This is a genomic window from Streptomyces sp. NPDC093261, from assembly GCF_044753645.1.
GTDB lineage: Bacteria > Actinomycetota > Actinomycetes > Streptomycetales > Streptomycetaceae > Streptomyces.
This window is the reverse complement of record NZ_JBIVNO010000026.1, coordinates 53,652-101,503: the sequence shown is the minus strand read 5'-3', so window position 1 is coordinate 101,503 and position 47,852 is coordinate 53,652. Positions and strand designations below refer to the sequence as shown.

Here is a 47,852-nt window from a genome sequence, read left to right as displayed (position 1 = left end):
CACCTGCCCGCACAGCGCGTTGAAGCAGGAAGCCCCCGGAAGGGTCAGATGACCCAGGCCGGAATCCCTGGACTTTAGGCCAGGGAGCACGTCAAGTTCATGCATCTTCACCCGTGTCGGACACCCGTCCACGCTAAAGCGAAGCGCGACATCGTCACAACGAGGCCGCGGGCGGTTCCAGCGGCGGATCGAGCTGTGACACCCATCGGGCGAGTGAGGCGGCCGGCGCCCCGTCGCCTTCGGTATCACCCCGCGCTGCACCACAAACGTGCCGCGTGCATCTCCTGGATCGGTATCCCGGCACCGCCATCCGCATCTACGACGTCACCGCGGGAGGGGCAGACGCATGGCCCGACAGCCGCCGTCGATCAGCCGTCCATCACGCCAAGGGGAACGGCGCCTTACAACGGCTGACACAATGAGGTGGACCGAGTCCTGTTCCGGTGTCCGGACGGCGAGTTGAGCGTTGTCCGACGCGTGGGGGCGTCCCACACATCAGGCGTCAGTCGCCCTGAGACTCCTTTTGGGCTACGGCGTTGGGTGTGATCGCGTCTGCGGCCTCGCCCTCGTGCCTGTCGTCCTTCCGGCGCTGTTGTGCGGGGTCGCGCTCCGCTGCCTCAGAGATCTCGTGGAACACCTCGTCCAGAGCATTCTCAGGCTTGCGGTCGTCTTCGCCGGCCATGACATCTCCTCTCCCGTTGACAACGCCTGGGTGTGCGGCAGCGCATGCTGGTCCGCCTCGCCCCATGGGTACCCATCGATGACTTCTTACACGTGCTTCGTGGTGGTCGGGGACCGCGGAGGCCCGTCGTGCGCGGTCCGGCGGGTGCCGCGGGGGGTATGACGGGCAGGAGACCGGGCACTGCTGAAGGCATGGCTGTCGACCATGACGAAGCACCCGTGCTCGATGCGCTGGCTCGCTATCACGCGATGAACGAACTGGCTTTCACCCCGCCCGGTCACAAGCAGGCGCGTGGCGCCGACCCGCGTGCGCGGGCGGTGCTGGGCGACGCAGTCTTCCTCGGTGACGTGCTGGCCAGTGGCGGGCTGGACGACCGGCTGACCCGCGGCAACGTCCTCAAGCGGGCCGAGGTGCTCATGGCGGACGCGGTCCACGCCGAGCACACGTTCTTCTCCACCTGTGGCAGTTCTCTGTCGGTGAAGGCCGCCATGCTGGCCGTGACCCGGCCGGGGCAGAGACTGCTGATCGGACGGGACGCCCACAAATCGGTGATCGCCGGGTTGATCCTGTCCGGGGTGTGCCCTGTGTGGGTCGAACCGCAGTGGGATGCGGTACGGCACATCGCTCATCCCCCGTCTCCGGCCGCGTACGAGAAAGCCTTCACTGAGCACCCCGAAGCCGACGGTGCCCTGGTCACGAGCCCGACCCCCTACGGCTCCGCGGCCGATCTGCGCGCCATCGCCGAGGTGTGCCACCGCCGCGGGAAGCCGCTCATCGTCGACGAGGCCTGGGGAGCGCATCTGCCGTTCCACGGGAGCCTGCCCATCTGGGCCATGGACGCCGGCGCCGACGTGTGCGTGACCAGCATCCACAAGATGGGCAGCGGCCTTGAGCAAGGCTCGGTCTTCCACCTGCAAGGCGACCTCATCGACCCGGCCGAGCTCTCCTCACGCGCCGACCTGCTCGGCACCACCAGCCCCAGTGTGCTGCTCTATGCGGGTATCGACGCCTGGCGGCGGCAAATGGTGCAGCACGGCAAGCGGCTCATCGGCGGCGCACTGGACCTCGCAGCCCGCGTCCGGGACGAGATCGAGACCATCGACGGCATCCACGTCCACGGCGCTGACGACTTCTGCGGCCCCGGTCTCGCCACCGACCTCGATCCTCTTCCCGGCATCATGGACATCAGCGCCCTGGGCACCACGGGTTACCGGGCAGCGGACTGGCTCCGCGAACACCACCACATCGACATGCATCTCATCGACCACCGGCGCATCAGCGCCCAGATCACCCATGCCGACGACGGCGACACGGTCGACCGCCTCCTGACGGCTCTGCGCGGTCTGGCGAGGCACGCCGACTCGCTTCGGGATGCGCCACAGGTCGCCGTACCCCCTCCGGACCAACTCCGAATGGACCAGGTGCAGCTGCCGCGCGACGCCTACTTCGACCACCACACCGATGTTCCCGTCGAGCAGGCGGCCGGCCGCATCGCCGCCGAAATGATCACGCCGTATCCGCCGGGTATCCCCGCCGTCCTGCCCGGCGAACGTCTGACCGACCCCGTACTGCGCTACCTCACCACCGGTGTCCGGGCGGGCATGAACCTCCCCGACGCCGCCGACCCCCACCTCAACACCATCCGCGTCGTCGCCGAGTGACACCTCGGCGCGATGCATCACGCCTGCACGGCGCGGGTGAGGAGCGTGGCGAGCCGGCCCGGCTGTCGGCGTACCAGGAGCGATGGAACGCCCTGGATGGAGCGCCGTCGGCGGGCGTGACGGCCCAAGGACCCACCCGCCGCGCCGACCCCGTCCGATGGCTTCCCCCTGGGGGCACAGGGCCCGTCACGCAAGGTGAGGTCAACGTCCTGTGGGGAGAGGACTGACGCGCCGGTCCGGACCGCGCTCCTCGGATTCCCCTGTACCTGTTGGTGCCAGGTGACGTCCGTGCAGCCTCGATTCCCGGGGCGCGGACGGGGAACCCGCACCGGGTCCGGCAGGGAAGCAGACCCCGAAGGAGTTGTCATGGCTGATCATCGCGACGAGGAGTTCTACCAGCGCGACCGCCCGGCACACCCGAAGCTCGAGGAGGACCGGCCCCGCGGAGCGAAGCCCAAGGAACCGGCGAAGCACCGCGGCCCCTGGCTGACAGTGGCGATCGTCGTCACGGTCGTCGTGCTGGTCGTCCTCGGCATCACACTCTTCCCCTGAGGAGAGGACTCCGGGCGGAGCTCCGGGCCCGCACACACCTGGACGGGTGTACCGCCCAGGGCGCGCGAGTGTTTCGCGGTGACGGGGTACTCGCCGCGCGGTCCGGTGGCAAGGCATGGCGTGGAGCGGCGGGCCCAGAGGCGGCAGAGGGAGAGGGTGCGTGGACCGGGACCGGTGTGATGAGAGGGAAACACCGTGAGGGGCGGACGTCGGCCGCTGCCCGCGTCACGGACATCGGAAACCCGCCGGCCGGCAGCCCAGCGCCCGGGAGAGCGGCTGGTTGACGCGGCGGATGGGCGGCTGCCCGTGTGGGACGGGGGAGGGCAGCTGCTGCGCAAGGCCTTCCCGGAGCACTGGTCGTTCCTCCTGGGCGAGATCGCGCTCTACAGCTTGATCATGCTCGTACTGACGGGCGTGTGGCTGACGTTCTTCTTCAAGCCGGAGATGCGTGAGGTTGTGTACCAGGGGCGGTATCCGGTGATGCGCGGTGTCCGCATGTCAGAGGCGTTCGATTCGACCCTGCACATCAGTTTCGACGTACGCGGCGGACTTCTCATCCGCCAGATGCACCACTGGGCTGCCCTGGTGTTCGTGGCGGCCATCGGTGTGCACCTGTTGCGTATCTTCTTCACGGGTGCCTTCCGCAGGCCCCGGGAGATGAACTGGGTCATCGGCGTCACGCTGTTCGCGATCGCCCTGGCCGAGGGCTTCGCGGGTTACTCGCTCCCCGGCGACCTGCTGTCCGGTACCGGCCTGCGCATCGCTCAGGGCATCATGCTCTCCCTGCCGGTGGTGGGGACCTACGTGAGCATGTTCGCGTTCGGGTCCCAGTACCCCGGCGAGGATCTGATCTCCCGGTTGTACAGTCTGCACATCCTGCTGCTGCCCGGAGCGTTGATCGCACTGGTCACCGTGCATCTGATCCTGGTCTTCCACCTGAAGCACACCCAGTGGCGCGGCCCCGGCAGGAGCAATCGGAATGTCCGCGGCAAGCCGCTGTTCCCGCAGTTCATGGCGTCCTCGATGGGGCTGTCCTTCATGGTCTTCGGGGTGACGGCGCTGCTGGGCGGGCTCGCCCAGATCAACCCGGTGTGGGTGTACGGGCCCTACCGCCCCGACGTGGCGGCGACCGGCTCCCAGCCCGACTGGTACGTCGGCTTCCTGGAAGGCGGGCTGCGGCTCGTGCCGAACTGGGAGACGAACATCGCCGGCCACACGATCATGTGGAACGTGCTGCTGCCGGCGGTGGTCCTGCCGGTGCTCCTCTTCGTCGTCCTGTATGCCTACCCCTTCGTCGAGCAGCGGCTGACAGGCGAGTGGCGCGAGGAACAGCACCTGTGCGACCGCCCGCGGGAACGCCCCGTGCGCACCGCACTCGGCGTCGCCGGGATCACCTTCTACGGCGTCCTGCTGCTGGCAGGCGGCAACGACATCGTGGCGCACACCTTCCGTATCTCGCTGGACGCTCTCACATGGATCCTGCGCATCTCCCTGGTGGTGGCGCCGATCGCAGCCTTCCTGCTCACCCGGCGGCTGTGCCACGCACTGCTGGAGGCCGAGCGGCAGCGTCTGGCCGAGGGCGAGGAGACCGGGGAGGTGCGCCAGACCGTGGAAGGCGGCTACGAGAGCGATCACCGGCCCGTGACCCGGTTCCGGCCGGGGGCTCCGAGGAAGCCGCTCAGTCTTTCCGAGTTGCGTACTGGAAAACCAGACCGAGAACCCCCCGCGCCAGCACCCCGGCACCGATGAGGAACAGCCACAGCCCGTAGACCACGCCCAGAGCGGCCATGGCGAAGCCCAGGGCCGTGATGATGGGCCATGCGCTGTGGGGCGGGAAGAACTCCAGGGGGCCGACCGCGTCCGCCACTTTGGCGTCTGTACGGTCCTGGGGGCGGCGTCCGCGACGCCGGTACTGCACCGCGCAGAAGAAGGAGACCACGCCGGCCATGCCGAAGGCGACGATCAGTACCGCGGTACCGGCCGGATCGCCCGACCAGGCCCCGTAGAGTGCGGCGGCACCCGCGAAGAACAGGGCGACACCGCCGAACAGCAGAGCCTCGATCTTCATCGCGGTCCCTCCTCCACCAGCTCGCGGCCGGCCTCGGGGTGGTGCAGGTCGAAGGCGGGCGACTCGGACCGCACACGTGGCAGGGCCAGGAAATTGTGCCGCGGAGGAGGGCAGGACGTCGCCCACTCGAGTGCCCTGCCATATCCCCACGGGTCGTCCTCGGTGACCCTCTCGCCGTGCTGCGCGGTGTGCCAGACGTTGTACAGGAACGGCAGCGTGGAGACGCCGAGCAGGAACGCCCCCACGGACGACAGGGTGTTGAGCAGGGTGAACCCGTCGGCGGGCAGATAGTCGGCGTAGCGGCGCGGCATGCCCTCCGCGCCGAGCCAGTGCTGCACCAGAAAGGTCAGCTGGAACGCGGGAAACAGCAGCCAGAAGTGCACCTTGCCGAGCCGCTCGTCGAGGAGCTTCCCGGTGAACTTGGGCCACCAGAAGTAGAACCCGCCGAACATCGCGAAGACGACCGTCCCGAACAGGACGTAGTGCAGGTGAGCCACGATGAAGTACGAGTCGGTGACGTGGAAGTCGATCGGCGGGGAGGCGATCAGCACGCCGCTGAGACCGCCCAGCAGGAACGACACCAGGAACCCGAGCGACCACAGCATCGGCGTCTCGAACGAGATCGACCCCCGGTGCATCGTGCCGATCCATGCGAAGAACTTGATCCCCGTAGGCACCGCGATCAGGAACGACATCAGAGAGAAGAACGGAAGGAGCACCGCACCGGTGGCGAACATATGGTGAGCCCACACGACCGCGGACAACATCGTGATCGCGGTCGTCGCGCCGATCATCGGCAGATAGCCGAACAACGGCTTGCGTGAGAACACCGGGATGATCTCCGAGACGATACCGAAGAACGGCAACGCGACGATGTAGACCTCCGGATGGCCGAAGAACCAGAACAGGTGCTGCCACAGGATGGCGCCGCCGTTCGTCGCGTCGAAGATGTGCGCCCCGAACTTCCGGTCGGCCTCCAGGGCCAGCAGCGCGGCGGTGAGCACCGGGAACGCCGGCAGGACGAGGATCGATGTGAACAGGATGTTCCACGTGAAGATCGGCATCCTGAACATGGTCAGCCCCGGGGCGCGCAGACACAGGATGGTGGTGATGAAGTTGACCGCGCCGAGCGTCGTCGACACGCCCGTCACCACGAGGCCCATCGCCCACAGGTCGCCGCCGGCACCGGGGGAGTGGTAGGCGCTGTTCAGCGGGGCGTAGGCGAACCACCCGAACGACGCGGCGCCGCCCGGCACCAGGAACCCCGCCACCACCATCAGCCCGCCGAAGAGGTACATCCAGTACGACAGGGCGTTCAGACGGGGGAAGGCCACGTCCGGGGCGCCGATCTGCAGCGGCATCACCGCGTTGGCGAACCCGGCGAACATGGGGGTCGCGAACAGCAGCATCATCACCGTTCCATGCACCGTGAGGAACTGGTTGTAGCCGTCCCGGGACAGGAACTGCAGACCGGGACGGGCGAGCTCCGCCCGCATGCCCAGGGCCAGCAGGCCGGCGAAGAGGAAGAAACAGAAGGCCGTGACCATGTACAGCCTGCCGATCACCTTGTGATCGGTCGTCGTCGTCCAGCGCAGCAAGGCCCGGCCGAAGGACGATGTGGCGGTGGTCCGGCCCCGGGCGGCGGTGCGTTCCGACAGGTGCGTCATCGTTCTCCTCCACGGGCCGTTGCCACGCGGCGTCACGCCCCGCCACGAGGGCCGGACGGCACGCGGGCGCAGCGCGGGTGCCCAGGTCGCACCGCGGGAAACCGGTCGAGGCGAGGAAGGAGCGATGGCGGAGCCGGCGTCGGGCCGGTCGGCGGAAGATCGCCAGTGCGGACCATGGCCGTCCGTCGCGACGATATCGCCGAGGGCCCAGCGCAGGCCGTCGCGCCGCGCCCGCCGCGCGGGTGTTCACCGTGGTGGGCCCAACGGGGGTCGCCCGGACGGGTTAGGGTGACGTGTTTCTCCCTCCGTCAGGGGTACCGGGGAGGAATGATGACGATCTCTCTGGAATTGGCCGCTTCAGACGCCGCTTGGGCCGTGGTTGGTGCCTTCGCAGCCGGTCTCGTCGTCGCGGGAGCCCTGATCTGGGCCATCCGGCTTGGGACCAGAGTGCGACGCCGCGAACAGAGCCCCCAGCGCACATCCCCACAGCCCCCACGACCGGCCTCCGGGCCCGTCATGGAGTCCCGCGAGAGGAGGGAGCCGGACGAGGTGCCACGGGCCGGGGACGAGAGCGAGCGCCTGACCCCGCACGAGCTCCACGCCGCCGGGACCAAACGCAGCGAAAACCAGAAGCGCCCGCGCTGGAACCGCGGATCCGGCGGCTCCTTCGGCAGCGGCGGCTCCGGCGCGACCTGATCCCTCGTCTCCCCTTCGCCGCCACTCCGGACGCATGGGGAACTCCAGCCACACGGGACCCGAATGTCGGTAAACGGTCGGCCATCTCGTTGGCGCGACCTATGAGCTGTCGCCGCGACGCCCCATCGTCGCCCCGCGTTCCGCGTGCGTCGGATGACCACTTCGGGGAACTCGGTGTCCCGAACGAACGCCGATGCGAGCGGGGTGTCCCAGATGCCTAACCCACAGCAGCCCGAGCAGCGACGCAGCACCAAGGGCGGCGCAACACCGCAGCAGAGTGCCGAGCTCAAAGCACGGCAGGCCCAGGCCAAGGGCGGGCACGCCCACGGCACGGACAAGGGCGACAAGGGCGGGGGACGGGGCGGCGGCGTACCGCCGGATCAGCGGACCGAGCATCCGTGAGGCCAGGTCGTCCCCTCGCTGAAGGAAAGGAGAGGTGCCATGCCGGCCGGATCGAGCTCCAAGCGCGAGCGGCAGTACGAGCACATCAGGAAGAGCGCCGAGGATCGTGGCGAATCGTCCAAGCGGGCCAAGGAGATGGCGGCCCGGACGGTGAACAAGGAGCGCGCCAGGTCGGGCGAGTCGAAGACCGCGAGCAAGACCTCCACTCGTGACCCGAAGTCGGCGCCCCAGCGCGGTGGGCAGCGCTCCCGCAGCGGTGCGGAAGGGCCCACCAAGGACCAGCTGTATGAAGAGGCCAAGAAGCGCAACATCCAGGGTCGCTCCTCCATGACCAAGCAACAGTTGGAGAACGCGCTCGGCCGCTGACGGCAGGTGCCCGGTCCCCAGAGGAATCCTTCGGCTGGGGACCGGGCCGATGGGGGGCCGGTGAACAACACGGTCCGCCGCCGCCCATACCGTGGCTCTTATTCTTGCTTATTCAATCCAGAACTATTACGGTGCGGGTCATGGCCAGGACCCGGGAGTTCGACATAGACCAAGCGGTCGACCGCGCGATGGCCTTGTTCTGGGGCCGCGGCTACACGGCGACCTCCCTGCAGGACCTCACCGCCGAACTCGGTATCGGCAGCGGCAGCCTGTACGCCGCGTTCGGTTCCAAGGAGCAGCTCTATGCCAGGGCCCTTGAGCGGTACTGCTCGCGCAACGCCGGCGCACTGATCGCGGAGCTGGAGTCGGCCACCGACATGCGTTCCGCACTGCGGGCGGCACTCACGGCCATGGCCGAGGCGGACCTGGATGATCCTGAGCGTGGCTGCTTCCTGGTCAATGCCGCCACCGAGCGCTCGGCCGATCCGGCGACCGTGGACCGGGTCTCGGCAACACTGCGCCTGGTGGAGAGCGCGATCGCCGGCGCCCTGGAGCGGGCGAAGGCGCGTGGGGAACTGCCCGCCGGCAAGGACGCCGCCGGGCTGGCCCGGTTCCTGACCACATTCATCCAGGGGCTGCGTGTCATGGGCAAGGCGCGTGCCGACCGGGCGTTCCTCGAGAGCGCTGTCTCCAACGCTCTGACCGCTCTGGACTGAGCAGGAGCGTACCCTGCGACTGCCGGCCGCCCCGGCTCCGGCGTACGCCTGACCGCGGACAACCGGTCAGCGGTGCCGTCGCGTTGGCGGGCGGCCGCGCGCCGCAGCCTCATCTTTCTGGTCGACGGCCTGGCGGCGGTCAGGCGGCGGCACAGCCCACGCCCTGGGCGCCGATCGGGCGCTCAGCGCAGGTTGACGTGCCGCTCCGCAGGCTGGACGCTCTGCGGAGCTTCGCGTGGCGGCGGAGCCGCGGCGTACAGCCCGCCCCTTTCAAGAAAGGCCAGCATGATCATTTCGATCGTGACACCCGTCCATGGCGAGGGGACGCGGTTTCTCGCCGAGGCCTATGCCTCGTTGAGCACGCAAGTCCTTCCCGACGGGTGGTCATGGGAATGGTGTGTGCAGGAGGACGGGAGCGATGTGAACGCTGCTGCTCATCTGGCTGCGGATGACAAGCGTGTCCGGATCTCATCGTCCCGCCGAGGCGGTCCCCATGTGGCCAGGACCATGGCACTCGCCCGGTCGTCCGGTGTGTACGTGAAGACGCTGGACTCCGACGACCAGCTCACTGCCGGTGCTCTCGCGCGGGACATCGCCGTCCTGGAGGCGCACCCGGCAGTGGGCTGGACGACGTCTCGCGTGGTTGATCTGCTGGAGGACGGCAGCACTCGCTCGTTCGAGCACAGTGACCCGCTCCCCGGCCGCCTCCCGCGGGGGAGCGCCTTCGCATTCTGGGTCGAGCATCGCCGCCCGCGGATTCACCCGGCCACGCTATGCGTTCGACGTCCTCTGCTGGCTCTGCTCGGCGGCTGGATGGCGCTGCCCGCGTCCGGGGACACCGGGCTGCTCCTCGGGCTGGACTCGTTGTCGGACGGATGGTTCATCGGCGATACCGGCCTCATGTATCGCAAGCATGCCGGCCAGATCACCACGCACCCGGATCACCGGGCCGGGCCGGAATGGGAGGCTCGTATGTCCCTGATTCGGGAACATGCCGAGGCTTTGCGTGCGTGGTCGGGAGGAATGCCTCAATGACTTGAGGGTGATTGTCCGTCCCGACAAAGTCGCCCTCATCGACTTGTTCTGCCGGCGGCCTGATTCGTGTCCGGTGAGGTGACCTCTGCGGGGCGTGCCCGTGGACCAGTTCTCAGCCTGGCGCCGGTTTCGCCCAGCGTGATGGGTTTGCCGCCGGCGCCTGTCGGCGGCCCCTGCACCCGCGAGTAGGCCGGCCGAAGGTCACCGACGTCGAGCAACTCCGGCTCAGGCGCCGGCGGAGAGGTTGGCCCTCAGCCGGCGCCGGCGCAAGTCCCCGCCGGTTTCGCAGCACCCGCGCACCCCACTGACCCCACATCACGCCCGACGTGCGTGAACTCCTTGATGTGCGGTGCATCGTCCGTGAGGGGTGCCCAGGTCAGGGCGTGAGCATGCGGTCCTGCTCTACCGGGGGAGTGCCGTCGTGCCAGGGCAGGGCCTTGCCGAAGCGGACCAGCTCGCCGTAGAGGGCGGGATCGACGTGGTCGGCGAAGATCAGGTCGAGCACCGGCCCGGCGGCCTGGGCCGGGGACTGGGCATGGCTGTAGTCGCGGAACCAGGGGCGCGAGGTGGCGGTGTCGACCATGCCGGGACAGACGGAGGCGATCAGCGTTCCGGTGGCGAGATCGTGTTCGCGGCGCGCGGCGGCGACCGCGCGGACGGCGGCGACCTGGGCCACCTTGGAGGGCACGTTCAGCCAGCGGGGCCAACCCGCCTCCTCGGCGGTCCTGTTGTGGACGGCAGTGCGCCAGGACTCGACGGCGTACTCGACCTGCTCGAGGCTCGCGCCGTCGAACAGGTGGTGCAGCCGTGGGGCGAGGTGACCGAGGGTGCCCAGGCTGCTGGCGATGACGAGCAGTCGCCCGCCCGGGCGCAGGACGGGGCCGAAGGAGCGCAGGATCGCGTGGGTGGCGGTGTTGGAGACGTCGATGAATTCGTCGGCCCGCGCGGCTTGTGATTCCTCGGGCAGCAGGCGGGCGACCGCGTTGGAGACGACGATGTCGACGCCGCCGTACTGCGCACCGAGTTCGTCGGCGAGGCGGGCGATGGCGTCGGTGTCGGTGACGTCCAGGACTCGGCCCTGGACGCGGGCGCGGGTGCCGGGCAGCCCCGTGACCTCGTGGGCGGCGTCCGTCACGGGCTGGTGGTTGCGACCGGTGAGCAGGACCAGGTCGTCCGGGTTCATACGGGCCGCCAGCCCTTCGACGAGGGCACGGCCGAGTCCCTGGTTGGCCCCCGTCACGAGGGCGATGCGTGACTGGTTCATGTCCGCCACGCTATGAACGCCGCATCCATGAGTCCAACGAAAGTACGGCATAGCTGGTATGCGTATTCGTCATGGACTTCTCCGATGTGTCGCTGACGGCGCTGCGCGTGTTCCGCGCCGTGGCCGAGCAGGGGACCTTCACCGCGGCCGCAGCGTCGCTGGGCTACACCCAGTCGGCGGTATCCCGGCAGATCGCCGCGCTCGAACGTGCGGCGGGCGCGGAGCTGCTGGAGCGGCGGCGCGACGGAGTACGGCTCACCGCGGCCGGCCGTATCGTCATGCGCCGCGCCACGATCGTGCTCGACGAGATCGACGCGACGGCCAGGGAGCTGTCCGGCCTGCCCGGGCAGGCCGGCACGGTCCGCGTGGGGTGGTTCCCCAGCGCCGGCGCCGTCCTGCTGCCCACAGCCCTGGCGGCGCTGCACCGCACGGACCCCGGTCTTCACATCGTCAGCCGAGAGGGCAGCACTCCTGCGCTGGTGCGCGCCCTGCGCGCCGGCAGCCTCGACCTGGCCCTGCTCGCGTCGGCACCGCCGTTCCGGCCGCCGGACGCCGAAGCGCCCCCGCTCGTGCTGCAGACGCTCACCGAACGCGCGCTGTGTCTCGCGGTACCCGCCACCCACCCGCTGGCCCGCGGCGACTTCGTCGACGTGGCAGACCTGCGCGGGCAGCGCTGGATCGCGGGCTCCTCCTCGCGGGAGGACGGCCTGATGGGCGTATGGCCCGGCCTGGACGAGCGGCCCGAGATCGTCCACACGGCCCGCGACTGGCTCGCCAAGCTCCGTCTCGTCGCCGCCGGCTGCGGGCTGACCACCGTGCCCGCCGCTCTCGCCGCCGCCGCGCCACCAGGAGTCCGCATCCTCCCTGTCCACGGTGGGTCCCAGGAACAGCGGCGCGTGCTCCTGGCCCGCCTTCCCCACCCACTGACCGGACCGGTCACGCGCGTGGCAGCCGCCCTCCGTGCCGCAGCCCTCGACGCCGAGACACCCTCTCTTCCCCCGCCGCCTCCGTGACGACGCCGCCTCGCCGGTCGGCCTCCCCCCAGACCTGAGCTGCCCCCACCGCGTGCCCGGACCGACCACCGCGCCGATCACGCAACGGTGTTTCGCCGTTGGCCGAGTATCCGGCCCCGCACCGGGCGGCCATGCGGGCGGACGGACGGAGTCGCGCGACCGTCATCCTCCGGGAGGTTCCATGCTCCTCAGTCGGAGATCACCCCGCGCCCGGGCACCCCTTCCGAAACTTTCGACGCCACCGTCGCGGAGCCGATTCCCGTCGCGGGCGCGGCGGTGCTGCTGCGCACGACCAGGCTGGTGGCCAGCTCCACCCGGGTCGCCACCGGCGACGGCTCCTCCCGTCCGAGGTCGAGCACCAGCTTGGCCGCCGCCTCCGCCATCTCCGTGAGCGGCTGGCGCACGGTGGTCAGCGGCGGTCCCACCCAGCGCGCCACCGGCAGGTCGTCGAAGCCGACCACGCTCAGATCCTCGGGGACGCGCAGGCCGAGCTCGCGGGCCGCCTCGTACAGGCCGAGCGCCTGGAGGTCGTTTCCCGCGAAGACCGCGGTGGGCCGGTCGGCCCGCCGCAGCAGTTCCAGCCCCAGCCGGTAGCCGGCCTCGTGGTGGAAGTCGCCGGTCAGGATGAGCGAGGGATCCACCGGCAGGCCTGCCGTCTCCAGCGCGGCCCGGTAGCCGTCCACCCGGGCCCGGCTGCACATCATCCGTGAGGGGCCGCTCAGCGCGCCGATGCGCGTGTGGCCCAGTTCGACCAGGTGCCGGGTGGCGGCAAGACCGCCCTGCCAGTTGGTGGCCCCGATCGACGGCACGTCCGCGCCCGGGTCACCGGCCGGGTCCATCACCACGAACGGGATGGACCTGCTGGTCAGCAGCGCGCGCTGCGGCTCGTCGAGGTCGGACAGCACCAGGACGACTCCGTGCGGGCGGCGGGCGGCGACCTGGTCGGCCCAGGTGCGCCCGGGGGTGAGCCGGCCCGCGCTCTCGGAGAGCACAACGCTCAGACCGGCGTCCCGCGCCACGTTCTCCACCCCCCGGATGACCTCCATCGCCCAGGCGCTCTCCAGCTCGTGGAAGACCACGTCGATCAGCGGCGAGCGGGTCGCCTCGGCGCGCCGGCGCCGGTAGCCGTGCGTGCGCAGCAGCTCCTCGACGCGGCTGCGGGTCGCCGGGGCGACATCCGCCCGCCCGTTGAGGACTTTCGAAACAGTCGGAGCCGACACACCGGCCGCACGGGCGATCTCGGCGAGCGTGGCGGTCTGCGTCTCCACGGGCTTCGCAGGGTTCATGCCCGCGATCGTAGCCCTGCGCAACCCCTTGACGAACCCCCTCCCCGGGCCTACGTTCCCGGAACATTCGGAGTGTCAATCGAAACATTCGGGAGAGGCTTCCTGTCATGGAGTCCTACAGCAGGCGCTGGTTCCTCGGCGCCGGCGCCACCACCGTGATCTCGGCCGCCGGTCTCACCGCCTGCGGCTCCGGCGGGGGTTCCGGCAGCGGCGGCGACACGATCACGGCGCTCGTCTACGGCGACGACGCGGTCAAGGTGCAGGTGAAGGCCGTAAACCGGTTCAACGCCTCGGTGGCGGCCGAGAAGGCGAAGGGCAAGGTCAAGCTGCAGAAGGTGCCCGGCTCGGAATACCCGGCCAAGCTGCGCACCGCGATGGGCTCGCCCAACGCACCGGATGTGTTCTTCAACTGGGGTGGCGGCTCGATCAAGGCCTACAAGGACGCCGGCCGGCTGGTCGACCTCACCGACACCATCGCGTCCGACCCGGTCCTCAAGTCCGGGTTCCTGCCCTCCGTACTGACAGCGGGCGCGCTGAACGGCCGCAACTACGGCATCCCCATGCGCGGCATGCAGCCCGTGATCCTCTTCTACAACAAGACCCTGTTCGCCGAGCACAGGCTCCAACCGCCCAGCACCTGGGACCAGTTGCTCGACATCAACGCCAAACTGAAGAAGGCGGGCATCACCCCGTTCGCGCTCGGCGGCGCGGACATCTGGCCGGAGCTGATGTGGCTGGAGTACCTGGTCGACCGCATCGGCGGCCCGGGGATCTTCGAGAGGGTCAAGAACGGCGATTTGGCCGGCTGGGGAGACCCGGCGGTCCTCAAGGCCGCCGAGACCGTCCGGCAGCTCATCGACGACGGGGCCTTCGGCAAGGGCTTCAACTCGGTGTCGTACGTCAACGGCGGCGCCCCCGCGGTCTTCGCCAAGGGCAAGGCGGCGATGCACCTGATGGGGTCGTGGGAGTACTCCACGCAGCTCGGCAAGTTCCCGGACTTCGCCAGGAAGGACCTGGGCTGGTGCGCCTTCCCGAAGGTCGACGGCGGCGCCGGTGACATACGAAACGTCGTCGGCAACCCGACCAACTACTGGTCCGTGAACGCCCGTACGTCCAACAAGGACGCCGCGCTCGCCTTCCTGCGGGACTGCGCCTCCGAGGCGTACGCCAAGGACCTGGTGGCCAACGGCGACATCCCGACCACGTCGAACGCGGAGAAGCTGCTGGGCTCCTCTCCCAACCCCCGGTTCGCCACATTCCAGTACCGCATGGTGCAGCAGGCGCCCGCGTTCACGCTCAGCTGGGACCAGGCGGTCGACCCGGACATCTCGACGCCGATGCTGACCGAGGTCAACAAGCTGTTCGTGGGCAAGTCGACACCCGCCCAGTTCGTGTCCGCCGTCAAGGGGCTGAAGTGAGCGGCGCGCCCGCCGCGCCGACCGCGCCCCCCGGGCGGGCCGCCCGGCCCGGGACGCGCGGCCGGGGCGCCCGCGGCACCGGGACGGGAGCGCGGGCCGGCCGTCCGCATGTCGTCTGGGTCCTGCCCGGCGTGCTGTTCTTCGGCTTCTTCGCCGTCGTCCCGATGGCCCTCGCCTTCTTCCTGTCCTTCACCCGGTGGAACGGCCTGGGCGACCCGCAGCCCGTCGGCCTCGCCAACTGGCGCGAACTGCTGTCCGACGACCACCTGCCCCAGTCCCTGACCGTCACCGTCCTGCTGACCGTGGTCAGCTGGGCGTTCCAGACGGTGGTCTCCCTGCTGCTCGGCGTGTGGGCCGCGGGCCGCCAGCGCAACCGCGCCGTGCTGTCAGCCGTCTTCTTCGTGCCCTTCCTGCTGTCCTCGACGGCGATCTCGCTGCTGTTCTACGCCCTGCTCGACCCGAATTTCGGCATCGTCCACAAGGACACCCTCGGCTCCACCGGCGGCGCCTTCCTCGCCATCGTGTTCGTCGGCGGCTGGCAGTTCATTCCCTTCCACACCCTGATCTACCAGGGTGGGGCACGGCAGATACCCGAGGTCCTCTACCAGGCGGCGGCCATTGACGGTGCCGGCCGCCTGCGCCAGTTCCTCTCGATCACGCTTCCGCAGTTGCGCCACACGGCCACCACGTCCGGTGTCCTCATGGTCGTCGGCTCGCTGACGTACTTCGAGACGGTGCTGATCCTCACCCAGGGCGGCCCCGGCACGGACACCGCGATCCTGCCGTATCTGATGTACCAGTCGGGCTTCAAGAGCTACGACTTCGGCTACGCCAGCGCCATCGCGTCCTTCCTGGTCGTGGCCGCCACCGCGCTGTCGCTGCTGCTGGTGCGGCTGACCGGCTTCGGCGCGATGCGCAGCGTACGCGAAGGGATGTGACACCGTGTCACACGACACGCTTCCGCGACCGGCGACGACGTCCGCGCCACCTGTGCCCGCGCCGCCGCGCCGCCGCCGGCACTGGAGCCGGCGCGCCAACCCGCTCGCGGGCCTCGGCTCCATCCTGTGGCTGGCCGTCGTGATCGTCCCGATCTACGCGATGATCTCGGCGTCCCTGACCCGGCAGGACGACGCGCTGGGCAAAAACGCGCTGAAGCCGCCGAGCCGGCCGACCCTCGCCAACTACGACACCGTCCTGCACAGCGGCTTCTTCCACCTCCTGGCCAACACCGCCATCGTGGCAGCGGCGGTCGTGGCCGTCGTGCTGGTCCTGTGCGTGCCGCTCGCCTACGTGGCCGTACGCACCCGTACCTTCTTCTCCGGCGCGGCCTTCCGGCTGTTCCTGCTGGGCGTCGCGATCCCCGCGCAGGCGGTGGTGGTCCCGCTGTATCTGATGATCGCCAAGCTGAACCTCTACGACAGCCTGCTCGCCATCGTGCTGCCCACGGCGGCCTTCGCGATGCCGGTGTCGGTGCTGATCCTGACCGGCACCCTGCGGGACATCTCCGAGGAGCTGTACGAGGCGATGGCGCTGGACGGCGCCTCAGCCACCCGGATGCTGTTCCAGATGGTGATCCCGCTGGCCAAGGGCGGCATCAGCACCGTCGTCGTCTACTCGGCGCTTCAGGCCTGGAACGGCTTCCTCTTCCCGCTGATCTTCACCCAGTCCGACGGCCCGCGGGTGCTCACCCTGGGGCTGTTCACCTACGTCAGCCAGTTCGGCGTCGACATCCCCGCCCTGCTCGCCTCCGTCGTCCTCTCCGGTGTCCCCATCTTCGCCGTCTACCTGGTGGCCCGCCGCGCCCTCGTGGGCGGGCTGATGGGCGTGGGCGGTAAGTGAGGCACCGAGCGGGGCGCTCGCCCCGCCTTTCCGACAGGAGTTCCATGACCCTCGCTCCCTGGCGTGATGCCGCCCTGCCCGCGGCCGCGCGCGTCGACGACCTGCTGTCCCGGATGACCCTGGAGGAGAAGACCGCCCAGCTGTACGGCGTGTGGGTGGGCGCCGCCACGGACGGCGACGGCGTCGCGCCGCACCAGCAGGCCATGAACACCGACTGCGACTGGGACGAGCTGATCACCCGGGGCCTGGGCCAGCTCACCCGATCCTTCGGCACCGCCCCGGTGGACCCGGCGATCGGCGCCAGGGCGCTGGCCCGCGCCCAGCAGCGGATCGTCGAGGCGGGCCGGTTCGGGATCCCGGCCGTCGCCCACGAGGAGTGCCTGGCGGGATTCACGGCCTGGCGCGCCACGGCCTACCCGGTGCCGCTGGCCTGGGGCGCCACCTTCGATCCGGCGCTGGTGGAGGAAATGGCCCGGCACATCGGCCGGGACCTGCGCGCGGTCGGCGTCCACCAGGGCCTGGCCCCCGTCCTGGACGTGGTCCGCGACCTGCGCTGGGGACGCGTCGAGGAGACGATCGGGGAGGACCCCTATCTCGTCGGCACCATCGGGACCGCGTACGTCCGGGGACTCGAGTCGGCCGGAGTCGTCGCCACGCTGAAGCACTTCGCCGGCTATGCCTCCTCCGCGGGTGCCCGCAATCTGGCCCCGGTGCGAGCGGGCACGCGCGAGTTCGCGGACATCACACTGCCGCCCTTCGAGATGGCGCTGCACGAGGGCGGGGCCCGCTCGGTGATGGCGGCCTATACCGAGACGGACGGCGTTCCCGCGTCGGCGGACCCCGGCCTGCTGACCGGACTGCTGCGCGAGGAGTGGGGCTTCACCGGCACGGTCGTCGCCGATTACTTCGGCATCGACTTCCTGCGCACCCTGCACCGGGTCGCCGAGAGCCCCGCCGAGTCGGCACACCTGGCGCTGGCCGCCGGCATCGACGTCGAACTGCCGACGCTGAAGTGCTACGGCGACGACCTGGTCGTGGCGGTGCGGGAGGGCCGCGTCCCCGAGCCTCTCGTGGACCGCGCGGCCCGCCGCGTCCTGCTGCAGAAGTGCGAACTCGGCCTTCTGGACGAGGACTGGCGCCCCTCGGTGCCCGAGGCGGTCGACCTCGATCCGGAGGAGAACCGAGCCCTGGCCCGTCGCCTGGCCGAGGAGTCGGTGGTCCTGCTCGACAACCCCGACGGCGTGCTGCCGCTCCCCCCTGACGCGCGGATCGCGGTGGTCGGACCGCGGGCGGCGGACGCCCTCGCGATGCTGGGCTGCTACTCCTTTCCCTCGCATGTGGGCGCGCAGCACCCGCACGTCCCCACGGGCATCGCCATCCCGACCCTGCTGGAGGCGCTGCGCGACGAAGTCCCGCACGCCAAGGTCGTGTTCGCCGAGGGTTGCGGGGTATCGGACCCGGACACCTCCGGTTTCGCCGAGGCGGTGGCGACGGCGTCGGAGGCGGACGTGTGCGTAGCGGTCCTCGGCGACCGCTCCGGCCTGTTCGGCCGCGGCACCTCGGGCGAGGGCTGCGATGTGCCGGACCTCTCACTGCCCGGTGTCCAGGGAGAACTGCTCGACGCGCTGCTGGCGACCGGGGTGCCGGTGGTGCTGGTACTGCTGACCGGACGCCCCTACACGCCGGTCCGTCCGCACGGCCGGCCGGCCGCGGTGGTCCAGGCGTTCTTCCCGGGCGAGGAGGGCGGCCCCGCGGTGGCGGGGGTCCTGACCGGCCGCGTGAACCCCTCGGGCAGGCTTCCGGTGAGCGTGCCACGGATGTCCGGTGGCCAGCCATGGACCTACCTCCAGCCGCCGCTGGGCCTGGCCGGCCAGGTCAGCAGCCTGGACCCGAGCCCGCTGCACCCCTTCGGACACGGGCTGTCGTACACGCGATTCACCTGGGACGGCTTCACGGGCACGGAGCCCGTCATCGGCACCGACGGCACCTACGACCTGTCGCTGACGGTTCGCAACACGGGCGGCCGGCGGGGCGCGGAGGTCGTCCAGCTGTATCTGCACGACCCGGTGGCCTCGGTGACCCGCCCGGACGTCCGCCTGATCGGCTACCGGCGGCTGGAGCTGGACCCAGAAGAGTCCCGCCGGGTGACCTTCCGCTTCCACGCGGACCTGTCGGCCTTCACGGGCCGCACCGGCGCCCGCGTCGTCGAACCGGGTGCCCTGGAGCTGCGGCTGGCCGCGTCGAGTATGGACGTCCGCCACACGGCCCGCCTCACGCTCACCGGCCCGGTCCGCGAGGTGGGACCGGGCCGCCGACTGCACTGCGGGACGGAGTCGTCCATGGACGGGTGACCCGTCTTCGCGTGCGGCACGAGTCCTCAACTCCCCGAACACAGCCATGATCGAGGCGGCCGGGGATCTCCCACCCGCCGACGAGAGCTGTGCTGACCACCCCGCTGCTCGGCAGGGCAACGGGTGACCCGGCCCAGGCCGCAACCGGCCGGCGGTAGATTCACCGCGCTGACGCGTCCTGCGTGCAGGTGCACGTTTTCGGCCGTGACGGCCAGGCCCGGCCCGCTGCTCTCGCTTTGGGTTCCCGTGGGCCTGTCCTCGCCCCTGCCGGCCGCACCGCGAACGCCGGCTCGTGTCCCCACCGCTGCGACGCCCTTGTGGTGGCTGCCACCGGTGTCGGTAAGGAACACATCCGTCGTGTCGTTGCCCGTCGCTTTTGCGATGTGGGGGCGTGGGCGATGAGGAAGGTGTTGTTGGGCGCTGTCGAGAACTCCGTGACGATACCGGCCTAGCGGGGCGGCAACGTGCGCAGCGCCTTGGTGGGCGCGCCCTGGATCCGCAGGTTGACCGCGTCGCCGGCAGAGAGGCGGGAAGTCGCCACCGCTTCCGCGCCCTCGACCTGTCGGGCGGGCCGTGTACGAGGCCCCGTCGCGCCGGCTGGAGCCCGGCACTCGCATGCGTTTTCGGTGGTCCGCGCGTGGCGGTGGTGTCGAATGAGTCTCCGCTGAGGGGCCGCGACTGCCCCAGGCTTCAGCCCGGCTCCTGACAGGACCGGCGAAGGGGGCGGGTCCGCGCCTCGACCGCAGAGGCCGGCGCGTGAAGGCCGGCCGGAGCCGATCGCCGGATCCGGCAGGGGGCTCGGGGCCGGTCCTCGGACCCGGGACCGTGGCGCCGAAAGTGCTCGGCCGGGAACTTCGCGCTCAGAAAGTCCTGTTGGCCTCGTTGACATGCCGTGAGCCCACGCGTTTCACTCGACACTCGTGCATGGCAACGTTGTCAGGCCGTTGGGAGCGACCGGCACCGTTGTCAGTCGCTGGCGTTCTGCGTTCTTCGGCACGTCAGCACCTCATGTGCGAAGACGAACTGCTGTGGAGGCAACCGATGGTCCGACCTCGACGTTCAGCCGCGCCACGTAACCGCAGGAGACTCCGCCAACGCCTGGCCGTCGTCTCCGTCCTGGGCATTGCCGCACTACCGCTCCCGGCGATCGGGGGCGCCTACGCGGCGAGCGCCGTGACGCCGGCCTTTGTGAAGGACCCCGCGTCCCTCGTCAACCCTCTCATCGGCACCTCCGGTGCGGTGGACACCTTCCCCGGCCCCGCCATGCCGGCCGGCATGGTGCAGTGGGGCCCCGACACGACGCCCCACCGCCCCTCGGGCGGCGGCTACGAGTACAACGACAACAAGATCTCCGGCTTCAGCCTCACCCACCTCTCGGGACCCGGCTGCGGCGTCGCGGGCGACCTGCCCATCCTGCCGGTGACCGGCACGCTGTCGGGCAACCTCGGCAACGCCTCTGTCGGCTTCAGCCACGGAGACGAGCAGACCGGCATCGGCCACTACAAGGTCACGGACGCCAACGGGGTCAAGACCCAGCTGACCGACACCACCCGCGCGGGCCTGGGCACCTTCACCTTCCCCGCGGGCCGGCAGGCGAACTTGCTGTTCAAGCTCAGCGGGGGTGCCACGCAGGTGGACGGGACCCGCGTCCAGGTGGTGAACAAGAAGGAGATCAGCGGCTCCATCGACAGCGGTCACTTCTGCGGCGCGGGCAACCGGTACACGCTGCACTTCGACATCAAGTTCGACCAGCCGTTCACCGCGAGCGGTACCTGGGTCGGCAGCACCATCAACCCCAACGCGACGTCGCTGAAGGCGGGCAAGGTCCAGCAGCCCCTTCAGACGCACCCGTCGAAGCCGCTGAAGGAGAGGCACTTCACCGTTCCCGCGGCGCCGTCCCCGACCGTGCACGGGAGCGGCAGCACGTCCTCCGGTACGCCGTCCCCGGCACCGAGCGGCGGCGTCGCGCCCCGGGCGTCCACCACGGGCAACACCAGCACGAACAAGGCCGTCCAGCCCCCCACGACCGGCGCGAACGGTATGTACCTGACGTTCGACACGTCCTCCGACCCGACGGTGAGTGCGAAGGTCGGCATCTCGTACACGAGTGACGCCAACGCGGCCGACAATCTCACCACCGAGATCAAGAACTGGAACTACAACGCCGTCGAGCAGGCGAACCACGACGCCTGGAACGCGGTGCTGAACAGGGTCCAGGTCGGCGGCGGCTCCTCGGACCAGCAGGTGCAGTTCTACACCGCGCTCTACCACGCGCTGCTGCATCCGAACGTCTTCTCCGACGCCAACGGCCAGTACATGGGCATGGACGATCAGGTCCACAGGCTGGCCAAGGGGCAGCAGGCCCAGTACGCCAACTACTCAGGCTGGGACACCTACCGGTCCCAGACCCAGCTGATGGCGATGGTCGAGCCCAAGGTGACCAGCGACGTCGTCACCTCGATGCTCAACGGCTACGACCAGACGGGCCTGCTGCCCAAGTGGGCCTCGAACAACGGCGAGAGCTACGTCATGGTCGGTGACCCGGCCGCCGGCATCATCGCCGACGCGTACGCCTTCGGCGCCCGGGGCTTCGACTCGGACAAGGCGCTCGCCGCCCTGCAGCACGAGGCCACCGTCCCGAACAACGACCGCCCCGGCGAGTCGGTGCGGGACGCGAAGGGCTACCTTCCGCTGGACGAGAACGACTACGGCTGCTGCAACTTCTACGGCCCGGTCTCCACACAGCTGGAGTACGACTCAGCCGACTACGCCCTCGCCGCCTTCGCCAAGTCGCTGGGCAAGACGGCCGTGTACCAGAAGTTCGCCACTCGCGCCCAGGACTGGATGAACGTCTTCAACCCGCAGACCGGCTACATGCAGGGCAAGAACAAGGACGGTCAGTTCGCGGGCGGCTTCACCCCGGGTACCTCCAACGGCTTCGTGGAGGGCACGTCGGCCCAGTACACGCCGATGGTCCCCTTCAACCTCCGGCAGCTCATCCAGGCGCGCGGCGGGAACAAGGTGTACTCGTCCTTCCTGGACAGCCTCCTCGACAACATCACGAACCCCGGCAACACCAACGCCGACCTGAGCAACGAGCCCAGCGTGGAGATCCCCTGGGAGTACAACTACACGGGCGAGCCGTGGAAGACCCAGGCGGCGGTTCGCGAGGCCCAGCAGAAGCTGTACTTCAACGCTCCGGTCGGCTCGTTCGGCAACGACGACCTGGGCGCGATGAGCTCCTGGTACGTCTGGTCCGAGCTCGGCATGTACCCGGAGACGCCGGGCACGGACACCCTGGTACTCGGCAGCCCGGTGTTCCCGGTCGCCCAGGTGACCTTCGGCAACGGCAAGCCGGTGCAGATCAACGCTCCGCAGGCCGCGCCCGACGCGCCGTACGTGCAGTCGCTCGATGTCAAGGGCAAGGAGTGGAAGACCTCCTGGCTGACCTACGAGCAGTTCAAGGGCGCGGGTTCGGTCGACTTCACACTCGGCACCTCTCCCGACAAGTCCTGGGCGTCCGACCCGTCGGCGGTGCCGCCGTCGGACACCACAGGCGGCGACCGGGTGCTGGCCGCGACCGGCCCCAGCAGTGACGGCCTGGTGCTCCAGCCGAACGCGTCCGGTGACGGCACGCTCTTCCTGACCAACCTCGGCAGCAAGGACGTCACGGTCGACTGGAAGGCGACGGCGCCCTCCGGCGTCACGCTGGACGCGACGTCCGGCTCGGTGAAGGTGCCCGCCTCGGGCAGTGCCGAGGCGAAAGTCCACGTGACAGCGGGCGCGAGCGAAGGCACGTTCCCGGTCACCTTCGCGCTGACCGATCACAGCACCGGGACGGCACTGAGCGGGGCAACCCTCCGTGTGGCCGTGGCCAAGGCCGGAGCGCTGTGGCCCTTCGACACCAACGAGGGCATCTACCCCGACGGCGCGAAGTTCTCCGGCGGCTTCGACGGCGGCGGTTGGGCGTTCTCGCAGAACGCGCTGTCGGCCGCGGGCGTCACGAGCGGCTCCACCGTCACGGTCGACGGCATCGCCTACACGTGGCCGACGGTGACGTCCGGTCAGCTGGACAACCTGGAGATGGCCGGCCAGACCATCCCGATGCCGGCCGGCACGTCGGGTGTGTCGCTGGGCCTGCTGGGCACGGCGACCAATGCGCCGACCGACGGCAGCGGGGTCTTGGGCACGATGACCGTCACCTACACCGACGGCACCACCTCCAAGGCCACGGTCGGCTTCTCGGACTGGACGCTCAACGCCGGGTCGAGCAAGCCGCTCCCCAGTGAGACGACGGCCGTCGCGACGGGCTACCGGAACACCGGCGGCGGGGGCCGGGACAACGTGAAGACCTACGTCTTCGCCACGAAGGTCCCGCTGGACGCGTCCAAGCAGGTGGCGTCGATCACGCTGCCGGTGACGGGCTCGACGGGCACCGACCACCTGTTCGCCTACGGCTTCGGCCAGTGAGGCACGGCAGGCGCTGACGACGGCGGGCCGGTTCCCGGGCGTGAGCCCGGGTCCGGCCCGCCGGGCGTGCCGACCGTTCCGACACAGGACAGGGCCATCCGATCTGCTGCGCGAGTGCGTCGACGAAAGGGTGGGCCGGTGACGAGAGCAAGGCCGATCCCACGGCACCCGACGAACGCGGGTCATCCCGCCGCGGCGCTCCGCAGGATGGCTTCGCCCGTTTCCGTCAGAGAGTGGATGACGCGTCGGCCGACGCGCTGACTGACCACGATGTTGCAGTCCCGCAGGACACCGATGTGCTGGCTGATGGCTCCCGGGGTGCAGTCCATCTCCGCGGCCAGCTCGCCGGTGGATGCGGGCATCACCAGGGACTCGATCACTGATGCCCGGGCCCTTCCGACCAGCGCTGCCAGCGGGCTGGGGCGTTCGGTGCTGCCGCGTCTCCAGACGTCCGCGACCCCCGGTCTCGGGTAGACGACCATCGATTGCAGGGGCGGAAGCATGGTGAGTACCTCGGAACCGCAGAAGATGCTCGGTACGAGCACGATTCCCTGGCCGTCCAGCTTGTTGTGGAATTCGTACGTACTGTGCACGGAGAGCCGGGAGCCATCCCATCCCACTCGTTCGTGGAGTGAGGAGAAGACCGACGCCGCACCGGACCCCTCCATGATGTGCATCCGGGAGCGGATGTCGTGGTGCAACTCCCGCTGGAGCCGCCGCCAGTACGGTTCCAGCGCCAACCGCCAGTAGGTGTGCAGCTGATCCGTGAGCCTGCCGATCGCGCGCTCGGGCCCGGCCAGCATCTGCCGGTGCAGGGACGCCGCGCCGGCCCGCCAGGCGGGCGGCGTACCGGTGTCCGCCGTCATCCAGGCCACTTCCTGGACGAAGTCCTCCGGCGCCGTGGCCCGCACCGCCTCCAGCTCCGCGGTGAGGCTTGCGGGAGCCGTACCCGGGGGTGGCGTGAGGAAGTCGGGTATGTAGCCCGAGGGCGGGATCACGGCACGCAGTGGCCTGAGATCGACGCCTTTCAGCCTTGCCTGGATGTCGTTGACCCAGGGAAGGTGCTGCCGTCGCCCTTCCGGAGATGCCAGCATCCGCAGGCTGTACACGCATTCACCCAGTGGGGAAAGCGAGAAGCGTACCCTCGCGACATCATCCGCCGTCGTCTCGTAGCGGATCACATCGCCTCCTCCCATCCCCCACAGGAGCCGTTCCCGTCTCCGCGGGAGCCGTCGCGCCCCGTCGCCGCACGCTCCGCGGATGAGCGGAGCGGCGGCCCACACACCCGGACGGAACGCCCGCTCACTCCGCAGCCCATCGTAACGGCAGCGTCCGGAGGGTGCACGTGCGGACCTGGGCAGGACCCGGGCCGGCTCCGCCCGGCAACTCCCTTTAATCTGGGAGGCGTTGAGTTGGCGGGATCGAGCGGGTTCACGATGCCGAACGGCGTTGATCACTTAGGATGGACTGCCGACCACATTCCCTTGCCGGCCGTGCCGCCGGATCCCGGAGACGACGCATGGACCTTGCCGCCGTACTGCCCCTGGTCACCGAGCGCCTTCAGCTACGGCTGTTCTCGCCGAGCGATGTCGATGACATGTATGAGTACCAACGGCTGGAGGAGGTCGCCCGCTACCTCTACCGTCCGCCCCGTACCCGTCAGCGATGCGAGGAGGTCATCGCGGAGATCGCGACGGCCACGGCGTGGGCGGAGGACGGTGATCAGCTGACCCTTGCCGTCTGCCGACAGGGGTCAAAGGGCGTCCTCGGCGAGGTGACACTGAAACTCGCGGACGCGCACGCCTGCCAGGCTGAGATCGGCTGGGTCTTCAACCCGCGTTTCCACGGCCTGGGTTACGCCGCCGAAGCCGCACGTGCCCTGGCGGTGCTCGCCTTCGACGAGCTGGGCGTACACCGGGTGTACGCCCGTCTCGACGTGGAGAACACCTCGTCGGTCCGGCTGTGCGAGCGCCTGGGCATGCGGCGCGAGGCCCATCTGGTGGAGAACGACCTGGACGGGGAGCGCTGGGGCAGCGAGTACATCTACGCGGCGTTGGCCGCCGATCTCAAGCGCTGACGCCGGATGTGCCGGCCGGGGCGTCCTGCTCCGGCCGGTGGTTTGCCGGTGAGGTCCGCAGGTGGTCGAAGAGGCGGTGACACTCCTGTGCGCCGGTCTCGGTGTACGGGCCGAGCCAGTCGGCGGCAGCGGCCAGCGCGGTGCGGAAACCGTCCTCGTCGCCGCCCGCCACCACGCTGTCGAGGCGGCTCAGCGAACGCAGCAACTCCGCGCGGCGCGTGGCGCTTTCCGGGTTGGCCTCCTGGATGTCCCAGTAGATCTCGGCCGGGGCGGTCAGAATGCGACAGGCCAGAGCGATGAGCATCCGCGCGGGCGGCGGCGCGATCCGCATCAGCTGTTCGACATCGACCGGCTGCTCCGACAGGGCGGCAGCGAAGGCGAGCACCGCGGCGTGGGGCAGGGCCTGGAGCAGGGACATGGCGGTGTCGTGTTCCTCCGGGCCCATGACGGAGACCACCATGCCCCCGTCCTCGAGCCTCGTCCGGAGCCGGTCCACCTCGTCATCCGGCCGTTGCGCGATGAGGACCACCGGGCGTCCCGCAGAGTGGAGCGTGGGGGAGAACATCGGGTTCACTCCCAGCACCGGTTGCGGCACGCCCACCTCACGCGCCCTGGCGAACAGGGGGTTCTGCACCGAGCAGGTGGACACGATCACGGCCTGTTCGGAGGCGGTCCGTGCGAGCCAGTCCAGGCAGCGCGCCGCGGTCTGCTCCGGGAGCGCCAGGACCACGATGTCGGCCGTGGCGACGGCCGCACGCACGTGCGCCGGAGGGTCGGTGACGTCCGCGGTGTGGTCGGCCTGACCGGCGCGGTCGACCGTCGTCACCTGCTCGGGGTGGCGGACGAGGCTGCGCAGCACCCAGCGTCCCACCACTCCCGCGCCTCCGAGGACGACGACCCGGCGTTGTGCTGTCACCGTGCCTCCTGCCGGTCGTCGGTGCGGGCGCCGCCTCGGCCGGCGCGCAGTCCGTGGTGCGGCACGCTGGCCTTCACCAGGATCTCCCGGAACTCCTCGTCCGGATCCGACAACGCCGTGATCGCTCCCCCCACCCCGAACGTGGCCGATCCGTCCCGCACGACGGCGGTACGGATCACGATGCTGAGGTCGAGGGCGCCGGAGAACGACAGCCAGCCGAGGGCGCCGGAATATATGCCGCGGCCCGTGCCCTCCAGCTCGTCGATGATCTCCATCGTGCGTTTCTTGGGCGCTCCGGTCATGGAGCCACCGGGGAAGCAGGCCCGTACGGCCGCCAGCGCCGAGCGGTTCCACCTCAGGCGGCCCCGGACCGTCGAGACCAGTTGGTGGACGGACGAGTAGCTTTCCACCACGAACGCTTCGGGAACGTGGACGCTGCCCGGCTCGCAGACGGCGTTGAGATCGTGCCGCACGAGATCGACGATCATCAGGTTCTCGGCACGGTCCTTGGGAGAGGTGAGCAGCTCCCGCTTCAAGGACGCGTCCTGCGCGGGGGTGTTGCCCCGCGGGCGCGTTCCCTTGATGGGCCGCGACTCCACCATCCGTTGCCGGTCCACCCTGAGGAACGTCTCGGGGGAGGAGCTGAGCACCTCGATGCCACCGCAGCGCAGATAGGCACCGTAGGGAACGGGGCTGACGGCCCGCATCCCGGCGTAGGCGTGCAGTCCGTCCCCGACCTCGGTGACATGTGCCTTGTTGGTCAGGCACACCTCGTAGCTCTCGCCGTCCAGTATGTACTGCTGGGTCTGCTTGATCAGTGAGAGGTAGGCGTCTCGGCCGTCCCTGAGGTTGAGTTCCTCCTCGGCGACGGGTCCTGGCCGGTAGCCCGCCGCATTCGACGGGCCGGGCAGGCCGCCGCCCGCCGGGAGGCGTGCGGGTGCGGCCGCCGCGGTGGGGACGTGGCCGCCGGGTTCGTCGAGAGGTGTCAGCCGGTATTCGAAGGCGCGGTCCTGCTGGTGGTCGAAGACCAGGAAGCTGCGGGTGTGCAGGAACCAGGCGTCGGGCTCGGGGGAGGGATGGCATGCGTTGCCGATGGTCAGGGCTTTCAGCTCGTATCCGAAGTAGCCGACGAGACCGCCCGTGAAGGGAAGCGGACAGTCCTCGGGGGCTTCCACGTCCACCGATTGGGTGATCTGTTCCAGCAGGTCGAAGACGTCGCCGGTGATCCGCTCCAAACGGCCCTCGCCGCTCAGCGTGAGCCGGCGGTGCGCCAGGTCGTATTCGAGCGCGACGCTGCCCTCACCGCCCCACGCTCCCATCAGGGAGTACCGGGACCCCGGGCGGTCGCTCGCCTCCGCGTCGAGCCAGAAGCTGTGCCGTACGTGGGCGTAGCGGGCGCGGAACTCCTCAAGCGGGGAGCGCGGCGACTGAAGCTCATGGATGCCGAGCCGAAGCCGCGTGGCTCCGCCCACCCGCCGGAACGCCTCCACCGCGGGGGAGCCGGCCTGCCCGGTGCCGGACTCCGGATCGATGCGCCGGCCGGCCGCCATGGTGAGGAAGTTGATGAGCAGTTCCCTGCCGCCCTGCGTCTCGATCGACTCGGGGTGGAACTGCACGCCCCACAACGGCTTCGTACGGTGGGCCACCGCCATGACCAGACCCTCGCTGTTCCAGGCGGTGCGGACCAGGCACTCGGGGAGGTCGGTGGCGATCAGCGAGTGGTAGCGCACCACGGGCAGTTCCTGGGGCAGTCCCGCGAACAGCCCGGTGCCCGTGTGCTTGATGGTGTCCACCCTGCCGTGGACGGGCTCGGGCGCGTGGACCGTCCGTGCCCCGAAGAACTCCGCGATGCCCTGGTGCCCGAGGCACACCCCGAGGACCGGCACCTCACACGCGGCGATCACGTCGAGGCACACGCCGAAGTCCGCGCGCCGTGAGGGGCGGCCCGGTCCGGGGGAGAGGACGACGGCGTCCACCTCGTGCAGAGGCAGCTCCTCGTAGGGCGTGGTGTTGGGCACGACCACGGGCATGCTGCCGGACACCTCGTAGAGGTACTGTGCGATGTTCAGGGTGAACGAGTCGAAGTTGTCGACGAGGAGGATCTTCACCGGGCGCCCTCGCAGGTCAGCTCCGCCATCAGCGCGTCCTCCTGGGCGCAGGTCTCGGCGATGATCCGCTGGAAGACGTCTCCCAGGAACTCCTCCGGCAGACCGTGGGCGGCGGCGTGGGCGCGTGCCCGGCCGACGACGAGTCCGACGCGTTCGGGCTGCATCATGGGTATGCCGTGCTGTGCCTTGAGCCGTGCGATGTCCAGGCACACCTGCACACGCGCCACAAGCAGGCCGAGGATCTCCTCGTCCAGCGCGTCGAGGCGGTCGCGGAGCGGAGCGAGCACGGCGGCCGGATCCGTGCGGTCGGCCTTCGCCTGGTCAGTCATCTATGTTCCTTTCGTGCCAGAAGAACTGGACCTTCCCCCGGGTCGTGGCACGGGGTGGTTCGCCTGCTTCCACGCTCAGGCCGGCGAAGCGCGAGGAGTCGGTGAGGATGCACAGGGTCTGGTGCTTGCGCAGGGCGGCCGCGCACGCCTGGTCCGTGACCGGTGCCAGCGCCGACCCCCTGAACACCAGTGAGAACAGGCCGTCGCGCGTGGTGACGCCGACCTGGTACACGCCGCCTTCCGGCAGCCCCGCCGGTTGCAGTGCCTCATCGAACATGGCCTTGGTGACGACCGTGCCGTCGATGTTGGTCGAGGCGCCGTCGCGGTCACCGATGCGCAGGATCCGCGCGGGCGATCCGCACGGGCAGTTCGAAGGGCGCAGCATCGCGTGGTCGCCCACCAGGTAGCGAACCAGCGCCGCCCCCGTGGTCGTGAGCACCGTCACCGCCAGCGAACCCCACATGCCGTCGGGGAGCCGCCGGTGGTCGTCGTCGAGGACTTCGGCGACGACGAGGTCCTCGTGCACGTGGTGCTCGGCACCGGTGAGGTGGGCGCACTGGTACCCGATGGGACCAGTCTCGGTGGTGCTGTAGGCGAACGACCTGACGCGGGTGCCGCTCGCGGCGAGCCGATCGGTCAGGGTGACGTCCATCCGGTCGCCGATGTAGTAGACGGCCGCCAACCGGGCCAGGGCCTCGGGTATGTGGGCCTGGAGCCGTTCGATGTGGATGGGCAGACTCACCAGGGCCCGTACGTCCACGTCGTCGATGAGCTCGGCGAGATGGGCCGCCGGGAGGGAGGTCCCCGCCGGGAGCACGGCCGCGCCGCGACGGGCGAGAACCGCGTCGACGAAGCCGTACCCGCCGAAGAGGTCGCCCGGAGCCATGGCGTTGATGACGGGCGGATTGTCACCGAGTCCTTCGCAGCACAGGCCGCGCGCACCCAGCAGCTCCACCCGCTCGTTGAAGAGCCGGTCGTGCCGCAGCGTCCGCACCCGCCCGGACGAGCCGCTCGACCGCAGGATCAACCGTGTGTCGCCACACGTGATGCGATGAGGTGCCTCGGGGCGAGCCCCCCACTCGGCCAACTGTTCACGTGTGGTCGGGGGGAGTGCGCTCAGCCCGTCGGGGGTGAGCAGGTGCGCGAACTTCCTGAGGGCCGTGCAGGTTTCGGATGCCAGGACGGCCCGGCGCATGAGTTCGAGGTTCTCCGTCTGCGCGTCCAGCAGGACCTGACGGTCGACCACGACGTCGTCGAGGAGTCTCATTCCGCCTCCATGTCGATGGCTATGGCCCCGACGGCGCTCTCGGCGGCGGCCCAGGCCCTCTGTGCGGTCGGGCCGACGGCTACGAACTCGCCGAGCCGGTCCCAGCTCGCGGTAGCGGGGCGCACCGTGTCACCGGGTGCGATCCACAGGTCCGCGGTGTGCACGCCCGGCTGCGCGAGGGCCGTCTCCAGCCCTGTCACGGCACGTACCCGGCCCGCCGTGCCGGTCGCCAGGTAGGCCTTGGCCGCCGCGGCGGCCACCGGGTCCGCAGGACGGGGCAGTGGCAGGCCCGCGAAGTGGGCGATCATGTCGAGTTCGAGGTCCCTGCCGGAGACCAGGCGCACCAGCGCGGGGATGCCGTCGCCTCCGGTGCGGGCGTGCGACTCCAGTAGGTGGACCTCACCGTCCCTGACGATCACCTCGGTGTGCGCCGGGCCCTCGCGCAGCCCCACGCGGTCCAGCAGGAGACGTACCGTCGAGGTCACCGCCGCGGTGAGCCCCTCGTCGAGCCCGGCCGGGACGATGTGCCCGATCTCGACGAACGCGGCGTTGGTGATCTTCCGTACGATCGCGCAGACTTCGTGGCGGCCCTCGTGGGAGAACGTCTCGACGCTGTACTCGTCGCCCTCGACGAAGGGCTCCACCAGGTAGTCCGTCACCGGCAGGACGTCGTGGTAGCGGTGCTCGTTGCGCAGCGTCCGCTGGGCGTGCTGCCATGCCGCGTCGACCTCGTCCGGGCCTTGGACCTTGATCACGCCCAGGCTCGCCGAGCCGTCCGCCGGCTTGACCATCACCGGGTATCCCGCGGCGCGGGCGACGTCACGGATGTCGGAGGCCGACCGGACCCGTGACCAGCAGACGCCTGGTGGGCCGCCCACGGCGAGGGCCTCGCGGGTGCGGGCCTTGTCGCGCAGCAGGGCGGTCACACCCTTGCCGGCGGCGAGCAGCCCGAGGTCGAGGGCTGCCGCCTCGGCGGCGGGGCAGGCGGGTTCGTGGTTGCTGACCACCCCCGCGAAGCCGAACTCCCGGTGCAGCTCCGCCGCCAGTTCGACCACGGCCGGGATGTCCAGCAGATCCGCCCGGACCGTCCGCAGGCACAAGGGCTCCAGTTCGGGCTCGGCGATCGACGGCGCTTCGATGTGGACGACGTCGAGGCCGAGGCCGGTGGCCTTCTCGATGATCCGGTGGCTCGCGCTGAGCACGAGAAGCACCGGCCGGTCTGCCGTCACTGGGCGTTCTCCCTTACGAGCGGTGCCCGGCGGGCCAGTTCGACGGCGTGGCGCACGGCGAGACCGGCAGCGAGGAAGACGACACCGAGGGCGAGCCAGCCCCAAGTGCCCTGGTAGAGCACCAGCCAGGTGAGCACCAGCGGGCCTACGGCCTCGGACAGGGTGGACCCCATGCCGAAAAACCCCTGGTACTGGCCGTACCGTTCACCCGGCACCAGCCGGAAGCTGATCTCCATCATGGTGGCCGTCTGCCGCATCTCGCCGAAGGTGAGCACCGCGGCGGCGGCGATCAGCAGTACGGCCGCCGCCCACGGGGAGTGCGGTATCCCCGATACCGAGTACAGGGCCATCCCCAGGAAGAGGAGGACGCCGGCCACCCGGATGCCGCGTACGCCGTCGTCGACGCTCTCGACCCCCCTGGACATGCGGTACTGGAACAGGACCACCAGCGTGGTGTTGACGAGGAAGAGGACGGCGATACTCCACACCGGGGCCTTGGTCTGCTGGACGACCCACAGCGGCAGTGCCACGTCGGTCAGCGGGATGTGCAGCGTCATCAGCATGTTGAGGACACCCAGCACGACATAGCCCCGGTCCCGGAACACGCCGAGCAGCGAGCCGGCGCTCACCTCACCGGCATCCGCGACCTGGGGCGCGGGCGCCTTCGGGGAGGGCACGTTGACGAGCAGCGCGGCGGAGACGAAGAACGTCGCCGCGTCCGCCGCGAAGCCGATGCGGTACGCGTCCGGTGTGCCCGAGGCGATGACCAGCGCTCCGAGCGCCGCACCGAGGGCGAGCCCCGCGTTGGACGCGGAGATCAGGATCGCGCGCACCCGGGTGACCTGGTCCGCCGGAAACGTCCGGCCGATCAGCGCCGAGCGCGCCGAATGGGTCCCCTCGGTGCAGGTGGTGAAGACGCACGCGGCGGCGAAGAACACCAGCACCTGGTGCGTGAGCAGATAGACGCAGGTGGCCAGCCCTGTCAGGACGAGCAGCGCCGCCGTGACCGTCCGTGGGTTGAACCGGTCCGCGAGGTGGCCGACCGGGACGCTGAGCGCCATGGCCACCAGCCAGGCGGCCGTCAGGGCCGCACCGTAGACGACCGGCCGCAGCCCCACGACCTGGGTGAAGTACAGCGCGGCCGTCACATAGAACAGGCCGTCGCCCACGTAGGTGGCGATGTACGAGGCCGCGAGCGGCCGCAGTTCCCGGCCGAGCCCGACCGTGCCCGGTGGGGAGAGCGCGAGGTCCTCAGCCACGGTCCGCCGCCCCCGACTCGGTGCCGGAGCCGTACCCTCCGACCTCCTCCAACGTGGTCGCGAGCAGGGTGATGTCCTCCGGCGAGTGCAGTGCCGACAGAGCGAAGCGGAGCAGCGCGCTCCCCTCGGGAACCGTGGGGTAGAACGCCGGCAGCATGATGACGCCGCGACGCTTGAGCAGCCTGGTCGCCTCCAGTCCGGCCTCCTCCGAGTCGAAGACGGCGCCGCGGATGGGGGAGCGGAGTCGGGCGTTGGAGAGCTTGCCGCCGGTGAGTTCGTCGAGCCGAGCAGCGTTGGCCCACAGGCGCTCCTGCAGGTTCGCCATCTCAGGGGAGAGATGGATGCGTGCGGCTGCGACATTGGCGGCCATCATCGGCACCATGACGGAGTGGCCGAAGACCAGCGGGTTGGCCAGCTTGCGGACCACGGCGACGTCCTGCGGTGAGGCGGCGAGCAGGAAGCCGCCGGAGCCGCCGAAGCCCTTCGAGAGCGATCCGGCCAGGATCACGTTGTCCGGGAGCCGGCCACCGAAGGCGTGCATGGCGTAACCCGAGCCGGACGCGCCCTCGATGGAGATGCCGTGGGCGTCGTCGACGTAGAGGTAGCCGCCCGCGTCCGCCGTGAGCTTGGCGAGTTCCGCGACCGGCACCAGGCCGTTCATGGAGCCGACGCCGTCCACGAGCATGATCGGTGTCCGCCGCTGCGCCTGCGCGCGGTCCAGGGCCTCCCGCACGGAGCCGGATTCCCCGGACCGGAACCGGCTCACCGGCCCGAACTGCTCGAAGATCCCCCGCAGGACCTGCATCGAGGCGTGTGCGGTCTGGTCGACAAGGAAGTGCGGCTCCTCCGGGACCGGGTAGCTCGGCAGCGACCCGGAGCCCAGGAGCGGCAGCACACCCAGGTGCACATTGCTGGTGGAGGTGAAGACGCACGGGGCCGTGCCCGGATGGATCTGCCCCAGGAGCTCCTCCAGTTCGGGCAGGTAGTGGGGCCGCATGCGGTTGCGTGACGACGACAGATGGACGCCGAACACACGGGTCGCGCGGATCGCCGCCTCGGCGAGGTCCGGGTGCGACTCCAGGCCCAGATACGAACAGGAGACGAACTCGGTGACCGTCGAGCCGTCCCGCAGCGTCACCCGCTTGCCGTCGCGTGCGGTCACCGTGTGCCCGGTGAGTTCCTCGGCGAAGGCCCGGTCCAGTGTGGAGGACGTACGGTCCCGCCGGATGGCCATCCAGTTGGTGCTCGAAGAGGGCGGCGGAGTCATGGGTTCTCCTGTGGGGTGATGCGTGCGACGGTGATGCGGGGATCGCCGTCCGAGTCGGGGAGGGTGGTCACCTCCGAGAAGCCCTCGGCGGCGAGAAGCTTTTGGACGGCGACCGGCTGCTCCTCGTCGTGCTCCAGCGCGAGCCGGCCTTCGGGCCGCAGCACCGTGGTGGCGTGACGGAGGATGGCCCGGATCAGATCGAGTCCGTCGAGACCGCTGTAGACGGCGGCCCTGGGGTGGTGCACGGACCATTCCGGCAGCAGCCCGACGTCCGGAGGGACGTACGGCGGATTGGCGATCACCAGATCGACGCGTGCGGCTTCGTCGGCGAGGCAGTCCGGGACCAGGAGGTCCCTGACCTCGACCGTCACCTTACGGGTGGCCTCGGCATGCCGTGCCACGTTGCGCCGCAGATACTGCACCGCGGTCTCGTCGCGCTCCACACAGGTGACCGTCGCGTCCGGGCGGCGCCTGGCCAGGGCGATCCCGAGGGCGCCGACACCGGAACACAGGTCGAGCACGCGCCCGCCCGGTGGCAGGACCTCGTCACCGGCTGCCCATTCCACCAGGGCCGTGCTCTGCGACCGTGGGACGAAGACACCGCTGCCGACCACGAACCCCAGCCCGTCGAAGACCACCGAACCGGTGATGTGGCCGAGGGGGATGCGGGCGCACCGTTCGGCGACCGCCGCCTCGAACTCGGCGTGCGCCCCGACGGGTTCGGCCCGGTGCAGGAAGCGGTCGACAAGCGCGGACAGATCGCCCTCGACATCCCACACGCCCGCTTCCGTCAGACGCTCACGTGCCCGACGCAGTGTCGCCTCGGGGGTCTCGTCCCGCGTCATGACCAGGCCTGGTAGTAGCCGACCAGGGCGTCGTGGATGCCGTCGGTCATCGCGGCGACCAGCTCGGCCGGTGGTGTGAAGCGGGGATGCAGCTCCTCGACCACGGTCGTGTAGGAGCGGCGCAGATGACGCTCGATGCGCGGCGGCCACTCGGAAACGACGTTCCATTTGTGCTCGTAGCCGGTGGCCATCATGTGGTCCACGGTGGTGCGTACGATCTGCTCGCGCGTGCCGGTCGCCAGCGGCGCGCGTACCGGGGCGAAGGAGGAGAGGAAGTCGTACTCCTCGCCCTTGCCCTCCAGAAGAGAGGCCATGTGACGGGCGAGCAGGGGCGACTGGTGCAGGCCGTCGCGGTAGGTGCCCGTCGCGAGCCACAGCCCTTCGACTCCGGCGGAACCCAGGAGGGGGAAGCCGTCGGCGGGCACCGGCCGGTTTCCGACCTGCACCGACAGCAGCGCGGCCTCGGCGAGGTTGGTGTGCAACTGGTCCACCGCGCAGCCCAGCAGGAACTGCAGGTCTCCGACGGCCGCGAACTGCCTCGGCTGCGGGGAGATGATGTTCGTGGCGCCGAGGTAGAGCACGCCGTCGGCGCGCGGCACACAGTGGAGCCCGCAGGCGAAGGCCCGGTTCGGGGTGCGGATCACGGAGGAGGGCAGACGGCGGTCCTCCGTCTCGACCAGCGCGGAGACCCCGTACCCGCTCACCATCGGGGGGATGCGTCGGCGTACGTCGTCCAACTCGTCGAGCAGCGTCAGGGACTTGGCCCCCGCCGCGATCACCACATGCTCCGCGGTCAGCAGGTCCCCCGACTCCAGTTCCACGCCGGTGACGCGGTCTCCTGTGACCCTGACCCGCCGTGCCTCCGCGTCGACGATCCGCCCGCCGCGTCGTATAAGTGCCTGGTCGAGCTTGGCCAGGAGCCGGTGCGAGTCGACGGCGTGCTCACCCGGGATGTACAGGCCCTTCAGGGAGCGCGCCAGGTCGTTCGGCGCCAGCCAGTCCATCTCCTCCGGGTCGATGGCTTCGTAGGGCTCGTCGTACTCCTTGAGGGCGGCCTCGACGGCATGCATGTTCCCCGAGTCGACCGGCGCCGATCCCACGGTGTTGAGCAGGACGAACGTGCCGTCCGCGGTGAACAGTGAGCTGTCGTCCCCGCTGCTCTCGCTCAGATCCCGGTCCCACTGCTCCCAGTAACGCCGCGCTCGGTAGTCCATGTCGAGCTTGGCACGCCCGTGGTCGCTCTCCAGCAGGGAGGTGGTCACCTCGCCGAAGCAGCCGAGCATGGCTCCGGCGGCATACGAGGCGGCATAGGGGCGGCTGGGCCGTCCCACGCGGGTGACGCCGAATCCCCGGCGGCACAGTTCGAATGCGATGGACGCTCCGATCGCCCCATTGCCGACGACCACGACGTCTTGCTGCTGCCGTTCTGACACTCGAGTTCTCCTGGGTGGCGGGGCAGGAACACCCCTTTGTCGCAAGGAATATGAGAGAAGCGCGGCCCGCATGTGCGGGAATGAGGAAAGCGCGATGTAGCGGCGATGCGCACGAGCCGGCGTTCACACGGCATTCACGCGTCGCGAGGCAAACGAACGATCAGGAATGGAAAGGCGCGTGTTGTGCGCGACACGCCCTCTGAACAGCGCGTCGCCCTCTGAGTAGTAGGTCGCCGACACCACGACAGAACAACGTTACCCCCGGTTTTTTACGTTGCATGCGCTGTACGGGGCGGCCCTGCGGGCGAGGCGATCTCGGAGGCCCCGAACAAGTGATGGTCGGGAGCCATCATTGCCACCCCATCCTCGCCGGTCAAACCATTTAGCGTGCACTAAAAGCATTGAATTGCCCCTGACCCTGTGTTTGGCTTGCGGTCGCACGTCCTCGGTCAGCGGACCCGGGGGATGCAACGGACGTGCCGTTACGGGGGATGCGCCCGGCATCCCGAGTCACCACTGACAGCACGGTGTTCGCTGATGGGCCGAAACGGGGGACTTCCTAGTGTTCAGAACGCCATGCGATGACAACCGAATCCACGAGACCGCCGGCGCCGACGCATACGTGATGGGCCGTTACCGGGACGGTCTCGCGTTCCTATGACGGCATCGGTGGATTCGCGGCACGCGGCGTCGCCGCCCCCCGGCGCCGTACCCGGTGCGCCGGTACGCCCGGGCGCGCGGGACATCCGCGCGGTTCTCGACGATCTCGACGAGCAGATCGTCTCCATCGTCCTGCACCGGATCGAACTCGGGAGGCGATACCAGTCGATCCGGCGCACGGAAGGCCTGCCCGCCTCGGAACTCACGTGGGAGAACCTGGTCCTGCGCCGCTACGCGAGCCGGCTGGGCAGCAAAGGGGCCGCCATCGCACGAGCGGTGCTCTCCCTGTCGCAGCTGACGGCCACGGAGACCGCCGAACGCGGGCAGCACAGCACACCGCACAACGGCTCGCGGGCGGACAATTCCGGCACGGCCCGCTGAGGCCGAAGGAGATGCCTGGGGACTGTCCTACGGATCTTGTGACCGCGGTGCCCCTCGATCAGTGATCCGCTCGTCGGGCGGGGCAGTCCGACAGACAACGCGCGGGCACGAACCACGCCGAATCCACCGAGGTTCGGGCGTCGGCCGAACGCCTGAAGCCACGCTTAGCGGCGTTCGTTTGGGGATGCAAGTGCCGAGCGACCAATATATTGCCTTCAGATCCGCGTACCGGATGACAGGTTCGTGCGCGAGACTGTCTCGTGGCTGTTGCGCGATCGCGATGGCGCTGAAAGCTGCGAAGTCATTCGCGGCGAGAAAGGCAGCGCAGTCACGGTGTGTCCCGGGCCTCCAGTTGCCACCGGGCTCGCTCTCGGCAGCTCTGATGCCCCTGGTCGTGATTCCGTCGTCCCGCTTGTGCAGTGCGCTCTCTCCCTCGGAGTCGGTCCTTGCGTACTCCGGCAAGAAGTGGTCGTTGCATTCCTGCGACCGAGGGAGTTCGCCGACGATCGGGTCGACGTCCCCTACATAAACATGGCCGATGAACCGGTTGTTGCCCACGCACATCGCGGAGCCACGGATGACATTCTTGTCCGCGACGAAAGCGTTGTTTTCGAAGATGTCACCGGAGATGTGGATGGACCCATCTCGGACTTCGAAGCTGTTGCCGAGGAACCTTTGGTGGCGCGTGAGGACGTCGCCACTGGCGTTGTAGGCAGCCCGCGCCACCGCGCAGAGCGGGATCTCGTCGGGAGCGATCGTCATGCTCGAAGACCTGAGGCAGTTTCGATCCAGAAGGCCGGCCCGGCGGTTGCTGTGGCCCTCGCCCGCGCCCCCGCCCGAACCCGGTGGAGGCGGGGCCGGCCAGGTCGACGAGCCCGCACACTGCCGGCGTCCAGCCTTCCCGTTCGCCTTCCCGGTCCGGTCGCGTCGGTCCATCCCGGGTAGGCGTCCAGCGCGGGCCCTGGTGTCAGGCCGGCGCGCCCGTTCCCTCAGAGGTGACCGCACGCACCCAGCAGGCCGATGATCTGTGGGCGGACGGCTTCCCAGGCGGCGGCGGGCAGGTCGCCGAGAGCCGTCCCGTGCAGCGCGTGCAAGGCCTGTTCGGCGTCGGCATCAGCGGCGGTGACGCCGAACAGCACGTCGTAGCCATCGCGTACGGCGACTCGGAGGCGGACACCCGTGCCGTCGTCGGCGTGCAGTGCGGAGGCTACGACGAGGGGTGGCGGTCCGCCTGCCTGAGAGGGCAGTTTGCGATACGTGGAGGCGAGGGGAGCACGCCATCGGAGGCTGAGCAGCACGGGACGCTTGGCCGTCACCTCGGCCAGGTCCGTCTCGTGCACACCGTCGGACTCCAGCACCGTCGCCTGGGCGTTCAGGGCAAGTGCCGCGGGCAGCAGGCAGCGCAGCATGCTGCCGGCGAGGTTGCCGCCCACCGTCGCCGCCCGCCGCACGGCGCCGGTGCCCACCGTACCGGCCGCCAGGTGCAGCACATCGGGTACGCGGTCGTCGATGCGGTTCAGGACGACCGCGCCGCCCACCGTCTGCGGCCCCAGAACGTTGGCCTCCGGCAAGTCGCGCAGGGACATCGCGAGTTCGGGGAAGCCGTCCCGCTGGAAGGTGGCCCACAGGAGCGTTGCCCCGCCGATCGGCACGGCCCCCTCGGCCAGGCATTCCCGCGCTTCGGACAACGACGTGGGCAGACGCAACAGCACAGCGACCGACCTGCCTTCCTGAAGAAGCCGGGCAAAGGCGGAGGATGACGCGTTGGCCCCATGCCCGTGGGCAAGGAGTCTTCTCGCCGGGCCGGGGGCGCGTACAGGGCTCACACGAGCACGCCGTGCGCGCGTTCCCCGCGGGTGACGGATGCGGCAGCCGGGGCCGCCGTACGGCCCGGATCACATGCTGCCCCGCGGGCGGGCAGGCGTCGCTCCCGGCCTGGCTCGGGCTGGTTACGTTGTCGGTAGCGCTTGCCGCCGAGTCCGCGCTAGCCCCTGACGAACCGCCAGGTCTTGCTGTCGAGGGCGACGCATATGCTCGGGGACAGCACGATGGTGCGCAGGATGCCGGTGCGGGTGTCGTAGTCGATGCCCTCCACTTCGTAGGTTCCCGTGCACCAGCTCTCCAGCGGTAGCTGACGCAGGGCCGTGACATGGCCGGTGACGTCGGTTCCGGTCAGCGGCCCCGAAAGATCGATCCGCACCAGCGGTTTGGTGATCCCGGACAGGACGCCCGCGGAGTCGTCCGAGGCACACAACAGGGTCGTCGCACTGGAGAAGTCACAGCCCTGGATATCCGCCACCGCGTGGTCGAGGCCGATCGTGGCGGCCAGCGGGAGGTTTTGGGAGGGGGAGGTGTCGGGGTTCTGCCCGGGAGTGGGAAAGACCAGGAGGCGGGTCATCGTGCCCCATTCGCCGGAGACCATCCACCGGCCGCCCGGGGCGATCGTGTCGAAGGAGTTGTTGGAGGCCTCGCCAGTGGCGAGCTGATGGGTGTACTCCGCCCAGGTCCCGTCGGGCCGCTGCACCCGGAACATCTTGGCGGTCCCGGAGTCCGACTGGTAGGGCTCGATGTAGTAGCCCTCCGGGGAGGCGTCGGGATCTCCGACGTGGTTCCATCCCCGGCTGCTCGTACCCAGGGGAATGGTGCCCAGGCCGGTGTACCGGTTGGGGCTTCCGGACGGGGCGTAGATGCTGGTGAGCCCCTGACTTTCGGTCAGGGGCCGGGCTCTGTCGGAGCCGACCGCCGTCCAGGTGTCCGCGGCGGCGGCCGGCTGTGGACTCACCGCGAGGACGGTGCAGGCGAGGGTGGCGCTCAGGGCGAGGAGGCGCTGCCATGGCAGCTTCGGGGTGCGCATGCCGAAGACCTACCGTGCGGCTTCGCGGCGCGGAGAGTCGTGTTTCGGCCTCTTCGACGCCGCCCCTGGCGGAGGCACTCGGCCGGAGCGAAGGGGGCCGTTCCCGTGCTGACCCATCCGTTCGGCGCTACCGGGGGAATGACCGCTGCCCGTCGATGCACGCCGCCGTTTGTCGCGTGGTCGGGTCCGGCACCACCCGCGCGTACCCGGTCGCGACTCCGACGACCCAGGCACCCGAATGGCAGATCGGGGAGCGTCAGCGCAGTGCAAGCTCACCGGTGTGGACGGCACGCAGGGCGCGCTCGACAGTCTCCTGGCTTTCGCCGACCGGAGCCACGTAGCCGACGACGTCGCGCGCGGCGTTCTCTCCGAGCATCCGGGTGATCACCCACGTGGCGAGATACTGGGACGCCAGGCAGCCGCCCGCGGTAGCGATGTTCCCCTCGGCGTGGAATGGCGCGTCCAGCACGGTGACGCCGCAGGCTTCGACAAAGGGCCGGCTCTTCATGTCCGTGCAAGCCGGCATGTCACCCAGCAGCCCGAGGCGCGCCAGCACGAGCGCGCCGGAGCACTGCGATCCGATCAGCTGTCGCGAAGGGTCGAGCGGCAACATGGAGAGCGTCCGGTCGTCGGCGACCACGTCGCGTGTCCTCACTCCGCTGCCGATCAGCACGACGTCGGCCTCGGTCACGAACTCCAGCGGGCGCTGCCCGGTCACCTCGACGCCGTTCATCGACGTGACCACCGGCGTCGGCGTCGTGATGAAGGCCTCCAAGCCGTCCTTGCGGCACCGGTTGATCAACGCGGAAGCGACAAAGCTGTCGAGCTCGTTGAACCCGTCGAAGGTGACCACGGCTACCTGCATCACAACTCCTTCACGTACGGCGTCAGATGTGCCTGAGGGGAGGCACTTCCGCCCGATACACCTCCGCCGTACCGCCGTGCGCGGCGGGCCGCCGTTCGCGAGAGGGCCGTCCGTCCGCAGCGGACGACACAAGACAAAGGCAAGGAGGTGCTCCTCCCTGCCACTCTCAACCTATAGCGCACCGGGGGGCTTGCGGCAAGACCCGGGGCGTGCCTCAGGATGGTCGGCCGAGGCTGGAACCTGCGGAAACGGGGGATGTGCGACATGCGTGTGGTGTTGTCGACGTGGGGATCGCGCGGGGACGTCGAACCGCTGGCGGCACTCGCGGTGCGGTTGCGGGAACTCGGCGCGGAGGCACGGGTGTGCGCGCCGCCGGACGAGGAGTTCGCGGCGCTGCTTGCCGGTGTCGGGGTGGAACTGGTGCCGCTCGGCCCGACGGTGCGCTCGGTGGTGACCGGTGAGAGGCCGCCGACGGCGCAGGACGCGTTCCGTCTCGCGCCCCGGTTGGTCGCCGCCCGGTTCGACACGCTCACCGCCGTGGCCGAGGGAAGCGACGCGCTCCTTGCGACCGGTCTGATGCCGGCCGGCGCACGCTCGGTGGCCGAGAAACTGGGCATCCCCTACGTGTTCGCGTGTTTCCATCCGTTCGGACTGCCCTCGCAGCACTTCCCTCCCGGGGCGCGGCCCGGCACGCCGTCCCCACGGGAGGAGACCGACCTCAAGGTGCTGTGGGAGCAGGACGCCCAGCGCGTGAACGCGTTGTACGGGGAGGCGCTCAACCGTCACCGGGCGGCGCTCGGCCTGCCACCGGTGGACAACGTCCGTGACTACGTCTTCAGCGACCGGCCGTGGCTGGCGGCCGACCCGGTCCTGGGCCCATGGCAGGAGATGACGGATCTCGACCTCGTGCAGACCGGGGCGTGGATCCTGCCGGACGAGCGCCCGCTCCCGGAAGGCCTTGAGGCGTTCCTGGACGCCGGTGAGCCCCCGGTGTACGTGGGCTTCGGCAGCATGGCCATGCGCACCTCGAAGGACCTCGCCCGGGTGGCCATCGAGGCGGTCCGCGCGCAAGGCCACCGCGTGCTCCTCGCCCGCGGCTGGGCCGGCCTGGCCCTGATCGACGACCGGGACGACTGCTTCGTGGTCGGCGAGGTCAACCATCAGGCACTGTTCACCCGGGTGGCCGCCGTAGTGCACCACGGCGGCGCGGGCACCACGACGACGGCCGCCCGGGCCGGCGCCCCTCAGGTGGTGGTCCCCCAGATCGCGGACCAGCCGTACTGGGCCGCCCGGGTGTCCGAGCTGGGCATCGGCGCGGCACACGACGGTCCGACCCCGACCGTCGACTCCCTGTCAGCCGCACTCACCACGGCCCTGGCCCCTGAGACCGGAGCACGAGCGAGGGCCGCGGCCGGCACGATACGCACCGACGGTGCGAGGCTGGCCGCGAAACTGCTGCTCGACGCAGCCGGCCGGGAAAGGCCGCACGGGTCCGCGTGAACCACCCGGAATCGCTGAGCAGGGACCGGCGCGCGGACCGGCGGGCGACAGGCACCGGCTTCCACGGCATACCGTGAGGAGTTCTAACGATTGGCCGGCCCCGCCACGGCGTTTCGCCCTCGTGTGCTGCCGCTTCGGCGCGTGCTCCGCCTCAGGTGGTCGCCCCGGGGTACTCGCCCGGAAGTCCCCGATCGGAAGACCCACATCGACAGGCAGGACACGCCATGACCGTCCCCTCCGCCGAGGCGCTGCGGCTTCACTTCGTCGGCAACGCGACCGTCCTGATCCGCTACGGAGAACTCACGTTGATCACCGATCCGAACTTCCTGCACCGGGGCCAGCGCGCCTACCTCGGGTATGGACTGGTGAGCCGACGCCTGACCGATCCGGCCCTCGACATACGAGAGCTGCCCCCGGATCTCGACGCGGTGCTCCTCTCTCATCTGCACGGCGACCACTGGGACAGGGTCACCCGGCGCGGTCTCGACCGCTCACTTCCTGTCGTCACCACTCCGCACGCCTCCCGGAGACTCCAGGGCCTGCACGGCTTCCACCGGGCCGTGGGCCTGCGCACCTGGCAACGGGAGACGCTCACCCACGGTGGCAGTCAGGTATGTATCACCGCCCTGCCGGGCCGTCACGCGGGAGACGCGGTGCTGCGCCGATTGCTGCCGCCGGTCATGGGCAGTCTGCTCGAATTCGGTCCGGTGTCCGGCGGCGTACGACACCGGGTGTACGTGTCGGGCGACACCCTGCTGTTCGACGGCCTCGATGAGATCGGCTCCCGGTGGCCCGGGATCGATCTGTCCGTGCTGCACCTTGGCGGGACCCGGCTCCCTGGTGGCTTCCTGGTGACCATGGACGGCGCGCAGGGCGCCGAACTGGCCCGGCGCCTGCGACCGCGCCATGTGATGCCGATCCACTACGGTGAGTACTCGGTGATGAAGTCACCGCTGGAGGACTTCCTGGCCGAGGCCGAGCGACGCGGGCTCGCCGATCGGTTGGTCGTCTGCCGACCCGGCGAGCAGGCGACGCTCATCCCGGGAGCGGACCGCGCCGACGTCACCGTCTGACGCGCCTTACCCGGGTTCCGACGGACACCGGTCGCCGCGCGTCCCCGTCGTCATCGCCTCGCCACCCGGGGAGAGCGGCCCACCACGGCCCCGGACATCTTGCCCTGCTCACCACCGCCCCGCACGACCACCAGATCGTTCCGCGCCGCTCCCTCCGCTGTGCCCGTAGGGCATTCGGCGATGTCACTCTCCGCTGGAGGCCGACCCGTTCTGATCATGTAGAGGACGGCCCGCTCGATCGCCCCCTGGGTGGCCGGAACGCCGAACGCCGCTTCCTCCCCGAGCCGGTCGAGGCACCGCGCGAGGGTGATGCCCTCCTCGAACAACTCGATCACCCGCGGGTTGATGTAGGAGGAGCGACAGACCGCCGGCGTGTTGCCCAGGTACCGCGCCACCTCCTTGACCGCGCGGGCCACCGCCCTACGGCGCCGGGTCTCGCCGCGGGCCGCAGGTTCCGAGACCGCCAGGGCCACGGAGACCAGAACCGTGGCGTGCCAGGTGCGGAAGTCCTTCGCGGTGATCTCCACGCCGCTGACGTCCCTGAGATAGGAGTTGAGGTCGTCGCCGGAGACGTCGTGCCACGACGGGGGCTGCCAGTAGGCGAGAAGCCGGTCGCTGCCGCCGCGCCGACGCAGCAGGGCGGTGAGCGCCCGCAGGGTGGCGTCGTCGCCCACGGCCTGTATCAGCTCTCGGCCGTGTTTGGCGGGGTAGGTGAAGATGATGCGGCCCCGCGAGGTCCTGGCGTGCTCACGGAGGAGGGTGGTCAGGCCGAAGGTCTGGTGGAGATCCGCGTATCGCTGGCTGCCGATCCGAAAGAAGCCGAGATCGAGTAGGCGCGCCGCGGTGGCCAGCACGCGTTCGCGGCTCAGTCCGCGCCCGCTCAGGTGCGCCTCCACGGCCTCACGCAGGGAAGGCAGCGCGTCGGCGACCTCCAGGACATGGTCGTGCTTGGCCTCCTCCTGTTGGGCCCGGAACTGGGGGTGGTACAGATACTGGCGGCGCCCCGCAGCATCGATGCCGACGGCCTGCAGGTGACCATGCGCATGACGGCAGATCCATACGTCCCGCCACGCGGGTGGGATCGTCAGCTCCTTGATCCGCTCCACTTCCGATGCGTCCGACAGGACGTGCCCGGAGGCATCGACGTACTGGAACCCGCGGCCGCGACGTCTCCGCGAGTAGCCCGGCTCGCAGGGACGACTGTGACGCAGACGCACGTCCTCACCTTCCTCACTGCGCAGCCACTCGCGGCCCGGTCCCGTGGAACTGACCGGCTCCACCCGGCCACGGGGCATACGACTGACCGGTACCCCCGCCCCGCCCTCCCACTCGGCCGTGCACACCTGGGAAGCCACCTTTTGGCCTGCCGGCCTGCCGGCCTGCCTGCCTGCCTGCCGCACGAGGCTCAGCCGCCTTGTGCACTTGACCGGTGATGAGTCGGGGGCCGGTTGCCAGGCGGTCAGCGTGCCTCGTACGCCCTGCTCCTCCCGATGGAACTCCCGGTCCTGGCAGGTCGGGAGGGGACGTCTCGCGGACTCAGCTTGTAGCCGGTGAAGTCGGTGACCGGGACGTATCCGATGCGCTGGTAGAGGGCGTTGCTGGTGGGGTTGTCCGGGTTCGTGAACAGGACGACGTCCGTCGCGCCGGCGGCCAGCGCGGCCCGGCTCACCTCGACCGTCACAGCGCCCGCGTAGCCGCGGCCCCGGAGGTGGGCTGGGGTGTAGACGGGGTCCACCCGGACCTGGCCGGCGACCATCGGGTTCACGCCCGCCATGGAGACGGGCGTGCCGTCCGGGGTCTCCCAGAAGGTGTAGCGCTTCTCGGCGAAGCGTGTGCCGGCCCAGGAAGCGGCATCGATGGAGACGACTTCTCCGACGTCCGCGGCGAACTCGCGGCACCAACGCATGAGGTGCTCATGGTCCTGCTCGCCCACGAGTCGGCCCCGGCCCGCTGGAACCGGCTCCGGCGGGGTGAGCGTGCCGAGTCGGTAGAGACGGCCCCGCCAGTCGCGTACCGGCGCTGCGCCCGAGTGCCGCTGCCAGGCCTCGGCGAAAGCGGTGGCGGTGTCGTGGTCCGCAGTGACGCCGGAGAAGGGGTGGCCGAGGTCGGCCACATGGTCGGCGAGGGTGTCGGCCTGCTGACGGGAGAGGGGGGTGAGGGTCAGGCGGCCGCGCGGAGTTCGGTAAAAGATGGCGCGGACCTCGCCCCCTGACTCCAGTCGGCCGAAGAGGGTGGCTTCGGCGCCGTAGGCGTCCGCACCGCGTGTTCGCAGTTTCTCGAGCACTGTCAGCGGCGTGTTGTGCAGAACCGGGCGCGAGCGCAGGAAGTCTCCGGCTCGGCTGAGAAATTCGTCGATGTCTTCTGTGAGGTGCCAGCCATCTGGGCGCATGCCTCATGCTCGCTGATGGACTCGACTCGGCGGGAGCACTTGCCCAGAGATGAGCCGCGACACCCCCTCCTTGCGACGCTCCTTCGGCCGCCGGCCGGCGGTGTAGCGCGGTTGCCCACCGTCCGCCGCTCGACGCCGATGTCGTCCGCGAACACCGCACCAACTGCGTGACAGCGCCGAATGAGATGTTACGTAGGGTGCTCGCGGTGAACAGCGTGCACTCTCGAACGCGCAGCAAGTGCGACGTCCCGAGTCGAGATCGGAGCGCATGATGAAGGCAGTCCGTTTCTACGAGTTCGGGGGCCCGGAGGTCCTCGAGATCGTGGATCTTCCCGATCCGCATCCGGGTCCCGGCCAGGTTCGGATCGCGGTGCGAGCGGCCGGCGTCAACCCGAGCGACTGGAAGAAGCGCAAGGGCCTGATGGATCGCGAACTCCCGCAGACCATGGGCCACGAGGCCGCGGGCGTCGTCGACGAGCTCGGCGAGGGCGTAGCGAACGTGGCCGTCGGCGATCGCGTGTTCGGCTTCTCCACCGAGGGGGCGGCCCAGGCCGAGCTGGCGGTGCTGTCTTACTATGCGCCGATCCCGCCGTCGCTCGACTTCGCCGGCGCTGCCGCGCTGCCGGCCGCCATCGAGACGGCCACACGCGCGCTTGACCAGCTCGGCGTGGGGAGCGGCAGCACCCTGCTCATCAACGGCGCCTCAGGTGGATCGGCTCGCCTGCCGCGAGGGACCATGGGGTCATGCAACGCGACCAGCTCGCCGATTTCCTGCGCCGCCGCCGCGAGGCGATCCGCCCGGCCGAGGTCGGCATCACCGACGGCCCCCGGCGCCGCATCAGCGGCCTGCGCCGGGAAGAGGTGGCCATGCTCGCCGGCATGTCGGTGGACTACGTCGTGCGCCTGGAGCAGGGCCGCAGCAGTCAGCCCTCGACCCAGCTGCTCGGCGCGCTGGCCCGGGCGTTGCGCCTGTCCGAGGACGAGCGCGACCACCTGTTCCACCTGGCCGGTCACCAGCCCCCGCCCGCCGAGGGGGCGGCCGGCCTGGCCCGCGCCGGCCTGATGCGCATGCTCGACCTGCTCGGCGACACCCCAACCCTGGTGTTGTCCGACCTGGGCGAGGTCCTCGCCCAGAACCGGGCAGCCACCCTGCTGACGGGCGACCACACCGGCTTCTCCGGTGACCGGCGCTATGTCGTATACCGATGGTTCACCGACCCCGCTGCCCGCGCCGTCTGCCCAGCCGCGGAGCAGGAGCACCGCGCCCGTCAGCTCGTGGCCGACCTGCGCGCGGCCGCCGGCCGCCGGTCTGGCGACCCCACGGTCGCTGGACTCGTCGACCGGTTGCACGCCGCGAGCGCCGACTTCCGCCGGCTCTGGGCCGAGCACGAGGTGGCGGTCCGGCGCGCCGACCGTAAGACCCTGCTGCACCCGAGGGTGGGCCGCCGGGTGATGGACTGCGAGACCCTGGTCACTCCCGACCAGCGTCAGCATCTGCTGGTGCTTCACCCCGGGGGACGCCGAGACCCGCGAGCGGCTGCAACTGCTGCGGGTGCTCGGCGTCGAGGAATTCCCCACGGGGGCAACGGACACGCCCATACGGTGAAGCGGCCGGGTACTCGGCGGTCCGGTCGGCGGCGGAGTGGCTGTCCCAGCCTTCTCACTTTCGACCAGGCCGTCGCCCGCACCAGCGCAGCGGAATCCTTTGCTTCCCGGCCTGCCATCGAAGCGAGGGCCTGATCATTTCGCCCAAGGCCCCCGCGCGGCACAGGCCCAACACGCCGGAGCCTGACGGCTCCCCGTCCGGCGGCTGGCGTACGGTCATGCGTTTGACCGGGCGGCTCCTGCCTCGGATTTGCGGGCGAGCAGGTGTATCTCCTGGAACTGCCGTCGGTCGGTGGGCTGAGGCTCGCG

At 70.0% G+C, this 47,852-nt stretch carries 40 protein-coding genes and 2 pseudogenes (1 of these 42 only partly in view); 20 read left to right on the top strand and 22 right to left on the bottom strand.

Translation table 11 applies throughout. The annotated features are described in order from the left end of the window. Window positions 1–502: 502 nt before the first annotated feature. On the bottom strand, window positions 503–682 hold the full coding sequence (locus ACIP94_RS34785) for a hypothetical protein (protein WP_402434857.1): 180 nt from the start codon (window positions 680–682) through the stop codon (window positions 503–505). A gap of 191 nt (window positions 683–873) precedes the next feature. On the opposite strand from ACIP94_RS34785, the gene ACIP94_RS34780 reads away from it, so the two are divergent. From ACIP94_RS34780 to ACIP94_RS34770, 3 genes are all read left to right on the top strand, one after another. After that, window positions 874–2,343, top strand: coding sequence for an aminotransferase class I/II-fold pyridoxal phosphate-dependent enzyme (locus ACIP94_RS34780; RefSeq protein WP_402434854.1), 1,470 nt, complete (start codon window positions 874–876; stop codon window positions 2,341–2,343). Window positions 2,344–2,709: 366 nt separating this feature from the next. Further along, window positions 2,710–2,895, top strand: a complete 186-nt coding sequence (locus tag ACIP94_RS34775) for a hypothetical protein (RefSeq protein WP_402434851.1) — start codon at window positions 2,710–2,712, stop codon at window positions 2,893–2,895. A gap of 306 nt (window positions 2,896–3,201) precedes the next feature. Next, window positions 3,202–4,644 (top strand): cytochrome bc complex cytochrome b subunit, encoded by a 1,443-nt coding sequence (locus ACIP94_RS34770; protein ID WP_402434848.1) that lies wholly within the window; start codon window positions 3,202–3,204, stop codon window positions 4,642–4,644. Here ACIP94_RS34770 and ACIP94_RS34765 read toward each other — a convergent pair. Continuing rightward, window positions 4,574–4,963, bottom strand: coding sequence for a cytochrome c oxidase subunit 4 (locus ACIP94_RS34765; RefSeq protein ID WP_402434845.1), 390 nt, complete (start codon window positions 4,961–4,963; stop codon window positions 4,574–4,576). The two genes, ACIP94_RS34770 and ACIP94_RS34765, sit on opposite strands and share 71 nt — an antisense overlap. After that, complete coding sequence (gene ctaD / locus ACIP94_RS34760) at window positions 4,960–6,630, bottom strand: cytochrome c oxidase subunit I (protein WP_402434842.1); 1,671 nt, start codon at window positions 6,628–6,630, stop codon at window positions 4,960–4,962. The genes ACIP94_RS34765 and ctaD overlap by 4 nt, the downstream gene beginning before the upstream one ends. A gap of 174 nt (window positions 6,631–6,804) precedes the next feature. Between ctaD and ACIP94_RS34755 the strand changes: the two genes are divergently transcribed. The 5 genes from ACIP94_RS34755 to ACIP94_RS34735 all read left to right on the top strand — a co-directional run bounded on the left by ACIP94_RS34755 (window position 6,805) and on the right by ACIP94_RS34735 (window position 9,845). Beyond that, a complete protein-coding gene (locus ACIP94_RS34755; protein ID WP_402434840.1) occupies window positions 6,805–7,326 on the top strand; it encodes a DUF6479 family protein in 522 nt (173 codons plus the stop codon). Between the two features lie 213 nt (window positions 7,327–7,539). Next, window positions 7,540–7,728 carry a hypothetical protein gene (locus tag ACIP94_RS34750; RefSeq protein WP_402434837.1) on the top strand — a complete coding sequence of 63 codons (189 nt, stop codon included), beginning with the start codon at window positions 7,540–7,542 and terminating at the stop codon, window positions 7,726–7,728. 39 nt (window positions 7,729–7,767) lie between these two features. Continuing rightward, on the top strand, window positions 7,768–8,094 hold the full coding sequence (locus ACIP94_RS34745) for a plasmid stabilization protein (protein ID WP_402434834.1): 327 nt from the start codon (window positions 7,768–7,770) through the stop codon (window positions 8,092–8,094). A gap of 140 nt (window positions 8,095–8,234) precedes the next feature. Next, a complete protein-coding gene (locus ACIP94_RS34740) occupies window positions 8,235–8,810 on the top strand; it encodes a TetR/AcrR family transcriptional regulator (protein ID WP_402434831.1) in 576 nt (191 codons plus the stop codon). Window positions 8,811–9,095: 285 nt separating this feature from the next. Continuing rightward, window positions 9,096–9,845, top strand: coding sequence for a glycosyltransferase family 2 protein (locus ACIP94_RS34735; protein ID WP_402434828.1), 750 nt, complete (start codon window positions 9,096–9,098; stop codon window positions 9,843–9,845). 376 nt (window positions 9,846–10,221) lie between these two features. Here ACIP94_RS34735 and ACIP94_RS34730 read toward each other — a convergent pair whose 3' ends face one another. Further along, on the bottom strand, window positions 10,222–11,109 hold the full coding sequence (locus ACIP94_RS34730) for an SDR family NAD(P)-dependent oxidoreductase (protein WP_402434826.1): 888 nt from the start codon (window positions 11,107–11,109) through the stop codon (window positions 10,222–10,224). Window positions 11,110–11,180: 71 nt separating this feature from the next. On the opposite strand from ACIP94_RS34730, the gene ACIP94_RS34725 reads away from it, so the two are divergent. Continuing rightward, window positions 11,181–12,122: a LysR family transcriptional regulator gene (locus ACIP94_RS34725; protein WP_402434823.1), complete on the top strand. Its 942-nt coding sequence runs from the start codon at window positions 11,181–11,183 to the stop codon at window positions 12,120–12,122. Window positions 12,123–12,310: 188 nt separating this feature from the next. On the opposite strand, the gene ACIP94_RS34720 is transcribed toward ACIP94_RS34725, so the two are convergent. Beyond that, complete coding sequence (locus ACIP94_RS34720) at window positions 12,311–13,408, bottom strand: LacI family DNA-binding transcriptional regulator (RefSeq protein WP_402434820.1); 1,098 nt, start codon at window positions 13,406–13,408, stop codon at window positions 12,311–12,313. A 107-nt stretch (window positions 13,409–13,515) separates the two neighbouring features. On the opposite strand from ACIP94_RS34720, the gene ACIP94_RS34715 reads away from it, so the two are divergent. From ACIP94_RS34715 to ACIP94_RS34695, 5 genes are all read left to right on the top strand, one after another. Then, the gene (locus tag ACIP94_RS34715) at window positions 13,516–14,826 is read left to right on the top strand and encodes an ABC transporter substrate-binding protein (RefSeq protein WP_402434818.1); all 1,311 of its coding nucleotides are present in this window, start codon (window positions 13,516–13,518) and stop codon (window positions 14,824–14,826) included. 122 nt (window positions 14,827–14,948) lie between these two features. After that, window positions 14,949–15,764 (top strand): carbohydrate ABC transporter permease, encoded by an 816-nt coding sequence (locus ACIP94_RS34710; protein ID WP_402434868.1) that lies wholly within the window; start codon window positions 14,949–14,951, stop codon window positions 15,762–15,764. Window positions 15,765–15,768: 4 nt separating this feature from the next. After that, window positions 15,769–16,665, top strand: coding sequence for a carbohydrate ABC transporter permease (locus tag ACIP94_RS34705; RefSeq protein WP_402434815.1), 897 nt, complete (start codon window positions 15,769–15,771; stop codon window positions 16,663–16,665). Between the two features lie 44 nt (window positions 16,666–16,709). Then, a complete protein-coding gene (locus ACIP94_RS34700; protein WP_402434812.1) occupies window positions 16,710–19,016 on the top strand; it encodes a glycoside hydrolase family 3 N-terminal domain-containing protein in 2,307 nt (768 codons plus the stop codon). A 1,041-nt stretch (window positions 19,017–20,057) separates the two neighbouring features. Continuing rightward, window positions 20,058–23,486 (top strand): GH92 family glycosyl hydrolase, encoded by a 3,429-nt coding sequence (locus ACIP94_RS34695; RefSeq protein ID WP_402434809.1) that lies wholly within the window; start codon window positions 20,058–20,060, stop codon window positions 23,484–23,486. 182 nt (window positions 23,487–23,668) lie between these two features. Here the strand turns inward: ACIP94_RS34695 and ACIP94_RS34690 are convergent, their stop codons facing one another. Then, complete coding sequence (locus ACIP94_RS34690) at window positions 23,669–24,580, bottom strand: ArsR/SmtB family transcription factor (RefSeq protein ID WP_402434806.1); 912 nt, start codon at window positions 24,578–24,580, stop codon at window positions 23,669–23,671. 425 nt (window positions 24,581–25,005) lie between these two features. Between ACIP94_RS34690 and ACIP94_RS34685 the strand changes: the two genes are divergently transcribed. Further along, the gene (locus ACIP94_RS34685) at window positions 25,006–25,563 is read left to right on the top strand and encodes a GNAT family N-acetyltransferase (protein WP_402434803.1); all 558 of its coding nucleotides are present in this window, start codon (window positions 25,006–25,008) and stop codon (window positions 25,561–25,563) included. On the opposite strand, the gene ACIP94_RS34680 is transcribed toward ACIP94_RS34685, so the two are convergent. The 9 genes from ACIP94_RS34680 to ACIP94_RS34640 are packed head-to-tail and all read right to left on the bottom strand — an operon-like array spanning window position 25,553 to window position 36,216. Beyond that, a complete protein-coding gene (locus ACIP94_RS34680) occupies window positions 25,553–26,479 on the bottom strand; it encodes a prephenate dehydrogenase dimerization domain-containing protein (protein WP_402434800.1) in 927 nt (308 codons plus the stop codon). The two genes, ACIP94_RS34685 and ACIP94_RS34680, sit on opposite strands and share 11 nt — an antisense overlap. Next, window positions 26,476–28,587: an aminodeoxychorismate synthase component I gene (gene pabB / locus ACIP94_RS34675; RefSeq protein ID WP_402434797.1), complete on the bottom strand. Its 2,112-nt coding sequence runs from the start codon at window positions 28,585–28,587 to the stop codon at window positions 26,476–26,478. The genes ACIP94_RS34680 and pabB overlap by 4 nt, the downstream gene beginning before the upstream one ends. Beyond that, complete coding sequence (locus ACIP94_RS34670) at window positions 28,584–28,916, bottom strand: chorismate mutase (protein WP_402434794.1); 333 nt, start codon at window positions 28,914–28,916, stop codon at window positions 28,584–28,586. The genes pabB and ACIP94_RS34670 overlap by 4 nt, the downstream gene beginning before the upstream one ends. Next, a complete protein-coding gene (locus ACIP94_RS34665) occupies window positions 28,909–30,183 on the bottom strand; it encodes a phenylacetate--CoA ligase family protein (protein ID WP_402434791.1) in 1,275 nt (424 codons plus the stop codon). The genes ACIP94_RS34670 and ACIP94_RS34665 overlap by 8 nt, the downstream gene beginning before the upstream one ends. Next, window positions 30,180–31,412, bottom strand: coding sequence for an ATP-grasp domain-containing protein (locus ACIP94_RS34660; protein ID WP_402434788.1), 1,233 nt, complete (start codon window positions 31,410–31,412; stop codon window positions 30,180–30,182). The genes ACIP94_RS34665 and ACIP94_RS34660 overlap by 4 nt, the downstream gene beginning before the upstream one ends. Then, the gene (locus ACIP94_RS34655) at window positions 31,409–32,671 is read right to left on the bottom strand and encodes an MFS transporter (RefSeq protein ID WP_402434785.1); all 1,263 of its coding nucleotides are present in this window, start codon (window positions 32,669–32,671) and stop codon (window positions 31,409–31,411) included. The genes ACIP94_RS34660 and ACIP94_RS34655 overlap by 4 nt, the downstream gene beginning before the upstream one ends. Continuing rightward, window positions 32,664–33,938 (bottom strand): aminotransferase class I/II-fold pyridoxal phosphate-dependent enzyme, encoded by a 1,275-nt coding sequence (locus ACIP94_RS34650; RefSeq protein WP_402434782.1) that lies wholly within the window; start codon window positions 33,936–33,938, stop codon window positions 32,664–32,666. The genes ACIP94_RS34655 and ACIP94_RS34650 overlap by 8 nt, the downstream gene beginning before the upstream one ends. Continuing rightward, window positions 33,935–34,783, bottom strand: coding sequence for a N5-glutamine methyltransferase family protein (locus ACIP94_RS34645; RefSeq protein WP_402434779.1), 849 nt, complete (start codon window positions 34,781–34,783; stop codon window positions 33,935–33,937). Before ACIP94_RS34645 ends, ACIP94_RS34650 begins: the two co-directional genes overlap by 4 nt. Continuing rightward, window positions 34,780–36,216, bottom strand: a complete 1,437-nt coding sequence (locus ACIP94_RS34640; RefSeq protein ID WP_402434777.1) for an NAD(P)/FAD-dependent oxidoreductase — start codon at window positions 36,214–36,216, stop codon at window positions 34,780–34,782. Before ACIP94_RS34640 ends, ACIP94_RS34645 begins: the two co-directional genes overlap by 4 nt. Before the next feature lie 669 nt (window positions 36,217–36,885). Here ACIP94_RS34640 and ACIP94_RS34635 point away from each other — a divergent pair. Beyond that, on the top strand, window positions 36,886–37,257 hold the full coding sequence (locus ACIP94_RS34635) for a hypothetical protein (RefSeq protein ID WP_402434774.1): 372 nt from the start codon (window positions 36,886–36,888) through the stop codon (window positions 37,255–37,257). Between the two features lie 27 nt (window positions 37,258–37,284). On the opposite strand, the gene ACIP94_RS34630 is transcribed toward ACIP94_RS34635, so the two are convergent. The 4 genes from ACIP94_RS34630 to ACIP94_RS34615 all read right to left on the bottom strand — a co-directional run bounded on the left by ACIP94_RS34630 (window position 37,285) and on the right by ACIP94_RS34615 (window position 40,976). Next, window positions 37,285–38,019, bottom strand: coding sequence for a hypothetical protein (locus ACIP94_RS34630; protein ID WP_402434771.1), 735 nt, complete (start codon window positions 38,017–38,019; stop codon window positions 37,285–37,287). A 227-nt stretch (window positions 38,020–38,246) separates the two neighbouring features. Further along, window positions 38,247–38,969, bottom strand: a complete 723-nt coding sequence (locus ACIP94_RS34625) for an FAD binding domain-containing protein (RefSeq protein WP_402434770.1) — start codon at window positions 38,967–38,969, stop codon at window positions 38,247–38,249. Between the two features lie 272 nt (window positions 38,970–39,241). Continuing rightward, window positions 39,242–40,111, bottom strand: a complete 870-nt coding sequence (locus ACIP94_RS34620) for a hypothetical protein (RefSeq protein WP_402434767.1) — start codon at window positions 40,109–40,111, stop codon at window positions 39,242–39,244. 256 nt (window positions 40,112–40,367) lie between these two features. Beyond that, the gene (locus ACIP94_RS34615; RefSeq protein WP_402434764.1) at window positions 40,368–40,976 is read right to left on the bottom strand and encodes a DJ-1/PfpI family protein; all 609 of its coding nucleotides are present in this window, start codon (window positions 40,974–40,976) and stop codon (window positions 40,368–40,370) included. Between the two features lie 264 nt (window positions 40,977–41,240). Here ACIP94_RS34615 and ACIP94_RS34610 point away from each other — a divergent pair, with 264 nt between their 5' ends. After that, a complete protein-coding gene (locus tag ACIP94_RS34610) occupies window positions 41,241–42,476 on the top strand; it encodes a glycosyltransferase (RefSeq protein ID WP_402434761.1) in 1,236 nt (411 codons plus the stop codon). A gap of 224 nt (window positions 42,477–42,700) precedes the next feature. Then, window positions 42,701–43,549, top strand: a complete 849-nt coding sequence (locus ACIP94_RS34605) for an MBL fold metallo-hydrolase (RefSeq protein ID WP_402434758.1) — start codon at window positions 42,701–42,703, stop codon at window positions 43,547–43,549. A gap of 50 nt (window positions 43,550–43,599) precedes the next feature. Here the strand turns inward: ACIP94_RS34605 and ACIP94_RS34600 are convergent, their stop codons facing one another. Beyond that, window positions 43,600–44,766, bottom strand: a complete 1,167-nt coding sequence (locus ACIP94_RS34600; RefSeq protein ID WP_402434755.1) for a DNA topoisomerase IB — start codon at window positions 44,764–44,766, stop codon at window positions 43,600–43,602. Window positions 44,767–45,008: 242 nt separating this feature from the next. Continuing rightward, window positions 45,009–45,938, bottom strand: coding sequence for a GNAT family N-acetyltransferase (locus tag ACIP94_RS34595; RefSeq protein ID WP_402434752.1), 930 nt, complete (start codon window positions 45,936–45,938; stop codon window positions 45,009–45,011). 271 nt (window positions 45,939–46,209) lie between these two features. Between ACIP94_RS34595 and ACIP94_RS34590 the strand changes: the two are divergent. Further along, window positions 46,210–46,656 (top strand): annotated as a pseudogene (locus tag ACIP94_RS34590) (alcohol dehydrogenase catalytic domain-containing protein); the annotation flags it as partial. A gap of 26 nt (window positions 46,657–46,682) precedes the next feature. Next, window positions 46,683–47,544, top strand: a pseudogene (locus tag ACIP94_RS34585) (helix-turn-helix transcriptional regulator). 215 nt (window positions 47,545–47,759) lie between these two features. Here the strand turns inward: ACIP94_RS34585 and ACIP94_RS34580 are convergent. Then, window positions 47,760–47,852 carry the final stretch of a class I SAM-dependent methyltransferase gene (locus tag ACIP94_RS34580; RefSeq protein ID WP_402434749.1) on the bottom strand. 582 nt of this gene lie beyond the right edge of the window, so only the last 93 of its 675 coding nucleotides appear in the window; its start codon lies beyond the right edge, outside the window — the gene reads right to left on this strand; the stop codon is at window positions 47,760–47,762.

What these genes read in the sequence shown, in the direction of transcription:
- ACIP94_RS34785 (WP_402434857.1), bottom strand. Translation starts at nt 682, where the DNA reads ATGGCCGGCGAAGACGACCGCAAGCCTGAGAATGCTCTGGACGAGGTG.
- ACIP94_RS34780 (WP_402434854.1), top strand. Translation starts at nt 874, where the DNA reads ATGGCTGTCGACCATGACGAAGCACCCGTGCTCGATGCGCTGGCTCGC.
- ACIP94_RS34775 (WP_402434851.1), top strand. Translation starts at nt 2,710, where the DNA reads ATGGCTGATCATCGCGACGAGGAGTTCTACCAGCGCGACCGCCCGGCA.
- ACIP94_RS34765 (WP_402434845.1), bottom strand. Translation starts at nt 4,963, where the DNA reads ATGAAGATCGAGGCTCTGCTGTTCGGCGGTGTCGCCCTGTTCTTCGCG.
- ctaD (WP_402434842.1), bottom strand. Translation starts at nt 6,630, where the DNA reads ATGACGCACCTGTCGGAACGCACCGCCGCCCGGGGCCGGACCACCGCC.
- ACIP94_RS34755 (WP_402434840.1), top strand. Translation starts at nt 6,805, where the DNA reads ATGGCCGTCCGTCGCGACGATATCGCCGAGGGCCCAGCGCAGGCCGTC.
- ACIP94_RS34750 (WP_402434837.1), top strand. Translation starts at nt 7,540, where the DNA reads ATGCCTAACCCACAGCAGCCCGAGCAGCGACGCAGCACCAAGGGCGGC.
- ACIP94_RS34745 (WP_402434834.1), top strand. Translation starts at nt 7,768, where the DNA reads ATGCCGGCCGGATCGAGCTCCAAGCGCGAGCGGCAGTACGAGCACATC.
- ACIP94_RS34740 (WP_402434831.1), top strand. Translation starts at nt 8,235, where the DNA reads ATGGCCAGGACCCGGGAGTTCGACATAGACCAAGCGGTCGACCGCGCG.
- ACIP94_RS34735 (WP_402434828.1), top strand. Translation starts at nt 9,096, where the DNA reads ATGATCATTTCGATCGTGACACCCGTCCATGGCGAGGGGACGCGGTTT.
- ACIP94_RS34730 (WP_402434826.1), bottom strand. Translation starts at nt 11,109, where the DNA reads ATGAACCAGTCACGCATCGCCCTCGTGACGGGGGCCAACCAGGGACTC.
- ACIP94_RS34725 (WP_402434823.1), top strand. Translation starts at nt 11,181, where the DNA reads ATGGACTTCTCCGATGTGTCGCTGACGGCGCTGCGCGTGTTCCGCGCC.
- ACIP94_RS34720 (WP_402434820.1), bottom strand. Translation starts at nt 13,408, where the DNA reads ATGAACCCTGCGAAGCCCGTGGAGACGCAGACCGCCACGCTCGCCGAG.
- ACIP94_RS34715 (WP_402434818.1), top strand. Translation starts at nt 13,516, where the DNA reads ATGGAGTCCTACAGCAGGCGCTGGTTCCTCGGCGCCGGCGCCACCACC.
- ACIP94_RS34700 (WP_402434812.1), top strand. Translation starts at nt 16,710, where the DNA reads ATGACCCTCGCTCCCTGGCGTGATGCCGCCCTGCCCGCGGCCGCGCGC.
- ACIP94_RS34695 (WP_402434809.1), top strand. Translation starts at nt 20,058, where the DNA reads ATGGTCCGACCTCGACGTTCAGCCGCGCCACGTAACCGCAGGAGACTC.
- ACIP94_RS34690 (WP_402434806.1), bottom strand. Translation starts at nt 24,580, where the DNA reads ATGCTGGCATCTCCGGAAGGGCGACGGCAGCACCTTCCCTGGGTCAAC.
- ACIP94_RS34685 (WP_402434803.1), top strand. Translation starts at nt 25,006, where the DNA reads ATGGACCTTGCCGCCGTACTGCCCCTGGTCACCGAGCGCCTTCAGCTA.
- ACIP94_RS34670 (WP_402434794.1), bottom strand. Translation starts at nt 28,916, where the DNA reads ATGACTGACCAGGCGAAGGCCGACCGCACGGATCCGGCCGCCGTGCTC.
- ACIP94_RS34665 (WP_402434791.1), bottom strand. Translation starts at nt 30,183, where the DNA reads ATGAGACTCCTCGACGACGTCGTGGTCGACCGTCAGGTCCTGCTGGAC.
- ACIP94_RS34650 (WP_402434782.1), bottom strand. Translation starts at nt 33,938, where the DNA reads ATGACTCCGCCGCCCTCTTCGAGCACCAACTGGATGGCCATCCGGCGG.
- ACIP94_RS34645 (WP_402434779.1), bottom strand. Translation starts at nt 34,783, where the DNA reads ATGACGCGGGACGAGACCCCCGAGGCGACACTGCGTCGGGCACGTGAG.
- ACIP94_RS34630 (WP_402434771.1), bottom strand. Translation starts at nt 38,019, where the DNA reads ATGACGATCGCTCCCGACGAGATCCCGCTCTGCGCGGTGGCGCGGGCT.
- ACIP94_RS34620 (WP_402434767.1), bottom strand. Translation starts at nt 40,111, where the DNA reads ATGCGCACCCCGAAGCTGCCATGGCAGCGCCTCCTCGCCCTGAGCGCC.
- ACIP94_RS34615 (WP_402434764.1), bottom strand. Translation starts at nt 40,976, where the DNA reads ATGCAGGTAGCCGTGGTCACCTTCGACGGGTTCAACGAGCTCGACAGC.
- ACIP94_RS34610 (WP_402434761.1), top strand. Translation starts at nt 41,241, where the DNA reads ATGCGTGTGGTGTTGTCGACGTGGGGATCGCGCGGGGACGTCGAACCG.
- ACIP94_RS34605 (WP_402434758.1), top strand. Translation starts at nt 42,701, where the DNA reads ATGACCGTCCCCTCCGCCGAGGCGCTGCGGCTTCACTTCGTCGGCAAC.
- ACIP94_RS34595 (WP_402434752.1), bottom strand. Translation starts at nt 45,938, where the DNA reads ATGCGCCCAGATGGCTGGCACCTCACAGAAGACATCGACGAATTTCTC.